Consider the following 56,585-nt stretch of genomic DNA (forward strand, 5'->3'; position numbering starts at 1 on the left):
GCTCGGCGGTGATCAGCTTGCGCAAGGGGGCGCGTTCCAGTGCATGGGTGCGCAGGGCCAGCCGCAGATCGGGGCCTTGGCCGATGCGTAGGCCCAGGGCGTTGCGCTCGGCATCGGGCAGGGCCTGGAGCACCGCGTTGTACAGGTCGGTTGCGCCGGACAGTTCGCCGCTGTCGTCTTGCGGGGTGTAACGCCCATCGGCCGAGCGCACCAGGACTCTTTTGATGCGGGCCTTGGGTTTGCCGATGGCATCCAGGAGGGTGGCCTCGGGTGTGGAGCTTCTGATCTCAATGCGCACCCTTTTTCCTGCCCAGCCGGGCAATTGCTCCAGGGAGTGCAAGGCCAGTCGGTGGGTGTCGAGAGTGTCCGTCGAGTCGAGGTATAAACCGTCGTAGGCATGGTTCACCCTGGCTTCATCTCGCAACGCTTGGGCCAGCTCGGTCAAGCGCGCGGGAACTGTTCCTTCGTCAACGGCCTTGAGTTCCTGGCTGTTGGCGGTGTCCAGCAGGGCGTCGGCTGCGGTGAGCGGCAATCCGGGTGTGTTGTCGATCATGGCCTGTTGGCGAGGGGTGACCGGGCGATCCAGCTGTTGGTAGCGGGTGTTGAACAATTCAGCTCGATGCGATTGAGCCAGCCCGGCCAGTTTTTTCCTGAGTTTAAGCGCGCGATTGTCCAGGGAGGTTGGCGGGTCGCCGAATGCTTCTCCCAGCAAGGTTTTGCGTTGGGGTTCATCCAGCGCTTCCAGCAGGGTTTTCAGCAAGTCACCGTTTTTCAACTGGGCTTCGTGTATTTGCACCACGCTGGCGTTTGTTTCGCCGGGCAACTCCCAGGCGGTTCTGCCTTCGGCATCTACAAACCGCAGGGTCTTGGCTTTTGGCCAAAGGTCCAGGTTGGCCAGCAGGTGCAGTTGGGACTGCGCATCGGCCCGCTTGAAAAGCGCGGGATCATCGCTGTTCATTTGATCAATGAAGTCCTGCAGCGTCTGGTCGATCTGGACGCGGTCGACGGTATCGGTCAGCAAGGGAGGCGGCTGGTGCTGGTTGACGTACATCTTGCGCAACGCGCCGTCGTCCGTGGCGCTGATGCGCCGAGCGGTGACCAATTGTTCATCGCTGAGCCCGGCGGTTTTAGGGCCTTGGCGTTTCATGAGGGTGGCGCTGTCCCAGCCCAGGGGGGTGTCCAGTTCGCTCACCCAAGCGCCTTTGCCGTTGGTCAGCAGGGGCGGGCGGTAGGCGTTGGCCCGGGTGGGATGTTGAAGGTAAGGCTGCTGGGTGACAGGGTCCTTCTGTACAACAAACGGTTTGTCCGGGAGCAGCAGGATATTTTTACCGTTGTGGGCGTGCAGGCCCTCGGCGTTTGGATAGGCGTGGTCGGCCAGTTTGATAGCGTGGGCGTAGGGTGCAAGGTCTGGCTTCCAGAGTCGTGCCTTACCGTTGGGCAATGTGACGGGCTTGAGACCATTGAAAAACGTGATGACTTCGGCAGGCAGCGCAGCACGCAAGGCGCCAGCGGCCAGCGGCGCGCCCGCGATGAACAGGCCCAATTCTAATCCTTGCTCCACGAATGACAGAAAATGCCCCCAAGCTACGGTCGCGTCGCCCACAGCCAGGTCGATGATCCATTCAAAAGCGTCATCAAGCATTTGATAGGCGGCGTAGCCGAGCATCAACAGGCCCACCGGGGGGGCAAATGGGGCGACAACCAGCGCTGCGATTTGCAGGATGGCCGCGGCCACTTTCTGCACGATGGCCCAGCGCTCCCAGCGTACTCGCTGATCGACGCTGGCGGTGGACACCGCGATGATGCGGGCATCGTTGAACACCTTGCTGAGTTTTGTCTCAAACAGATGCTCGAACAGGTTGCCGCTGATGCTGGAGGCGCTGAACGTCAGGTGTGGCTTATCGATGGGTGTCTCGCGCCAGGAGGGCAGTGGATCGCCACGTGTGTGCTCGTGCCAAGTGACCTTGGACAGCCTGCGGTTGAGGTCGGCAAAGAAGAGGCCGCGCTCTTCGTGATTGACGAAGCGGCTGAAGAACTGTTGATACTCAGCGGTGCGCAGGTTGTTGCCCAGTGCGGTCATGAAGTCGACGAGTGTGGGGTATTGCTTGAGCGGCGCGTAAGGGTCATCCGGGATATAGGCGATAACACCCACCGGGCGACGGCTGCCAATGTTCTCGGCAAACAGCACGATGCCGGTGAGTGGGGTGGACATGATGCTCAGGTTGTAACACCGCAGCGGGAAGCAGGTACTCAGGCTGCCGTCGCTGTTGATCAGGCGTTGCAGGAGTATGAATGACTGATCATCGTGCAGATCGTCTTTCATCCAGGCCATTTGCAGCGCGACGTGCAGGTTCGCTGCCTGGCTTTGCCTGACCTTCAATTTCAGGCTCGCCATGGCCACTGGGTTTTTGAAATCAAAGAATTGTTCAAGATAGCGCTGGTACTTGGCGCCGATGTCCAGTTCCCGGCACAAGGCAGTGAATTGCGCCACGGTGATTCGCGTGTGGAGCGCGGGCAGCTTGTCGAATTGCCCGGTGCTGGTGGGGTGGGTGATGAAGGCTGATTGCGCTTCGAATACCTCACCGTCTTCAAAGTTGTGCAGGGCGGCGTCGATCAATGACACCGTCCAGGTTCTTGAGCCGCCTGATCGAACGGGGAACCAAGGTATCGTTTGGGGAATGTAGAGCTGCAGGTAAGTCGTTTTGACGTCAGTTTCGATACCGAAGCGTTGCTTGAGTAACTGTTGTAGCAGCGGCGCGCCGAAGTCTTGCGCCGACTTCAGCTCGGCCAGGGTCTGGTCGAGTTGCAGTTGTGCCTCCCAGGCGGTATTCATGCGGTTTTTGAGGCGGTCATGATCTTCCGGGGAGGCCGTTTTGTACCACTGCGCAAAGTCTGGCTTTACCGTGCGAAACGCTGCGCGCTTGTCAGGAGAGAGCTTGGGCAGCCAGTCGGGAACCGCCTGCGTGAGGATCTTCAGATGCAAGTCGCGATAAGTTGACAGGTCCGGGAGCGGGATGGAAGGAGTAGGTGGGGGCACGAGAGAACGCCTTTGTGTGATGAATAGGCGTGAGAGCAGACCAATTTCTTCCGACCGACCAGAGGTAGATAGATAGCCGACCACCCCTTGCGTTGCATCTATCTTGCTGAACACCTGCCGCTGCGACACCACAGTGTTTAAACTGCGCCATTGCGACGCTATTTGTCGCATTGGCGTAAACCCGCCAAAATCGCGGGTTGGCGCTATAAGAAGTTGTCGCTTGGCGGCAAGGCCGCGCTGAAAACTGTCCTTACAATCCCTGCATCGCCCGCCAGTTCCAGGCAGGCGTTCCTCTTCAGGAGACTCCGATGTCCGTTGAGCAAGCCCCGGTGCAACGTGCCGATTTCGACCAGGTCATGGTGCCTAACTACGCACCGGCCGCATTCATTCCTGTACGTGGCGAAGGTTCGCGCGTGTGGGACCAGGCGGGTCGCGAGCTGATCGACTTTGCCGGCGGCATCGCGGTCAACGTATTGGGCCACGCCCACCCGGCGCTGGTCGGTGCACTGACCGAACAGGCCAACAAGCTGTGGCACGTCTCCAACGTTTTCACCAATGAGCCGGCCCTGCGCCTGGCCCACAAGCTGATCGACGCCACCTTTGCCGAGCGCGTGTTCTTCTGCAACTCCGGCGCCGAGGCCAACGAGGCCGCATTCAAACTGGCCCGTCGCGTTGCGTTCGACCGTTTCGGCAGCGAGAAATACGAGATCATCGCCGCGCTGAACAGCTTCCACGGTCGTACCCTGTTCACCGTCAACGTTGGTGGCCAGTCCAAGTACTCCGATGGTTTCGGTCCTAAAATCACCGGTATCACGCACGTGCCTTATAACGACCTGGCCGCGCTGAAAGCCGCCGTGTCGGACAAGACTTGCGCTGTGGTACTGGAGCCGATCCAGGGCGAAGGCGGCGTATTGCCGGCTGAGCTGGCTTACCTGCAAGGCGCCCGCGAGCTGTGCGACGCGAACAACGCGCTGCTGGTGTTCGACGAAGTGCAGACCGGCATGGGCCGCAGCGGCCATCTGTTCGCTTACCAGCATTACGGCGTGACCCCGGACATCCTTACCAGCGCCAAAAGCCTGGGCGGCGGTTTCCCGATCGCGGCGATGCTCACCACTGAAGCGCTGGCCAAGCACCTGGTCGTCGGCACTCACGGCACCACCTACGGCGGCAATCCGCTGGCGTGCGCGGTGGCCGAGGCGGTGATCGACGTGATCAACACCCCAGAGGTGCTGGCCGGCGTCAACGCCAAGCACGACCTGTTCAAGGCGCGCCTGGAGCAGATTGGCAAACAGTACGGCATCTTCACCGAAGTACGCGGCATGGGCCTGTTGATTGGTTGCGTACTAAGCGACGCATTCAAGGGCAAGGCCAAGGACGTGTTCAACGCGGCCGAGAAAGAAAACCTGATGATCCTGCAAGCCGGCCCGGACGTGGTGCGTTTCGCACCGAGCCTGGTGGTGGAAGAGGCGGATATCAAGGAAGGCCTGGACCGGTTTGAGCGTGCCGTAAAAACACTGACGCAAGCCTGATAGCGACATATTTTGCTGGTCGGACCGTTTCCAAATGTGGGAGCGGGCTTGCTCGCGAAAGCGGTGGTTCAGTCGCTAGATGTATTGACTGACAGATTGCATTCGCGAGCAAGCCTGCTCCCACATTGGATCTGTGTGAATCAAAATTCCGTGTCCGGCATTTTTCCCTCTGTGAGTTTTTCGAGTTAAGGAGTGACACCATGCTGGTGATGCGCCCCGCGCAAATGGCTGATCTGGGCGAGGTACAGCGTCTGGCTGCGGACAGCCCGATTGGTGTCACCTCCTTGCCGGACGATGTGGAACGCCTGAGCGACAAGATCGCCGCCAGCGAAGCGTCCTTCGCGGCCGAGGTCAGTTTCAACGGCGAAGAGAGTTATTTCTTCGTGCTTGAAGACACCGAGACCGGCAAGCTCGCCGGTTGCTCGGCCATTGTCGCGTCGGCGGGCTACTCGGAACCTTTCTACAGTTTCCGTAACGAGACCTTCGTGCACGCCTCCCGCGAGCTGAAGATTCACAACAAGATCCACGTGCTTTCCCAGTGTCACGACCTCACCGGCAACAGCCTGCTCACCAGTTTTTATGTGGTGCCCGAGCTGGTCGGTTCGCCGTGGTCGGAACTCAATTCCCGTGGCCGCCTGCTGTTCGTTGCCAGCCACCCCGAGCGCTTTGCCGACTCGGTGGTGACCGAGATCGTCGGCTACAGCGACGAGAACGGCGACTCGCCGTTCTGGGACGCCATCGGGCGCAACTTCTTCGACCTCAACTATGCCGCCGCCGAGCGCTTGTGCGGGCTGAAAAGCCGTACCTTCCTCGCCGAGCTGATGCCGCACTACCCGATCTACGTGCCGCTGCTACCGGACGAAGCCCAGGAAGCCATGGGCCAGGTGCACCCGCGTGCGCAGATCACCTTCGACATCCTGATGCGCGAAGGCTTCGAGACTGACCATTACATCGACATCTTCGACGGTGGCCCGACGCTGCATGCACGGGTGTCGGGCATTCGCTCGATCGCCCAGAGCCGCGTGGTGCCGGTGAAGATCGGTGAGATGGTCAAGGGTGTCGGTCGCCAGTACCTGGTGAGCAACGCGCAGTTGCAGGATTACCGCGCGGTGATGCTGGAGCTGGACTATGCGCCGGGTAAACCGGTGACGTTGGACCTTGCAGCGGCCGAAGCCCTGGGTGTTGGTGAAGGCGCGAGCGTGCGCCTGGTAGCGGTTTAAAAAGAGAGTTTCGCGGGTGGCTGACAACAGCGGCCCGTTCGAGGAGATAGCATGATCGTTCGTCCCGTACGCAGCAGCGATTTACCGGCCCTGATTGATCTGGCGCGCAGCACCGGCACCGGCCTCACCACCTTGCCGGCCAACGAAGAGCGCCTGACCCACCGCGTGGGCTGGGCCGAGAAAACCTTTCGCGGCGAAGCCGGGCGTGGCGATGCCGACTACCTGTTCGTGCTGGAAAACGACGAAGGCCGTGTGGTGGGCATTTCCGCGATTGCCGGCGCCGTTGGCCTGCGTGAGCCCTGGTACAACTTCCGGGTCGGCCTGACGGTCAGTGCCTCCCAGGAGCTGAACATCTACCGCGAGATCCCGACGCTGTTCCTGGCCAACGATCTCACTGGTAACTCCGAGCTGTGCTCGTTGTTCCTGCACGCCGATTACCGCACCGGCCTCAACGGCCGCATGTTGGCCAAGGCGCGCATGTTGTTTATCGCCGAATTCCCGCAGTTGTTTGGCAATAAGATCATTGCCGAGATGCGCGGCGTGTCCAACGACGCCGGCCGTTCGCCGTTCTGGGAAAGCCTGGGCCGCCACTTCTTCAAGATGGAATTCAGCCAGGCTGACTACCTCACCGGCGTGGGCAACAAGGCGTTTATCGCCGAGCTGATGCCGAAGTTTCCGCTGTACAGCTGCTTCCTGTCCGAGGATGCGCGCAACGTGATCGGCAAGGTCCACCCGGACACCGAGCCGGCGCTGAGCATGCTCAAGAGCGAAGGCTTCAGCTACCAAGGCTATGTCGACATCTTCGATGCCGGCCCTGCGGTGGAATGTGAGACCACCAAGATCCGCGCTGTGCGCGACAGCCAGTCGCTGGTGCTGGCGATTGGTACGCCGGGGGACGATGCCACGCCGTTCCTGATCCATAACCGCAAGCGCGAAGAATGCCGCATCACCGCCGCCCCGGCTCGACTGGCGGCAGGCACGCTGGTGGTCGATCCACAGACCGCCAAGCGCCTGCAACTGGTGGTGGGTGATCAAGTGCGCGCTGTTCCGTTGTCCGCTGCTCGGGAGTCGAAATAATGAATTCGTTGTATATCGCAGGTCAGTGGCTGACTGGTCAGGGTGAACTGTTTGAATCGCGCAACCCGGTGACCCAGCAGGTGCTGTGGGCCGGTAATGGCGCCACGGCCGAGCAGGTCGAGTCCGCCGTGCAGGCTGCGCGCCAGGCGTTCCCAGCCTGGGCCCGGCGCCCGCTGGAGGAACGCATCAGCGTGCTGGAAACTTTCGCCGCCACCCTGAAAAGCCGTGCCGACGAAATCGCCCGTTGCATCGGTGAGGAAACCGGCAAGCCGCTGTGGGAATCGGCCACCGAAGTCACCAGCATGGCCAACAAGATCGCGATCTCGGTGCAAAGCTACCGCGAGCGCACCGGTGAGAAGAGCGGCCCGCTGGGCGACGCCACCGCCGTGTTGCGCCACAAGCCCCACGGTGTGGTGGCGGTGTTTGGCCCGTACAACTTCCCTGGCCACTTGCCGAACGGGCATATCGTGCCGGCGTTGCTGGCGGGTAACACCGTGCTGTTCAAACCGAGCGAACTGACCCCTAAGGTTGCCGAGCTGACCGTGCAATGCTGGATCGAAGCCGGGTTGCCGGCGGGTGTGTTGAACCTGCTGCAAGGCGCGCGGGAAACCGGCATCGCGTTGGCGGCCAACCCAGGTATCGATGGGTTGTTCTTCACCGGCTCCAGCCGTACCGGCAATCATCTGCACCAGCAATTCTCCGGGCGCCCGGACAAGATCCTCGCCCTGGAAATGGGTGGCAACAACCCGCTGGTGGTCGATGAAGTGGCCGATGTGGATGCGGCGGTCTACACCATCATCCAGTCGGCGTTTATTTCCGCCGGCCAGCGCTGCACCTGTGCGCGCCGCCTGCTGGTGCCGCAAGGTGCTTGGGGCGACGCGTTGCTGGCCCGCCTGGTGGCGGTCAGCTCGACCATTGAGGTGGGCGCATTTGATCAGCAACCCGCGCCGTTCATGGGCTCGGTAATCTCCCTCGCCGCCGCCAAAGCGTTGATGGACGCCCAGGAACTGATGCTCGCCAATGGCGCTGTGGCGCTGCTGGAAATGACTCAGCCTCAGGACCAGGCCGCCTTGCTGACCCCCGGCATCATCGACGTGACCGGCGTGACCGAGCGTGAAGACGAGGAACTGTTCGGCCCACTGTTGCAGGTGATCCGCTACGCTGATTTTGAAGCGGCGATTGCCGAGGCCAACAACACCCAATACGGTTTGGCTGCTGGTCTGTTGTCGGACTCCGAAGCGCGCTACCAGCAGTTCTGGCTGGAAAGCCGCGCGGGCATCGTCAACTGGAACAAACAGCTGACCGGCGCCGCCAGTACCGCGCCGTTTGGTGGGGTAGGTGCCTCGGGCAACCATCGCGCCAGTGCGTATTACGCGGCGGATTATTGCGCGTACCCGGTGGCCTCGCTGGAAACCCCGACCTTGGTGGTGCCAGCAACCCTGACCCCCGGCATTACGCTGATCTAATGCAGGAGCCGGTTTTGTGGTGAGCGGGCTTGCCCCGCGCTGGGCTGCGAAGCAGCCCCAGAATTCGGCGGTGTATCCGTCGGGGGGCAAGCCCCCTCACCACAGCAAGCCCGCTCCCACATTAGGTCGGTGGTGTGTTCAAGTAATTTGATGCCTATAAAAATACAGATGTTCGTGGAGCCTCGCCGATGAAATCCTATGAAGTCAATTTTGACGGTCTAGTGGGGCCGACCCATAACTACGGCGGTTTGTCTTTCGGCAACGTCGCGTCCCAGAGCAACAGCCAGCAGCATTCCAATCCCAAGGAAGCGGCGTTGCAGGGCCTGCAGAAAATGAAAGCCCTGATGGACATGGGCTTTGTACAAGGTGTGTTGGCGCCCCAGGAACGTCCTGATGTGGCTGCCTTGCGCAACCTGGGTTTCAGCGGCACCGACGCTCAAGTGATCCAGCAAGCGGCCAAGGATGCGATGCCGTTGCTGGTCGCGAGCTGCTCCGCGTCGAGCATGTGGGTGGCCAACGCCGCCACCGTCAGCCCTAGTGCCGACACCTTTGACGGCCGCGTGCATTTCACCGCCGCCAACCTCAACTGCAAATATCACCGCAGCATCGAACACCCGACCACCAGCCGTGTGTTGGGCGCGATGTTTGCCGATGACAAACACTTTGCCCATCACGCCGCCTTGCCGGCCGTGGCGCAGTTCGGTGATGAAGGCGCGGCCAACCACACGCGCTTCTGCCGTGAATATGGCGAGGCGGGCGTCGAATTTTTCGTGTTTGGTCGCAGCGCGTTCGATCCCCGTTATCCGGCGCCGCAGAAATATCCGGCGCGCCAGACCCTGGAAGCGTCCCAGGCGGTCGCACGGCTGCACGGCTTGAAGGATGACGGCGTGGTCTACGCCCAGCAGAACCCGGCAGTGATCGATGCCGGGGTGTTCCACAACGACGTGATCGCGGTCGGCAACGGCGAAGTGCTGTTCTATCACGAAGATGCCTTCCTCAATACCGAACAGATGCTCGCGGAACTGCAAGGCAAACTGGGTAAGTTGGGTGGTCACTTCCAGTCCGTCTGCGTGCCGCGTGCGCAAGTCAGTGTCGAGGACGCGGTACGTTCCTATCTGTTCAACAGCCAGTTGCTGAGCCGCGCTGACGGCTCGATGCTGCTGATCGTGCCGGAAGAGTGCCGTGCCAATGAGCGTGTCTGGCAGTACCTGCAAGGCCTGACCGCTGCCGGTGGCCTGATCCGCGAAGTGAAGGTGTTCGACCTCAAGCAAAGTATGCAGAACGGCGGTGGCCCGGCGTGCCTGCGTTTACGTGTGGCGTTGAACGAAACGGAACTGGCGGCGGTGAATCCAGGCGTTATCATGACCGCGCCGTTGTACGAAACACTGACCCAGTGGGTAGGCAGGCACTACCGCGACAGCTTGCGCGAAAGCGACCTGGCTGACCCGCAGTTGCTGCTTGAATGCCGGACGGCACTGGATGAACTGACGCAAATCCTTAAACTGGGCTCGGTTTATCCTTTCCAGATCAATTAAACGCCGCATGGCTGAGAGCTATTTATGACCACCGACACCCTGAAACTGATTCTTGAAGACACCGACGGCACCCAGCTGGAAACTTCCTGCACCCGCGTCGCCGTGGTCTGGCAGGGCAAGGAAATCTGGATCCAGCACGACGGCCGTGGCCAACTGCTGATCGGCGTTGACGTGGAAGAAGGCGATGCCGAATACGCCAATCTGCTGATGCGCCCGCTGGCCACCAACCTGATGAGCCTGCAACTGGAAATGGAACCGGCCGACGTTGAAGGTGATGACGACGATCACGTCCACGGCCCAGGCTGCAACCACTAAGGAAGCTGCGTATGCTCGCCCTCGGCAAACTGCTTGAACTGACCCTCGCCGGTCGTGAACCGGCGCAAAAAATTCAACTGACTGTCGACGGCGTGCAGATGCGCTGGCTCAGCGAGGGCGCGCTTGAAGTGCGCCCACCTGAAGCGAAGGACAGCGGCGGCGACCTGCTGCTGTCGTCCGGCATCCATGGCAACGAAACCGCGCCGATCGAATTGCTCGACCGCCTGTTGCATGGCATCGCCCGAGGGGAGATCAAGCCCCGCACTCGTATTCTGTTCCTGTTCGGCAACCCCGAGGCCATGCGCCGCGGCGAGCGTTACCTGGAACTGGACGTCAACCGGCTGTTCAACGGCCGTCACGAACAAAATATCGGCCCGGAGGCCATGCGCGCCGCCGAGCTTGAGCAACTGGCCCGCAGCTTCTTCAGCCTGCCTGGCCGCTCGCGCCTGCATTACGACCTGCACACGGCCATTCGCGGCTCGAAGATCGAGCAGTTTGCGCTGTATCCCTGGAAGGAAGGTCGCCAGCATTCGCGCCATGAGCTGGCACGCCTGAACGCTGCCGGCATGCAAGCGGTGCTGTTACAGAACAAGACCTCGATCACCTTCACCGCGTTTACCTACGAGCAACTCGACGCCGAGGCTTTCACCCTGGAGCTGGGCAAGGCGCGGCCGTTCGGGCAGAACCAGGGCGTGGATGTATCTCGCCTGGAAACCCGCCTGAAGCAGATCATCGAAGGCACCGAGCCGCCCACCGACAGCCTGGACGGCCTGCAATTGTTTGCCGTATCGCGCGAAGTCATCAAACACAGCGATGCCTTCCTGATGCACTTGCCCGCTGACGTGGAGAACTTCTCGCCGTTGGCGCAGGGCTACCTGCTGGCCGAAGACGTGGCCAAGACCCGCTGGGTGATCGAGGAGGAGGGTGCGCGCATCATCTTCCCTAACCCGAAGGTGAAGAATGGCTTGCGGGCCGGGATTCTGATTGTGCCCACCACCGACGCAGCACTGGTTTAAGCACGTGTCTGTGTCGACCTGGATGCAGTACGCGGCGGCAGCCCCAACTCTTTGCGCAAACCGTTCTCGCTGAAAGGTTCGGGGTTGGTCGTAGTGGGTTCGGTGCTTGGGTCGTTATCATGCAGCAGCCCCCCATAAAAAACGCCCCGGCAAGCGAGCTTGTCGGGGCGTTTTTTATGGGCTCAGTCTGTGTCAGACCGCCAGTTTTTGCTCACTGCGGCGGATCGCCCGCACTTTATGCAAGGTGTCGGCGCAGGTGCGCGCAGCTTCCTGGCCTTTGTGTACGAAGTGCTCGTAGAAGAAGGTCTGGTGTTCGCTGCCGGCGTGGAAGTGATGCGGGGTCAGGGACACCGAGAACACCGGCACTTCGGTTTCCAGCTGCACCTGCATCAGGCCGCTGACCACCGACTGGGCGACGAATTCGTGACGGTAGATACCACCGTCCACCACCAGCGCGGCGGCGACGATACCGGCGTAGCGGCCGGTCTTGGCCAGCAGCTTGGCGTGCAGGGGCATTTCAAATGCGCCGCCGACTTCGAAGAAATCGATGTCCGACTCCTGGTAGCCCTGGGCGATCATTTCGGCGAGGAAACCTTTGCGCGATTGGTCGACAATATCCTTGTGCCAGCAGGCCTGGATAAACGCGACGCGCTCGCCGTGGTGGTTTTTGCTTTTGCTGTCGATTGCGGTGGGTTGCATGTTCTGACTCCTGTTTAAGAATAAAACAGGGCGTTATGAATCGAATGGGATTTAAGGGTACGCAAGCACAATTCGTGCGCGGCCCTTAGGTGCCAATCCCGTTCTCTCTTCATCCGGACTATGACCGTCGGCCCCGGGATCACACCGGGTCTGCTGACCTTGTCGCCGTCCTGCCGGAGCAGTTCGAGGCGCCAAGCGCTCGCGGGCTATACACATTGCGTGTAATTACCGCCGGTGGGGAATTGCACCCCGCCCTGAGAACGTTGCCACCAGAACCCTGGCGGCGGAGAGTTTTTAACACGCTTTTTCGAAAACTGCACGACCGCTGTATCGATAAGCTATATCGCTTTGTTTGGTTGGTATTCGATTGAATGCATTGGGGGCTTGATATTCCGTGGCGTTGCCCGCAGTAATCACTCACAAAAGGAACTTACTCAACCCTTCAGAGGCTTGTTTCATGTCTGTGATCGACCTGCGCAGCGACACCGTGACCCAACCCACCCCCGGCATGCGGGACGCGATGGCCGCTGCCGTCAGCGGCGATGACGTATATGGCGAGGACCCCAGCGTCAATCGCCTCGAAGCCGAACTGGCCAAGCGCCTGGGTTTTGCCGCCGCGTTGTTTGTGCCGACCGGCACCATGAGCAACCTGTTGGCGTTGATGGCCCACTGTGAACGCGGCGAGGAATACATCGTCGGCCAGCAGGCCCATACCTACAAATACGAAGGCGGTGGCGCGGCGGTGCTCGGTTCGATCCAGCCGCAACCCCTGGAAGTGCAAGCCGATGGTTCCCTGGACCTGGACCAGGTGCTGGCGGCGATCAAGCCCGACGACTTCCACTTCGCCCGCACCCGTTTGCTGGCGCTGGAAAACACCATGCAAGGCAAGGTACTGCCGCTGGATTACCTGGCAAAGGCACGGGCGTTCACCCGTGAACACGACCTGGCCCTGCATCTGGATGGCGCGCGGCTCTACAACGCAGCGGTCAAGCTCGGCGTGGATGCGCGCGAGATTGCCCAGCATTTCGATTCGGTGTCGGTGTGCCTGTCTAAAGGCCTTGGCGCGCCGATTGGCTCGGTGCTGTGCGGTTCCACGGCGTTGATCGCCAAGGCCCGGCGCCTGCGCAAGATGGTCGGCGGCGGCATGCGCCAGGCCGGCTCACTGGCGGCAGCGGGGCTGTATGCCCTGGATCACCAGGTGCAGCGCCTGGCTGACGACCACGCCAATGCCCAATGGCTGGGCGATGCGTTGCGCCAGGCCGGTTATGAGGTGGAGCCGGTGCAGACCAACATGGTCTACGTGCAGATCGGTGGCCAGGCTCAAGCCTTGAAGGCGTTTGCCGCCGAACGCGGGATCACATTGAGCGCCGCCCCGCGCCTGCGCATGGTCACGCATTTGGATGTCAGCCGGGCGCAGATCGAGCAGGTCGCGCAGACATTCGTCGAATTTTCGCGGAAATGACCGTGCAGACCGTCTAATTGAACGTTTCAATCGTATAAACACGCTGTACCACCGGCAAAGGGCCGATATAATGCGGCCCTTTGCCGTCGCTCCGTCTGATGATGTTGCGCACTGGCCTTTGGCCGCAGCCTCCGTGGAAGAACCTAATGAAAAGCGCAGAAATCCGTGAAGCCTTCCTTCGCTTCTTCGAAGAGCAAGGCCACACCCGTGTAGCCTCCAGCTCCTTGATCCCAGGCAATGACCCCACCCTGCTGTTCACTAACGCGGGAATGAACCAGTTCAAGGACTGCTTCCTGGGCCAGGAAAAGCGCGCCTACACCCGCGCCACCAGCAGCCAGAAGTGCGTACGCGCCGGCGGCAAGAACAGTGACCTGGAAAACGTCGGTTACACCGCGCGCCACCACACCTTCTTCGAAATGCTCGGCAACTTCAGTTTCGGCGACTATTTCAAGAAAGACGCGATCACCTTTGCCTGGACCTTCCTGACCGGCGTGCTGAAGCTGCCGAAGGAAAAACTCTGGGTCACCGTCTACGCGACCGACGACGAAGCGTATGACATCTGGACCAATGAAATCGGTGTACCTGTGGAGCGCATGATCCGCATCGGCGACAACAAGGGCGCGCCGTACGCCTCCGACAACTTCTGGACCATGGGCGATACCGGCCCGTGCGGCCCTTGCACCGAGATCTTCTACGATCACGGCGCCGACATCTGGGGCGGCCCACCGGGCTCGCCGGAAGAAGACGGCGACCGTTACATCGAGATCTGGAACAACGTGTTCATGCAGTTCAACCGCACCGCCGATGGCGTGTTGCATCCGCTGCCTGCGCCGTCGGTAGACACCGGCATGGGCCTGGAGCGGATCAGTGCGGTGATGCAGCACGTTCACTCCAACTACGAAATCGACCTGTTCACCAACCTGCTGAGCGCCTCGGCTGCCGCGATTGGCTGCGCCAACGAAAACCAGTCGTCGCTCAAAGTAGTGTCGGACCACATCCGTTCCTGCGGTTTCCTGATCGCCGATGGCGTGCTGCCGTCGAACGAAGGCCGTGGTTATGTGCTGCGTCGCATCATCCGTCGTGCCTGCCGTCACGGCAACAAGCTGGGCGCCACCGGCAGCTTCTTCTACAAAATCGTCGCCGCGCTGGTTGCCGAGATGGGCGAAGCCTTCCCGGAACTCAAGCAGCAGCAAGACAACATCGAGCGCGTGCTCAAGGCTGAAGAAGAGCAGTTCTCCAAGACCCTGGAACACGGCCTGAAGATCCTGGAGCAGGACCTGGCCGGGCTCAAAGGCACCGTGGTGCCGGGCGACGTGGTGTTCAAGCTTTACGACACCTACGGATTCCCCATGGACCTGACCGCCGACATTGCCCGTGAACGCGAGCTGACCGTCGATGAGGCCGGTTTTGAGCGTGAGATGGAAGCCCAGCGCGTGCGCGCTCGCTCCGCCAGCTCCTTTGGCCTGGACTACAACACCCTGGTCAAGGTTGATGTGCCTACCGAGTTCATTGGTTACCAGGCGACCGTTGGCTCGGCCAAAATTGTTGCTATCTATAAAGACGGTAAATCGGTCGACGTGTTAAACGAAGGCGATGAGGCCGTTGTGGTCCTGGACCAGACGCCGTTCTACGCCGAGTCCGGCGGCCAGATTGGTGACTGTGGTTTCCTCAGCTCGACCTCCGGGCGTTTTGAGGTGCGCGACACCACCAAGACCGGCGGCGCGTTCCTGCATCACGGTGTGCTGGTGCTGGGCAACCTGACGGTCGGTGCGCCGGTAGACACCCAGGTCGATGCCGACGTACGGCATGCAACCGCTTTGAATCACTCCGCCACTCACCTGCTGCACGCCGCGTTGCGTCAGGTACTGGGGGATCACGTTCAGCAGAAGGGTTCGTTGGTCGACAGTCAGCGCCTGCGCTTCGACTTCAGCCACTTTGAAGCGATCAAGCCGGAGCAGATCAAGGCCCTGGAAGACATCGTCAACGCCGAGATTCGCAAGAACACAGCGGTGGAAACCGAAGAAACCGATATCGAAACCGCCAAAAAGAAAGGCGCCATGGCGCTGTTTGGCGAGAAGTACGGCGATGAAGTGCGCGTGCTGAGCATGGGCGGCAGCTTCTCGGTGGAGCTGTGTGGCGGTATCCACGCCAACCGTACCGGCGACATCGGCCTGTTGAAAATCATCAGCGAAGGCGGTGTGGCGTCCGGCGTGCGTCGTATTGAAGCGGTGACCGGCGCTGCGGCGCTGGCTTACCTCAATGCGGCTGAAGAACAACTCAAGGAAGCGGCGGGCCTGGTCAAGGGCAGCCGTGACAACCTGATCGACAAGTTGTCCGCCGTTCTGGAGCGCAACCGTGCGCTGGAGAAACAGCTGGAGCAGTTGCAGGCCAAGGCAGCCAGTGCGGCGGGCGATGATTTGTCGGCCAGCGCGCTGGACGTCAAGGGTGTGAAAGTCCTGGCCGTGCGCCTGGACGGTCAGGATGGCAAGGCGCTGTTGGCCTTGGTCGATCAGTTGAAGAACAAGCTCGGCCGCGCAGTGATCCTGCTCGGCGGTGTCCATGAGGAAAAGGTCGTTCTGGTTGCCGGTGTAACCAAAGACCTGACTGGCCAACTCAAGGCCGGTGATTTGATGAAACAAGCCGCCGCGGCAGTGGGCGGGAAGGGCGGTGGTCGTCCGGACATGGCGCAAGGCGGTGGTGTAGACGCCGGTGCCCTGGACGCGGCACTGGCCCTGACCGTGCCGTTTGTCGAGGCAGGTATTTAAGGCGCTGTTAATGAGCCCATGGTCTAGTCATGGGCTCGCTCGGTTGCTTGAATTTGTTTATTGGGCGCCCCTTTACGGGCTGAGGCGGCTTAGAAATGGCTTTGATCGTACAGAAATTTGGAGGCACCTCGGTCGGTTCTGTCGAAAGAATCGAGCAGGTGGCCGACAAGGTTAAGAAATTCCGCGATGCCGGCGACGACCTGGTGGTGGTGCTGTCGGCCATGAGCGGCGAGACCAATCGCCTGATCGACCTGGCCAAGGCAATCAGTGGTGATCAACAGCCGCTGCCACGTGAGCTGGATGTGATCGTGTCCACCGGCGAGCAGGTGACCATCGCGTTGCTGGCCATGGCGTTGAACAAACGCGGTGTGCCGGCGGTGTCCTACACTGGCAGTCAGGTGCGCATCCTCACTGACAGCGCGCATACCAAGGCGCGGATCCTGCAGATCGACGATCAGAAAATCCGTACGGATCTGAAAGCCGGGCGCGTGGTAGTTGTAGCAGGGTTCCAGGGTGTGGATGAGCACGGCAATATCACCACCCTGGGGCGTGGCGGTTCAGACACTACCGGCGTGGCACTGGCCGCGGCTCTGAAGGCCGATGAATGCCAGATCTACACCGATGTGGATGGCGTTTACACCACGGATCCGCGCGTTGTCTCCGTGGCCCAGCGCCTGGACAAGATCACCTTTGAAGAGATGCTGGAAATGGCCAGCCTCGGTTCCAAGGTGTTGCAAATCCGTGCGGTGGAATTCGCCGGCAAGTACAACGTTCCGCTGCGCGTATTGCACAGCTTCAAAGAGGGTCCGGGCACCCTCATTACTATTGATGAAGAGGAATCCATGGAACAGCCGATCATTTCCGGTATCGCTTTCAACCGTGATGAAGCCAAGCTGACTATCCGTGGCGTGCCGGATACCCCGGGTGTGGCTTTCAAGATCCTGGGCCCTATCAGCGGCGCGAACATCGAAGTCGACATGATCGTGCAGAACGTTTCGCACGATAACACCACCGATTTCACCTTCACCGTGCACCGCAACGAGTACGATGCGGCGGAGAAGATCCTGCAGAACACCGCGAGCGAGATTGGCGCCCGTGAAGTGGTCGGCGATACCAAGATTGCCAAAGTGTCGATCGTGGGTGTGGGCATGCGTTCCCATGCCGGCGTTGCCAGCCGCATGTTCGAGGCACTGGCCAAGGAAAGCATCAACATCCAGATGATCTCCACCTCGGAAATCAAGGTCTCGGTGGTCATCGAAGAGAAGTACCTGGAATTGGCTGTACGCGCACTGCATACCGCTTTTGAGCTGGACGCTCCGGCCCGACAGGGCGAGTGACGAAGTGCCAGGAAGGCGCGGTTTACCGCGCCTTTCCTTTTTTTGTAGGGCGCATGTTCTTTTGCGTGCGCTCGACAATACTTAGGCGGGTAGGGCTATGGCCTTTGGGTTGTAGGTCGAAGGCCTTTTTTTTGCAGACTGTTGTTCCTGAACTGAAATGCGTGAGGAGAAAGGTATGCTGATTCTGACTCGTCGTTGCGCAGAAAGCCTGATTATCGGTGATGGCGAAATCACCGTGACCGTGCTCGGCGTCAAAGGCAATCAAGTGCGTATCGGGGTTAACGCTCCGAAAGAGGTGGCGGTACACCGCGAGGAAATCTACCTGCGGATCAAGAAAGAGAAGGACGAAGAACCAAGCCTTTAATTTTTATCGTTTTTTATGTTTGCAAACGGGGATGAACGTGGTTAATATACGCCCCGTGTTGCGGAGAGCTGGCCGAGTGGCCGAAGGCGCTCCCCTGCTAAGGGAGTACACCTCAAAAGGGTGTCGGGGGTTCGAATCCCCCGTTCTCCGCCATTATTTGCTTAGTACGTTGCAATCTGGTTTTTTCGCTAAGTTGTTGAAAATTAACGAAAAAATAGCTTTACATAGAGATTGAACGGCCTATAATGCGCGGCAACAAATGCACTCGTAGCTCAGCTGGATAGAGTACTCGGCTACGAACCGAGCGGTCACAGGTTCGAATCCTGTCGAGTGCACCATTTAAGAGTCAGTTGCAGCAATGCAAGTGATTCGGTTACAACCAGTTGTGATCTGGTCTAAAAACACAATCTGCACTCGTAGCTCAGCTGGATAGAGTACTCGGCTACGAACCGAGCGGTCACAGGTTCGAATCCTGTCGAGTGCACCATACAAACAAAAAGCCCGCCTAGTGCGGGCTTTTTGCCGTCTGGGGTTTATGTAGGATTTTTTGTTTTTCTCTCGCGGCCATGTGTTTTCCTGCTTCACTGCGTCGTCGCAGTTCATAGATGCAGCCAATACTCAGCTTTGGCTCGCAAGCGCTTGTTCTTCCCAGTTTTTTGACGTTTAAAGTGGCCGGGCGGTGTATGATTGCGCCCGTCAGCCCCGCCGGGGCTTGTGGAATACCTCCATGGACTTACCCAGTAGTTGCTCAGTACCCCGTTTTACCAATCATGAATTGACTGATTGATCCTTCCGGCGTGCCCCGCTGCTGGGAGTGGAGTTCGCCTATGACCGAAGTAGAAGTAAAGAAAACACAAGAAAGCCTGCAGGACCGTCTGGCTCAAGTCATCGAGCTGCTGCAGCGCCAACGCGTGGTCGAAGACCTCACGCACCGCCAGGATGGCCCGAACAACAATCTGGTCGAAAACCTGGTTCACCGGCAAAACCTCGTTGAGTTGCAACGCAAGCTCGACGACCTTCACTCTGCCGACGTCGCCTACATTCTCGAAGCCTTGCCGCTGGACGATCGACTGACCCTCTGGCAGTTGGTCAAGGCTGAGCGAGATGGCGACATCCTGCTCGAAGTATCCGACTCGGTTCGTGAAACCCTGATCGCCGACATGGACGATCACGAACTCCTGGCTGCGGCCAAGGAGATGGATGCCGACGAACTGGCCGACCTGGCCCCTGAACTGCCCCGTGATGTTGTCCATGAGCTGATGGAAGCCCTCGATGGCCAGCAACGTGAGCGTGTGCGCTCCGCGCTGTCCTACGACGAGGATCAAGTCGGCGCGCTGATGGACTTCGAGATGGTCACCATCCGCGAAGACGTCAGTCTGGAAGTGGTCTTGCGTTACCTGCGTCGTCTCAAAGAGTTGCCGGGCCATACCGACAAGCTGTTTGTGGTCGACTATGAAGGCATTCTCAAGGGTGTTTTGCCAATCAAGCGGCTGCTGGTGAATGATCCAGACAAGAAAGTCGCAGACCTGATGGCCAGCGACACGGTGAGTTTCCACCCGGATGAAGACGCGTACGAGGCCGCACAGGCGTTTGAGCGTTATGACTTGATCTCGGCGCCGGTGGTCGACAAGAACGGCAAGCTGATCGGCCGTTTGACCATCGATGAAATGGTCGACCTGATTCGTGAAGAGAGTGAGACTGAAGTCCTCAACATGGCAGGTTTGCGTGAAGAGGAAGATATCTTTGCCTCGGTCTGGCGCTCACTGCATAACCGCTGGGCGTGGCTGGCCATTAACCTGATCACCGCTTTTATCGCGTCGCGGGTTATCGGATTGTTCGAGGGTTCGATCGAGAAGCTGGTGGCGCTCGCAGCACTGATGCCGATTGTGGCTGGTATCGGCGGTAACTCCGGTAACCAGACGATTACCATGATCGTGCGCGCCATGGCGCTGGATCAGGTGAGTACAGCGAACTCGTCACGTCTGCTGCGCAAAGAGTTGGCGGTTGGCCTGATCAATGGCCTGGTGTGGGGTGGGGTGATCGGTGTGGTGGCCTACTTGCTGTATGGCAGTTGGTCGCTCGGTGTGGTGATGACCGCAGCTATGACGCTCAACCTGCTGCTGGCGGCGCTGATGGGGGTACTGATCCCGATGACCCTGGCCCGCCTTGGGCGCGACCCGGCAATGGGTGCCAGCGTAATGATCACGGCCATGACCGACAGTGGTGGCTTCTTCATATTCCTGGGTTTGGCAACGATCTTCCTGCTCTGATCTTGCATGGCGCGCCGGCTTCCTCTGCAGGAGCTGGCTTGCCTGCGATCGCATCCCCTCGGTTTAACTGATAGACCGTATCGCTCGGATCGCCGGCAAGCCGGCTCCTACAAAAAATCCCACGCAAAAAAAAGCCAGCACAGGGCTGGCTTCGGCTTTCAGTTGCAGATCAATTGGCTTCTGCGGCCGCCTCAACGTCATGCGCGATAAGCGAGACGAGAGCATTTTGCTGGCGGTGGGAGAGCTGACGAAAACGCTGCAGCAGTTCGCGTTCGTGCAGCGACAGCTCGGGGCTGTCCAGGCGCATGCTCAACTCGTCGCCCAGCGCACCTTCCTGAATGAGGCTTTGTTCCAGGCGCGCGATGATTTCGGAGTTCATGCTGCGGTGATGATTGCGAGCCACCTCGGCAATGCGTTCCCGCATTCCGTCTGGCAGACGTACGACGAACTTGTCAGCCGTACGGCTGGAATAAATTGCCTGTTTCAATGGGCGCATATATTTAACCGGTTAGTTCAGGGGAGCGGTTTTTGGAATTGGCCGCAAGATGAGTGTTAAGACAAGGCTCACGACCAAAGTTCAACCTGAATTGCAAAGAGGCCGCATCATGCCTCAGATTTGACATTTCCTTGGCGTCAATTCTGTGACAAATATTGAACTGGCTAAAGGCTTTATGCCAGCACTGATTTGCATTTTTGCGGACTGGTTGGAAAAATTTTCAACGCGTGAATCCGCGATGGAACTTGCCGTCAGCCCATGCCGCCACAGGGTTTGAGGCCGCACATCCTATAGCAAAGTGGCCTTTTGCCCTTAAGTTTAAGACTAGTGGCAATTTGCCGATTAGCGAGGGGAAGGCGACATAAGGTAGGGAGGTGGGTTAGCGCAAGACTGGGTCGAATTTGATGCGTCGACCCACGATCAAGGTGAGCAACAACAGGCTGGCAAACACGCCACTGGCGACGAATGCGGTCGTTTGGCCGTCTTGGGATTCAGCCCCCAGGCCGAGAATCCCTGTTGATGCGGTCATGCATAAAAACAGCCAGGCAAATTTGTTCATCAGAGGTTCCTCAGAAAACCCAGTGCCCAGAGGCGGGTGCGGACTGAGTGTCTTGGGTAAGGCGTACAGGCGATTGCGCATTGGGGGTCATCACCGCCAGTTGCGGGCGTTGCTGCAGGTGATGTGGCACGGCCTGGCTGATCTGCGCAGGATCGTTGCTGCCGGTCGATTGAAAGTGAAACATCAGCAATGCAGCCAGGGCTACGGTGTTGAGGGCTAACAGAAGGGCACTGTTCATGGTCATGTTCTCCGCTTAACGCCGTGGCTTATTGGGTTTGTAGGAGAAGTATTGCAGGTGTCGTGCCAATCTATTAGTTCAATAAAATCAAAGGCTTGAGTCTACTTTAAACGATTGAAAGGTTGCAATTTGCAATGATGGCTTTTTGGGGGAGTGCATTTTGCACGATGGGCTCGCGGGCCTGTATTTTCGGGGTCAGGGCGGGATAAATGAGGTCGGTATCGGCCTACACTCAAAAAGCCTACGGACGACATGACAAAACCCACCTCGGCCGTTAACATGCACGCCGTCCGTCGCCGCGCCTTCAGCGCAGCGGCTGTCATTTGTCCCAGTAGCTCAATTGGATAGAGCATCCCCCTCCTAAGGGGAAGGTTGGCCGTTCGAACCGGCCCTGGGACACCAGATCCAAAGCCCCGCACAGATCCGTCTGGCGGGGCTTTTTTGTGGGCATTTTCTGAAGATGGGTCGAACCTTGCCAGGGTTCTGGGTTCACACCCCTTGCGTCGTGTATTTATCGCAATCCGTGTATCCCGCGAGCAGCCAGACAGCGTCTGAGCCTTAAAGCAAAATAATCCCCGGAAACAGCGCATACCGCCTGTCCGGACCCGGCCACCCCGGACTATCATGCCGATAGCCCTGTCTCTCACCGCAAGGAGCCGCTCGGAACGCCGATGCGCCAGATCTGGAAATCTTTTCGAGCCCTTTATTTCGCCTCCTTGATGATGCTGATCGGCTCCGGCCTGCTCAGTACTTACCTTGCCCTGCGCCTGGCGGCTGATCATGTCGACAGCCTGTGGGTGGGTGCGTTGATGGCGGCCAACTATTTTGGCCTGGTACTGGGTGGCAAGATCGGGCACCGCCTGATTGCCCGGGTCGGGCATATCCGCGCCTATGCAACCTGCGCCGGGATTGTCGGTGCGGCCGTGCTGGGCCATGGCCTGGTCGACTGGCTGCCGGCGTGGATCGTGCTGCGGATGATCGTGGGCCTGGGCATGATGTGCCAGTACATGGTTATCGAGAGCTGGCTCAATGAGCAGGCGGACGCCAAGCAGCGTGGCGTGGTGTTCAGCGGTTACATGATCGCTTCCTACCTGGGCTTGGTCCTCGGTCAACTGATCCTGGTCATGCACCCTCAGCTTGGCCTTGAATTGCTGATGCTGGTGGCGCTGTGTTTCGCCCTGTGCCTGGTGCCGGTGGCCATGACCCGGCGGATTCACCCGGCGCCGCTGCATCCTGCGCCGATGGAGCCGCGCTTCTTTATCAAGCGCGTGCCGCAGTCGTTGAGTACAGTACTTGGGGCGGGTGTAATCGTGGGCTCGTTCTACGGCCTGGCGCCGCTCTATGCCTCTCAGCAAGGCTTGACCACCGAGCAGGTGGGTCTGTTCATGGGTAGCTGCATTTTCGCCGGCCTGTTGGTGCAGTGGCCGTTGGGCTGGTTGTCGGACCGTTATGACCGTGCGCTGCTGATCCGTTGTTTTGCCCTGTGCCTGGCGGTGGCTGCATTACCGCTGGCAATAATGACTCAGGTGCCGCTTGAAGTGTTGTTCGTGGCGGGCTTCCTGTGTTCGCTGGTGCAGTTCTGCCTGTATCCACTGGCGGTGGCGTTCTCCAACGACCATGTGGAAGGTGACCGCCGCGTGTCGCTAACGGCGATGCTGCTGGTGACCTATGGCGTCGGCGCGAGTGTCGGGCCGTTGCTGGCGGGTGTGGTGATGAAGATGTTCGGTAGCCACATGCTGTATGCGTTTTTCAGCCTGTGCGCGTTGATCCTGGTGTGGCGTATCCGGCCAAAAGCTGTGACCAACCTGCATCAGGTGGACGATGCACCGTTGCATCACGTCGCGATGCCCGACAGCATGTCCAGCTCGCCGCTGGTGGCCGCATTGGACCCGCGTGTGGATGAACAGGTGGTGCAGGAGCAAATGCAAACCGCCGTCCCGGACGCTGAGCCGCAAACGGATCCGAACCCAGAGCCGGATGAGCCGCTCTTTGAAGGGCCGCCTGAACCCGTGGGACCAGACGAGCACCCTCACGACTTGAGCCGGGCGCGTCCCTGAAAGCAAAAACGGGCAGATCCCATCAGGATCTGCCCGTTTTTTTGCCGCGATCTTTAAGTTTTAAAAATCATCGTCTTTGTCGAAGCGCCGTGCTTCGCGTTGCAGCTGATACACAAAACGCTCGACTTGGCGCTGCACCAAGCCACTCATGTTGTGGAAGCGCACACCGGCGAAGGTGGTGTTGATCTTCTCTTCGAAGTGCAGGTAACGCAGTTCGACCGAGGTGGTCATGCTGCCAAAGGGCAGGGCGGCGATAAAGCGGTCGTAGACCTGGCCCAGTTGCAAGCGCTCGGAGATATCCCCTTCAAAGCGCAGCTTGCAGCCGGTGGCGGAAATATCCAGCAGCTTGCCGCTGATCGGTGCCTTGAGCTTCTCGCCGCCCAGTTCGATGTTGACCAGTTGGGCCAGTTTCAAGGCGGCGCGGAAGGCATTGCGGCGCTGGTGGTAGACCACTTCGTCGGGCATGCCGCCGGTGTAGATGCGGTGGCCGTCTTTTTCACTGATTGTGTAAGTACCGTTACTTTCCCATGCGACGCGCACGCCTTCATGAAAACCTTCGATACGAAACGGCTCGCCGCTTTCGAGGAAGCGCTCACCGTCACGCGGAATCATTTCGTCCAGTGCCAGGGTCTTGCTGTCCCGGTCCACGTCGACCAGGTAGCTCTGGAAGCGCTGGCTGCGCTCATGAAAGGTGATGATCAGCGGGTCATGGCTGTCTTGCAGCATCCGCAAGGTGCTGGCGATTTCCAGAGGCGTGGTGAGGACCTTGGGTGGCTGCGGGGCATCTTCCGCATTAAGGGCGTTGAACACGGTTCTTCCATCTCCAGACAAAATACGACTACACGCAAGAGCAGGCATTCTGCCAGTATGTGGCGCGCCTTGGATAGGTGCGCTGTAAACCGGCGTCAGGCTTGGCTGCGGGTGCTTGGCTTGACCAGGCGCGAGGTGGAACCCTGGGCATTGTAAAGCGCCGGAGGCTCTCCGCCGTGAAGTATACGCAACTGGTTGGCGGTCGTGGCTTGCTGAAGCTGGATCGACTGACCGTTGAGCAGGTTGGCTTCCTGGCACTGGGTGAGCAATTGATTGAGTTCTTTGCTCTGGGCCAGTAGTTGATCGCCAACCGAAGAGTGGCTAGCCAGCTGCGTCAGGCCATCATGGTCTGCGGGCAGGCCCAGGCTGACGAGGATCTGGCTACGTTTTTTGCCGTGCTGTTCCAGCAGGACAATCAGCGACTGCTTGCGCGCCAGGATTTCTTCCAGCAGGGGCATGTCCCGGCCGTAGAGGGCCAGGGATTCTTCCCTGAGCAGCTCGAGCAGCTGTTGCGTCGGCGCTAGATCATCAATGATCAGTTGAAGCAGATTTTCGTCGTGATGCATGGCTGGCCTTGGGGTTTAAGCGTCCAAAAGCCCTGCGCAGGCCTGTGCCTAGCGCTCGGCTTCGAAATTAAGCAGCTTGCTGGCTACACGGTTGCTGTCGACTTTATAGCTGCCATCGGCGATTGCCTGTTTCAATTCGGCCACACGGGCTTTATTGACCACCGGTTGATCGCGCAGCGAGTCAGTGACCTTCTGCAACTGTTGAGCCTCATTGCTCAGGTGTACGGATTCCCCGCTCTGGCTGACGCTGGCCTGTTCTGCCTTGGCGGGCAGTGGCTGGGCCTTGGCTTCTACGCTGTCTTTGGTGCCAGTAGCTCGCGTAGGGGCCGACGTTGTCGGGGTGTTATTTAAACGACTGAAATCGATGACCATGATCAAAAAACCTCTGGGTATTTGGACGCTTGCCATGTTTTCGGCCATACCCGGACAAACTTTAGGCTCGATTGACAATAAAACCTGCAGGCCGGCATCCAACCGACAGTGTAGGAAAAGCGCGCGCCCGATACCAGTAGTCTATAAAGCTACCTCCACCTGACCCGGTGCGGTGACCCGTGCCTTGATCACTCGGTTGGAGTTGAGGTTCTTCACGCGAATCTGTTCGCTCATGCCGCCATTGGACAGGGCTTCCCCCGGCATCTTTACCTGCAGCGCACCGCTGCTGGCGGAAATCACCACTTGGTCGCCCTTGCGAATCACCTCTGCCTGCTCCAGATGCACCAACGTGATGACCTGGTCGGTGACCACTGGTCGGGTCAATTTCTGCCCGACCGCCTGGTCAAGGGAGGTCAAGTAGCCCTGGCTGATCATGCTGATGTCGCGTTCGCGTAGTACCACGTCCTCGAAACCGATGATCCCGGTACGTTTGAGCGGGCGGGCAACCACCACCACATCACGGAAGAGCTTGACCTGCGCCGGTACGAAGACGGTCCAGGGCGAGGCGCCGTCGCAGCGCACCTTGACCGTCACACGGCCGATGGGCTGGGCGGGGCTTTCCAGGGTGGCTGTCAATTCCTTGTCGCACATGGGCATGCGCAGGCGTGGGTCCAACTGGTTGACCTGGATTTCATAACGCCCTGGTGTCTGGGTAGTTGCCAGATAATCTTCTACAGTGAACTCAAGAAAGCCTTGGGTGACGCCGATAAGTAGATCAGGCAAGGTGACGTTGTCTGCGCGGGCCGCGGTGCCCAGGCCGAAGGCAAGCAGCACCAGCGGTGCGCAAAGCAATGTGCGGTACCGTGTCAGGATGGGGCGTCGGGAAACTGTCGTTTTAATATCCATGACCAATAAATAGCAAAGGCCGTGCCGTTTAGAGTTGGGTGCGCGTCACTGTCCTTATAGGTATGGCCAAAGGTTTTAGCGTGGGAGTCAAGGCATGGCAGGAGTAATGGATTCAGTAAACCAGCGCACACAGCTGGTAGGGCAGAATCGCCTGGAGTTGTTGCTTTTTCGCCTGGATGGCAAGCAGTTGTATGGCATCAACGTGTTCAAGGTGCGGGAAGTGCTGCAATGCCCCAAGCTGACGATCATGCCCAAGTCGAGCCCGGTGGTGTGTGGCGTCGCCAATATCCGTGGCGCGACCATCCCGATTCTTGACCTGTCCCTGGCCACGGGTTCGGCGGGTTTGCAGGACCGTGAGAACCCGTTCGTCATCATTACCGAGTACAACACCAAGACTCAGGGTTTCCTGGTGCGCTCGGTGGAGCGCATCGTCAACATGAACTGGGAAGAGATCCATCCGCCGCCCAAGGGCACCGGTCGCGATCACTACCTCACGGCGGTGACGCGGGTGGATAACCAGTTGGTGGAAATTATCGACGTGGAGAAGATCCTCGCCGAAGTGGCACCTACCTCGGAATCGATTTCCGTGGGGGTGGTGGACGCCGAAACCGCGCACAAGGCGATCTCCCTGCGTGTATTGACGGTGGACGACTCCTCGGTGGCGCGTAAACAGGTGACCCGTTGCCTGCAAACCGTCGGCGTGGAAGTGGTGGCCCTCAATGATGGTCGCCAGGCGTTGGATTACCTGCGTAAGCTGGTGGATGACGGCAAGAAACCGGAGGAAGAATTCTTGATGATGATCTCCGACATCGAGATGCCGGAAATGGACGGCTACACCCTCACGGCCGAGATACGTAACGATCCACGCATGCAAAAACTGCATATCATCCTGCATACTTCGTTGTCGGGTGTATTCAACCAGGCGATGGTCAAGAAAGTCGGTGCCGATGACTTCCTGGCCAAATTCCGTCCTGATGACCTGGCATCCCGGGTTGTCGACCGGATCAAGGCAGCAGATCACGGCTAGGGGGATTTCCCCCTGGCGGTCACACGATTTAAGAGGCGGTATCATTGTCTACGGGTAATTTGGATTTCGAACAGTTCCGGGTCTTCCTGGAAAAAGCCTGTGGCATATTGCTCGGTGAAAACAAGCAGTACCTGGTATCCAGCCGTCTCAACAAACTGATGGAGCAGCAGGGCATCAAGTCGTTGGGTGAGCTGGTCCAGCGCATCCAGGGGCAGCCGCGCAGCGGGCTCAAGGAAATGGTGGTCGATGCCATGACCACCAACGAAACCCTGTGGTTTCGCGACACCTATCCGTTTGAAGTGCTCAAGAGCAAAGTGCTCCCGGAAGCCATCAAGGCCAGCCCGGGCCAGCGCCTGCGCATCTGGTCGGCCGCCTGTTCCTCGGGGCAGGAACCGTACTCGATTTCGATGTCGATCGATGAGTTCGAGCGGACGAACATGGGCCAGTTGAAGGCTGGGGCGCAAATCGTGGCCACTGACCTGTCCGGCACCATGCTCACCAACTGCAAGACTGGCGAGTACGACAGCCTGGCCCTGGGCCGTGGCTTGTCGCAGGAGCGCCTGCAACGTTACTTCGATCCGAAAGGGGCGGGGCGCTGGGCGGTCAAGGCGCCGATCAAGAATCGTGTGGAGTTCCGCTCGTTCAACCTGCTCGACAGCTACGCCAGCCTGGGCAAGTTCGACATGGTGTTCTGCCGCAACGTGCTGATCTACTTCTCGGCCGAAGTGAAGAAAGACATCCTGCTGCGCATCCATGGCACGCTCAAGCGTGGCGGCTACCTTTTCCTGGGTGCTTCCGAAGCGCTGAACGGTCTGCCGGATCATTACCAGATGGTGCAGTGCAGCCCGGGGATCATTTACCAGGCTAAGTAAGTCGTACGCGGTAAAAATGTGGGAGCGGGCTTGCTCGCGAAAGCGCAGTGTCAGTCGATGCATGTATCAACTGACAGACTGCATTCGCGAGCAAGCCCGCTCCCACATTTGTTTTTGCGGCAAACCTTTCAATAGCGGCAACCCGGATTGCCGCTTTACTGGCACCACGCGGAAACCCGTTGCCGCTTTTCTGGCATTGCCGCCCGGCAATCCGCCCCCAAGCCCTTTAAATACGGGCTTCCCACAAACTGGCACACACCTTGCTATAACCCAGTTAACGAAAAGCAGGTCAGCCCTTAAAGGTTTCCACCATGAGCATCAGCTTCGATAAAGCGCTCGGTATCCACGAACAAGCCCTGGGCTTCCGCGCCCAGCGTGCCGAAGTCCTGGCCAACAACATTGCCAACGCCGACACCCCGAACTACAAGGCTCGGGACCTGGACTTTTCCGCCGTGCTCGCTGCACAGCAGGACAAGACCAAGAACGGCACCTTCGCCTTGAACATGACCAACAGCCGTCATATCGAAGCCCAAGGCCTGAGCAATGGTGACGAGTCGTTGCTGTATCGCACGCCGATGCAGCCCTCGATCGACCAGAACACCGTCGACGCGCAGCTGGAGCAATCGGCCTACGCCGAGAACTCGGTGAACTTCCAAGCCAGCTTCACCCTGCTTAACAGCAAATTCAAAGGGCTGATGTCAGCCCTGCGTGGAGAGTAAGCCATGTCCCTGTCCAGTGTTTTCAATATTGCCGGCAGTGGCATGAGCGCGCAGACCACGCGTTTGAACACCGTCGCCAGTAACATCGCCAACGCCGAGACCGTGTCTTCGAGCATTGACCAAACCTACCGCGCCCGCCACCCGGTGTTCGCCACCATGTTCCAGGGCGGCCAGGCGGGCGGCAGCGATTCGTTGTTCCAGGACCAGGGTGCAGCAGGCTCCGGCGTGCAAGTGCTCGGTGTGGTCGAAGACCAGAGCAACCTTGAAGCCCGTTACGAACCCAACCATCCCGCCGCGAACGAAAAGGGTTATGTCTATTACCCCAACGTCAACGTGGTCGAGGAAATGGCCGACATGATTTCCGCCAGCCGCTCGTTCCAGACCAACGCGGAAATGATGAACACCGCCAAAACCATGATGCAGAAGGTCCTGACCCTGGGTCAGTGATAAGGGGCGCCAAATAATGGCCATTGTTGATACGAGTAACAACACGCCAGTCCAGGACCTTTTCAATTCCAAGGTCAAGACCGCCACAGACAACGCCAGCAGCTTGGGCGACGCTTCCAAGGCCGCGACCGGCAAGCAGTCGCTGGGCAAGGATGCGTTCCTGCAACTGTTGGTTACCCAGCTGAAGAACCAGAACCCTCTGTCGCCGCAAGACAACGGCGCGTTCGTGGCTCAGTTGGCGCAGTTCAGCAGCCTGGAGGGCATCAATACGCTGAATGACTCGGTGAATGCGATCTCCAGCAACTTCAGCTCGTCGCAAGCGCTGCAGGCATCGTCGCTGGTAGGCCGCTCGATCATCATCCAGACCGACAAGGCCATGGTGGATACCAGCAAGAGCATGACCGGTTCGGTGGATGTGAAAACGGCGACGGGCAACGTCACCGTCAAGGTCACCGACAAAGACGGCAACCTGGTGCGCACCATCGAAATGGGCGCCCAGGCTGTCGGCAGTCAGAGCTTTATCTGGGATGGCAAGAACGAGAAGGGCGAGGTCGCTCCTGCGGGCACCTACACCTTCAATGCCACCACCAAGAATGACAAGGGCGACGCCGTTGCCCTGACCACTTCGCTGCCAGCAACGGTAACGAGCGTGACCTTGAGCAAGACCGGCGGCGAAATGCTGTTGAACCTGGCTGGCGGCATGGGCAGCGTCAAGCTGTCGCAAATTCAGACTATCGGTACATAGAGCCGGCTAAATACGGCAGAGGGAGAGAAACATGTCTTTTAACATCGGCCTTAGCGGCCTCTATGCGGCCAACAAACAACTGGACGTGACTGGCAACAACATCGCCAACGTCGCGACCACTGGCTTCAAGTCGTCCCGTGCGGAATTCGCCGACATCTACGCGGCCTCCAAGCTGGGCACCGGCCAGAACAGCATCGGTAACGGTGTGAACCTGGCGGCGGTATCCCAGCAGTTCACCCAAGGTGACGTGAACGGTAGCGGCGGCATCCTGGACATGGCGATCCAGGGCGGCGGCTTCTTCGTGCAGAAGGGCAGTGACGGTTCGCTGGAGTACACCCGTAGCGGTGCCTTCCGTGCCGACAAAGACGGCTACATCACCAACAACACTGGCACCTCGCGCCTGCAAGGTTATGCGGCGGATGCGGATGGCAAGATCATCAAGGGCGGCCTGACCGACCTGCAACTGAACCTGTCGAACCTGCCGCCCAAGGCGTCCACCAAAGTGGACTCCACCAGTAACCTGAACTCTTCGGAGCCGGTGATCGACCAGGCGGCCAAGCCGTTCAACCCGAACGACACCAGCACCTTTACCACCCAGTACAGCACCACCTTGTACGACTCCCAGGGCAATGCACACCCAATGGTGCAATACCTGGTGAAAACCGACGGCAACAAGTGGAATGCCTATACGCTGATTGACGGCCGCAACCCGGACGGTTCACCTCCTTTCGGCACCGGTGCCGATGTGAAGGCGCCAGTACCGTCGACATTGAGCTTTGACGGTGCCGGCAAACTCACCAGCGTCGTGACGGGTACTGTTTCCAACAAGACCTTGACCATCACCGGTTGGGTCCCTGGCACCGTGACCGATGGTGTGTGGAAGAAAAATGGTGCTGATGCGAACCCGGCCGGCATCGCCGTCAACATGGCCAACATCACCCAGTACAACTCGGCCACTTACCGTAACCCACCGGTCACCGATGGCTACGCCACCGGCCAGATCACCGGCCTGAAAATCGACGGCAGCGGCGTACTGTTCGCAACGTTCAGCAACCAGCAGAGCAAGGCCATCGGCCAGATCTCCCTGGCCAGCTTTAACAACGAACAAGGCCTGCAGCCGGCTGGCGGAACCACCTGGAGAGAGACCTTCGCTTCGGGCCAGCCAGGTTATGACACCCCGCAAGCCGGCACCCTGGGCTCGATCGTGGCCAACTCCCTGGAGAACTCCAACGTCAACCTGACCAACGAGCTGGTGGACCTGATCAAAGCGCAGAGCAACTATCAGGCGAACGCCAAGACCATCTCCACCCAGAGCACCATCATGCAGACCATCATTCAGATGACGTGATGCGGTAGCGCTCCACAAGAAACCCCTCGTAAGAGGGGTTTTTTGTGGGCGTGAGAAAAGAACCTGCAACCACTGAGTTTTCGCGTTGAATTGCTTGATGAGGAACGCCCAGTCCCTGTCTTGCCACTGATCGGAGCAGAGCCCAAGAGGTTCACCAATCAATGGGGGAGCGTATGTGGAGTGCTGCAGGTATTTACGGGGCAGGTGGCGGGCGTGCTGTTCCGATAGGCATCGTAGCCCGAGGGGAGTCAGCGCCCGTCACGCCCGTTGCGCAAATGATTGCGGCGAAGCAGCTTCTTAACGAACTGTTTGATGCGCAGCAAACCGGCAAGAATCAAACGGTTCAAGACACGCGCGATAAATTGAACAGGCTGCGTGAGCAACTGGGTGATGAAAAATTCAAGACAATCCTGAACACGCTGATCGAAGAGGCGAATCAGCCGTTTCTTGAGTTTCTCAAACGGCTGCTGAGAGCGTTGTTTCCGGAGGACGACGACGACGTAGCGCCACCTCTGCCATCACCGGGAGGCAGCGGCGGTCGCAGGGTCAACCCGCGTGATTTTGGCGGCAGTGAGCCCATGACCAACAAGCCCTTCAGTGAAGGGGCGCGCCACTTTGACTACAAACCTGATCACAGTAATCCCGGCAAGAGGCCGGGTGTCGGCAAGGGAGATGGCAACATCTGGAGTGGTTTCAAGCAGGGGCCGGATGGGAACTGTGTCACCGTTTCAGCCATAAAGGCCGCCATGATGAAGTTTGGTCAGAAACCCACCGATGTCTTCAAGGACGTGCGGCAAGCGGGCGACGGTTATGACGTGAAGATGCGAGATGGGTTCGAGCTGCATCTGTCTAAGGACGAATTGAAGCAGGCTGCAAGGTATGCGCAGTTCCAAGGAGATGATCCGGCCATGATGACCGATGCTAACTTCATGTACGCGGCAAGTGCCAAGCGAGCGCAGAAAGAGGGCAATGGGTTCGACGACAATACCAATACTGCAAAACAGAGCTTTGCCCATGCGATGCAGAGTTTGAACAATGGCGAAATGGGCTGGGAGGCGCTGAATAGGCTTGGGTTGAACGGTTTTTACCGGAGCTCTTCGAGCGCTGAACTCGCAAGCGGTAAGTTAGGCGTCGTGGATTACGGTGGCCATTCGATGGCTGTGATAGAGGGCAGCATAGAGCTTTGGGGACGGCGGGGTGGCGCGCCACGGCCGGGTAATGCGTACACGTTTAAATGATCGCTCATAAAAAAACCGATAAGCCCTGTGAGTACAGGCCTTATCGGTTTTACTCGATCCCGGGCAGTTAGGCCCGGGACCGGCTCAGCTTATTGGCAAGCTTCGCAATCCGGCTCATCGATCGCGCAAGCCTTTGGCACTGGGGCCGGGCCGGCTGGAGCAGCCAGTACCGAATCATCACCGTGGTTGCCGCTGGAAACCGCGTTCAGCTTACCGGTGTTGATGGTCGACTTCTCGGTGCTGGTCGCGGCCAGGGCACGGAGGTAGTAAGTGGTTTTCAGGCCACGGTACCACGCCATGCGGTAGGTCACGTCGAGCTTCTTGCCCGAAGCGCCGGCGATGTACAGGTTCAGCGACTGAGCCTGGTCGATCCACTTCTGACGACGGCTGGCGGCGTCAACGATCCACTTGGTGTCCACTTCGAAGGCCGTCGCGTAGAGCTCTTTGAGTTCTTGCGGGATGCGCTCGATCTGCTGCACGGAGCCGTCGTAGTACTTCAGGTCGTTGATCATGACCGAGTCCCACAGGCCGCGGGCTTTCAGGTCGCGGACCAGGTACGGGTTGATCACGGTGAATTCGCCCGACAGGTTCGATTTCACATACAGGTTCTGGTAAGTCGGTTCGATCGACTGCGATACGCCGGTGATGTTGGCGATGGTCGCGGTCGGTGCGATGGCCATGATGTTGGAGTTACGAATACCTTTCTGCACACGGGCACGTACTGGCGCCCAGTCCAGGGATTCTTCCAGGTCAACATCAATGTACTTCTGGCCACGTTGCTCGATCAGGATCTGTTGCGAATCCAGCGGCAGGATGCCCTTGGACCACAGCGAGCCCTGGAACGTCTCGTAGGCACCGCGCTCGTCGGCCAGGTCGCAGGAAGCCTGGATCGCGTAATAGCTGACCGCTTCCATGGACTTGTCGGCGAACTCGACCGCCGCGTCCGAACCGTATGGAATGTGCTGCAGGTACAGCGCGTCCTGGAAGCCCATGATGCCCAGGCCCACGGGACGGTGCTTGAAGTTGGAGTTCTGCGCCTGTGGCACCGAGTAGTAGTTGATGTCGATCACGTTATCGAGCATGCGCACGGCGGTGTTGACGGTACGTTCCAGCTTGGCGGTGTCCAGCTTGCCGTTGACGATGTGGTTCGGCAGGTTGATCGAGCCCAGGTTGCAAACGGCGATCTCGTCCTTGTTGGTGTTCAAGGTGATCTCGGTGCACAGGTTCGAGCTGTGGACCACGCCCACGTGCTGCTGCGGGCTGCGCAGGTTGCACGGGTCTTTGAAGGTCAGCCATGGGTGGCCGGTTTCAAACAGCATGGACAGCATTTTGCGCCACAGGTCTTTGGCCTGGATGGTCTTGAACAGCTTGACCTTGCCTGGGTACTCGGTGAGGGCTTCGTAGTACTCGTAGCGCTCTTCGAAGGCTTTACCGGTCAGGTCGTGCAGGTCCGGCACTTCGGATGGCGAGAACAGAGTCCACTTGCCGTCATCGAAGACACGCTTCATGAACAGGTCAGGGATCCAGTTGGCGGTGTTCATGTCGTGGGTACGACGACGGTCATCACCGGTGTTCTTACGCAGCTCGATGAACTCTTCGATGTCCATGTGCCAGGTTTCCAGGTAGGCACAGACAGCGCCTTTGCGCTTGCCGCCCTGGTTGACCGCAACGGCGGTGTCGTTCACGACTTTCAGGAACGGAACAACGCCCTGGGACTTGCCGTTGGTGCCCTTGATGTACGAACCCAGTGCGCGCACCGGGGTCCAGTCGTTACCCAGGCCGCCAGCGAATTTGGACAACATGGCGTTGTCGTGGATCGCGTGGTAGATGCCCGACAGGTCATCCGGCACGGTGGTCAGGTAGCAGCTGGACAGCTGTGGACGCAGGGTGCCGGCGTTGAACAGGGTCGGGGTCGACGACATGTAGTCAAAGGACGACAACAGGTTGTAGAACTCGATGGCACGGTCTTCTTTCTGCTTCTCTTCGATCGCCAGGCCCATGGCCACGCGCATGAAGAACACTTGCGGCAGTTCGAAGCGGATACCGTCCTTGTGGATGAAGTAACGGTCGTACAGGGTTTGCAGGCCCAGGTACGTGAACTGCTGGTCGCGCTCGTGGTTGATCGCCTTGCCGAGTTTTTCCAGGTCGAAGGTGGCCAGGACCGGGTTCAGCAATTCGAATTCGATACCCTTGGCGATGTAGGCCGGCAGGGCCTTGGCGTACAGGTCGGCCATTTCGTGGTGGGTGGCGCTGTCGGCGACTTTCAGGAAGCCCAGGCCTTCGGCACGCAGGGTGTCCATCAGCAGGCGCGCGGTCACGAACGAGTAGTTCGGCTCACGTTCAACCAGGGTACGGGCGGTCATCACCAGGGCGGTGTTGACGTCGGTCAGGGCCACGCCGTCGTACAGGTTTTTCAGGGTTTCGCGCTGGATCAGGTCACCATCGACTTCTTCCAGGCCTTCGCAGGCCTCGGTGATGATGGTGTTCAGGCGGCCCAGGTCCAGCGGTGCAAAGCTACCGTCGGCCAGGGTGATGCGGATCGACGGGTGAGCCTGTACGGCGGCTTCTTCGGCCGGGGAACGTACGGCACGTTCCTTGGCGCGCGAGTCGCGATAGATCACGTAGTCGCGGGCAACTTTCTGCTCGCCGGCACGCATCAGGGCCAGTTCGACCTGGTCCTGGATTTCTTCGATATGGATGGTGCCGCCCGAAGGCATGCGACGCTTGAAGGTCGCGGTGACTTGTTCGGTCAGGCGGGCAACGGTGTCGTGGATGCGCGACGAGGCAGCAGCGGTGCCGCCTTCAACTGCAAGAAACGCTTTGGTGATGGCGACGGTGATTTTGTCATCGGTGTAAGGAACGACAGTGCCGTTACGCTTGATCACGCGCAATTGGCCAGGTGCGGTGGCGGACAGATCCAGGTTCGAATCGGCGGCCTGCGGCACGGAGCCTTGCGGGTTCTCGCGAGTTGTGTCGGTTTGCATGGGGGGTTGTCTCCACGTTCTATATTTGATTGCGAGTGCCAGGCTCTTCCTGCAACACCCGTACCGTTTTCCATATCGGGGATGGGAAACAGCTGCCATCCGCGTGAGCGGTTTGGTCTACTGAAAATCGGTTGGTTCCATGCTGCGCTAGCAATAAAACGCTTGAATTTCTTGCCACTTGTGTGGTTGGGCGCTTTCTTCAAAAACCCCACATGTAGGGTCTTCTCCAGTGCCGAGGTACAAGATAATGCGTTTTCGAGGGGTTAGCAACGCAGTAACCTGTGGATAACGCTGTGGGTAAAATGTGTAAGAAAGGTTGAATGGGTGCGTAGGCCGCACTGCTGCTGGATTACGCCGTTTGTCATTAAATGTTTCGGGCTTAAAACAACCTGCCCATTTTCGAAGGGCGCGAACCCTATCACAAAAAAACGTGATCACCGAATGGATTTCCCGGCTTGTGTTTGAGGGTTGGCCCGTGGCTACAATCGGCCGTATCGGGCTACGCAGTTACCCAGATCATGCCCGCCTTTTATGACAGACATTGAGGTCACCCGTGGAGCAAGAAGCCTGGCAGGTATTGATAGTCGAAGACGACCAGCGATTGGCCGAATTGACCCGTGAGTATCTGGAGGGCAATGGCCTGCAGGTGTCCGTGGAAGGCGATGGCGCCCTGGCAGCGGAGCGCATCATCGACGAGCAGCCGGACCTGGTGATCCTCGACCTGATGCTGCCCGGCGAAGACGGCTTGAGCATCTGCCGCAAGGTGCGCGAGCGCTATGACGGCGTGATCCTGATGCTCACCGCGCGGACCGATGACATGGACCAGGTACTGGGCCTGGACATGGGCGCCGACGACTACGTGTGCAAGCCTGTGCGCCCGCGCCTGTTGCTGGCACGCATCCAGGCCTTGCTGCGGCGCAGCGAACCGGCGGAACCGGCTGTCGTGGAGAACCAGCGTCGCCTGCAATTCGGTCCTCTGGTGGTGGACAACGCCCTGCGCGAAGCCTGGTTGAACAATGCCGGTATCGAGCTGACGAGCGCCGAGTTCGACCTTTTATGGCTGCTGGTGGCCAATGCCGGGCGGATCTTGTCCCGCGAAGAAATTTTCATCGCCCTGCGCGGCATCGGCTACGACGGCCAGGACCGCTCCATCGATGTGCGTATCTCACGTATCCGCCCCAAGATAGGTGACGATCCGATTCATCCGCGCCTGATCAAGACCATTCGCAGCAAGGGCTACCTGTTCGTCCCCGAAGCCGCCGCCGACATGCCGCTGTGAACTCGATCTTCCTGCGCATCTACGGCGGCATGTGCGCAGCGCTGATTCTGGTGGCGTTGCTCGGCGTGCTGGCCCTGCACTTGCTCAACGAGGTGCGTAGCGGCCAATACCGCGAGCGCCTGGCCCACGGCACCTTCGCCTTGATGGGCGACAACCTGCAACCCATGAGCCCCATCGAACGCCAGCGCGCCCTGGCCGTGTGGGAGCGCTTGCTCGGCATTCCCTTGGACCTGCGCCCCCTGGCCGAGGCACAACTGGACTTGAGCCAGCGCAATCGCCTGCAACGCGGCCAGGTGCTGGTGGAGCAGACCGGGCCTCATGCCGCACGGGTGCTGCGCTTGGTCAGTGATCAGTCGCAGTTGGTGCTTACGGGCGAAGTGCAGCAGATCAGCGAACAGCTGGCACGTGCGACTATCTACCTGCTTGCCGACGAACTGGTGCGCTTTCCGGTGGCTGAACAGCCGCAGCGCCTGGCGGATATAAAAGAAGCCAAGGGGTTTGGCTTCGACATGCACCTGATGACCCTCGACCAGGCCGACATGGACGAAGACCAGCGCCGCCGTGTCTCGGAAGGCGACACGGTGATGGCCCTGGGCAAGGGCGGCGACTCGATCCGCGTGTTTGCCGGCATGGTCGGTACGCCGTGGGTGCTGGAACTCGGGCCGCTGTATCAGATGAACCCTTACCCGCCGCAATGGCTGATCCTGATCGCTTTGATCGGCCTGACCCTGATTGGTTTGATCGTCTATCTATTGGTGCGTCAGCTTGAGCGGCGGCTGCGCGGCCTGGAAGCCGCCGCCACCCGCATCGCCAAGGGCAACCTGGAAGTACGTGTGCCTGCCCGTGGCGCTGACTCGGTGGGGCGTCTGGCCGCAGCCTTCAATGGCATGGCTGAGCACTTGCAGCAGTTGCTGGCGATCCAGCGTGAGCTGGTGCGCGCGGTGTCCCACGAACTGCGCACGCCGGTGGCGCGCTTGCGTTTCGGCCTGGAAATGGTCGGCGATGCCACCACGGCCGAGGCGCGGCGTAAATATCTGGAGGGCATGGACAGCGATATCCAGGACCTCGATGGCCTGGTCGATGAAATGCTCACGTATGCGCGCCTGGAACAAGGCTCGCCGGAGCTGAATTTCCAGCGGGTCGACCTCGATGCGCTGCTCGATCAGGTGATAGGCGAATTATCGCCACTGCGTCCGCAAGTCAACGTGAGCAGGGGTATTTGCCTGTCGTCGGCGCACTTGGACGATGCCTGGGTCGACGCCGAGCCGCGTTACCTGCACCGTGCGCTGCAGAATCTGGTGAGCAATGCCATGCGCCATGCCCAGGGCCAGGTGCTGATCAGTTATCAGGTGGGCCAGGTGCGCTGCCGCATCGATGTCGAAGATGATGGTCCCGGTGTGCCTGAGAGTGCCTGGGAGCGGATCTTCACGCCGTTCCTGCGCCTGGACGACAGCCGCACTCGTGCGTCTGGCGGGCACGGGTTGGGGTTGTCGATCGTGCGGCGGATTATCTACTGGCACGGCGGGCGGGCATTGATTGGCAAGAGCAACAATTTGGGTGGGGCGTGCTTTAGCCTGAGTTGGCCGAGGGATCAGGAGAAACCCTGATACTGCTATCGCCGGCAAGCCGGCTCCTACAGGAAAATGCATTCCAAATGCAGAAGCCGGCTTGCCGGCACTAGCGCCCTATCAGGCGCCGACAGCCACCAGGCTCAACAGCTGCCCATCATCAACTGCAAACTGCCCTGCCAATTCCTTGCCATGGCACCACTCCTCGGACAAGTCCGTCAGCAGTCGCAGCCTTATATACCCGGCCTCACTCCACTCCATCACCTCGGCATGCTCAAAGTAGAAGCGCTTCTGCACAATCGGGTAGAGCGCCTTGAACAGGCTCTCCTTGGCCGAAAACGTCAATGTCACCAATTGTGCAATCTGCTCCCTCGGCAAGGCGGCCAGACGCTGCAGTTCATCGGCAGTAAGAATTTCTCCCGCCAATCGCTCCGCCCGCTCCAGGCTCAGCACAGTCTCCAGGTCCATCCCCAGCCCACGCCATTGCGCCTTGTGCGCGACAATCGCGGCCGCATGCCCGGTGCTGTGGGTGATGGAACCACAGATATGCGCAGGCCACACCGGCGCGCGGTCTTCACCGATGGCGGGGATGTAGTTGAGGTGATCGAGTTGGTGCAGCGCGGCGCGGGCGCACAGTCGGCCGGCCAGGAATTCGGCCTGGCGCTTGGCTACTGAGCGCTGGATGCTGGCCGGGGGCGGGACGGCGCTGCGCTGGAAATCGCCGGCCGTTAATAAGGCGGGGTCAAAGCGCGTGCTGAGAAACACCGTGCCGGGCAAGGATTCGGGCAGCGGCCAATGGGTGTCGAGTGGGGTGCAGCAAGCGGGTAGGGAGTTCATGGGCGGTATTTTGCCGAGTTGATGCAAAACAGGATAGCCCGCTGCGGTTCAGGCGAGGTTCAGAGCTCGTTCAGGGGGAGTTCAGGGGCGCCTGCGTAGTCTGGATTCATACCCAAGGGCAACAGCCAAACGCATAGAGGTAACACCATGACTGCGATCAAACAGCTGATGTTGGCGTTGACCATGCTCAGTGCCGCCACGGGGGCCCAGGCCGCAGACGGTGCCTTCGCCGCATTCGGCGGTGAGAAAACCAAGAAATCCAGCACTTTGATCCAGCGTGTCAGTTTCGAAGAATCTGCCAGCCAGCCCACGCCCTGGGGCCAGTCCCTGGGCCTGGCAACCCCGCAGCCGGCCTATCGCGCCGGCTATGAACACCTGACCGGCCAGTTCAATGGCATTCAATTGCGCCCGCAAGACCTGCAGGGCCGCTATGATATCCCTCTGTCGGACAGTTGATTTGCTTTGGAGAGCCTTATGAAATTGCTGGTGGTAGAAGATGAGGCGCTGCTGCGTCATCACCTGTTGACCCGCCTGACCGACAGCGGGCACGTGGTGGAGGCCGTGGCCAATGCCGAAGAGGCCCTGTACCAGACCGGCCAGTTCAACCATGACCTGGCGATCATCGACCTGGGCCTGCCCGGCATGGGCGGCCTGGACCTGATCCGCCAACTTCGCACCCAGGCCAAGACCTTCCCGATCCTGATCCTCACCGCCCGTGGCAATTGGCAGGACAAGGTCGAAGGCCTGGCGGCCGGTGCCGACGACTACGTGGTCAAGCCGTTCCAGTTCGAAGAGCTGGAGGCGCGGATGAACGCCTTGCTGCGCCGCTCCAGCGGGTTTACCCAGTCGACGATTGTCGCGGGCCCGCTGCTGCTGGACCTCAACCGCAAGCAGGCGTCCCTCGACGAACAGCCTTTGGCGCTGACGGCCTACGAATACCGAATCCTTGAGTACCTGATGCGCCATCACCAGCAAGTGGTGGCCAAGGACCGTTTGATGGAACAACTCTACCCCGATGATGACGAGCGTGATCCGAACGTGATTGAAGTGCTGGTCGGTCGCCTGCGCCGCAAGCTGGAAGGCCCGGCCGGGTTCAAGCCGATCGACACCGTGCGTGGCCTGGGTTACCTGTTCAATGAGCGCTGCCGTTGATTCGCTCGCTACGCGTGCGCTTGATGCTGGCGGCCGCCACCCTGGCCGTGCTGTTCATGCTGGGTTTGTTGCCGGCGATGCAAGGGGCGTTCAGCCTGGCGTTGCAGGATTCCATCGAGCAACGCCTGGCATCGGACGTCACGACGCTGATCTCGGCCGCGCGGGTGGAAAACAACCGCCTGTTGATGCCGGCGCAGTTGCCGGATGAGCGCTTCAACCTCACCGACAGCCGCTTGCTCGGCTACATCTATGACCGTGAAGGTCACTTGGTGTGGCGTTCGCGGGCGACCAAGGAAGAAAACATCAACTACAAGCCGCGCTACGACGGGCGCGGCAATGAATTTGCGCGGATCCGTGAGGCCAACGGCCAGGAATTCTTCGTCTACGACGTCGAGGTCAGGTTGCTGGGCGGCAAGAGTGCAGCGTTCAGTATCGTTGCCCTGCAACCGGTGCGCGAATACCAACTGACCCTCGAGGGCCTGCGCGAAAATCTCTACCTGGGCTTTGGCGCCGCGTTGCTGGTGCTGCTGACCTTGCTCTGGCTGGGTCTGACCTGGGGGTTGCAAGCCCTGCGGCGGCTGAGCCAGGAACTTGACCAGATCGAAGGCGGCACCCGCGAGAGCCTGTCCGAACAACACCCTCGCGAACTGCTGCGCCTTACCGGCTCCCTCAACCGTTTGCTGCACAGCGAGCGTGAGCAACGGGCGCGTTACCGTGACTCCCTCGACGACCTGGCCCACAGCCTGAAAACCCCGCTCGCCGTACTGCAAGGTGTGAGCGAAGACATGGCCCAGCGCCCGGAAGACCGCGACCAGGCCTGGGTGCTGCAATCGCAGATCGAGCGCATGAGCCAGCAGATCAGTTACCAGTTGCAGCGCGCCAGCCTGCGTAAAAGCGGCCTGGTGCGTCACCAGGTGCGGCTGGAACCGGTGCTGCAAAGCCTGTGCGACACGCTGGACAAGGTCTACCGCGACAAAGGCGTCACAGTGTCCTTTGAACTGCCGCAAGCATGCGACGTGCCGATCGAGAAGGGCGCCTTGCTGGAGTTGCTCGGTAACCTGCTGGAAAACGCCTACCGCCTGTGTTTGAGCGAAGTGCGCATCAGCTTCGTGGAAAACCTCGAAGGCAGTGAGCTGTGTATTGAAGATGATGGTCCTGGCGTGCCGCCGGATCAGCGTGCAAGGATTCTGCAGCGAGGTGAACGGCTGGACCGCCAACATCCGGGGCAGGGTATCGGCTTGGCGGTGGTCAAGGACATCATTGAAAGTTATGGCGCTCGGCTGACCTTGGGTGATTCGCCTCTGGGCGGCGCCGCGTTCAAGATTCACTTCCCCGCCGTTTGATCGGTTTTTGTGGTGAGCGGGCTTGCCCCGCGCTGGGGCGCGAAGCGGCCCTAATAGCGATGTCTGATATGGGACTGTTTCGCAGCCCAGCGCGGGGCAAGCCCGCTCACCACAGAGATAACTTTTTCCTCTAACTCTCTTGGGCCCGGTAAGCCCCCGGCGTCAGCCCCGTCCACTTCTTGAACGCCCGATGAAACGCCGACGGTTCCGAAAACCCGAGCTGTTCGGCAATCTCCTGCAGCGACAAATCCGCCCGGCCCAAATGATAGATGGCGATGTCCCGCCGCAACTCATCCTTGAGCGCCTGAAAGCTGCTGCCTTCTTCACGCAAATGCCTGCGCAGGGTCTGCGGGCTGATATGCAGGTGCTGGGCGACGGCTTCCAGGTCCGGCCAGGGCGTCCGGTCGCGGCTGAGCAAGCGGCGTATCTGGCTACTCAAGCTGTCGCCTTCATCCGGCCGAGAGAGCAAGTCGGCGGGTGAGCGCTCGAGGAAGTGCTTGAGGGTGCGTTCGTCCTGCAACAACGGCAGGTTCAAATAGCGTGCGGGAAACACCAGGCTGCTGTTCGGTGCACCGAATACCTGGACACAGGGAAACAGCAGGTCATATTCACCGGCGTGCGCCGGCATTGGGTAGCTGAAAGTGGCCTGATGCAGCCGGATACGTTGGCCGATCAGCCAACTGCCCAGTCGATGCCAGATCACCAGCAGGCACTCACTCAAGAAATGATCCGGGTCCCACAACTGCGAGTCGTCCAGGCTCAAGCGGGCCATTTCGCCTTCGCGTGTGAGCTGCCAGCGCGGGCCTTGTGGGAATAGGCTATAAAATAATAAACCGCGTTCCAGAGCCTTCTCCAAGGTGCGGCAGTGGATCAATGCGTGGCACATCATGGCGAAGGTGCCGCGTTTACTCGGGCCGTCGGCGAACCCCAGGTATTCGTCGTCCAGTGCCAGCCACAGCATTTGCAGCAGGCGGGTGAACTGCTCCGGCGCGATGCGGGCGCGGGGTTCGGTAAGCAGTTCCGGGGTGATGCCCACCTGCTGCAGCAAGCCCGAGTAGTCATAGCCGGCCCGACGCGCCCCGCCGAGGGCCGCCCTGGCGTAATGACTGGCGATGGTACGTTCACGCATGCGAAGGCCTCGTCCATGGAGGGGCTGATGGTAGTCAGCCCCGAATGCGGTCACAAGGCGGATATCCGCCAAATTGTAGGACGGGATTGGACGAGTGGGCGGAAATCCGCCACCTGTTTTGCCGCGTGGAGGGGCACCTCAGAACCCCAAGCCCTGATGTCTAAAGGCCTTCAGGGTTTTTCAGCGAAGTGGCACGGCGTTTGCGATAGGGATTACAGCGCAGGCTTGTTCCTACAGGGCTCGCAAACAACAAATCCCTCCAGTGCAGGAGGGTTCGCAATTCAAGTGTCGTGGGCAATGGCGGATCTTTGCCACACGGGACGATTGAGGAACTTTGCAATGACGACTCGTCAGCCAATCTACAAATCCCTGTACTTCCAGGTGATCGTTGCAATCGTTATCGGTATTTTGCTCGGTCACTTCTACCCGCAGACCGGTGTGGCCCTCAAGCCGCTGGGTGACGGGTTCATCAAACTGATCAAAATGGTCATCGCGCCGATCATCTTCTGCACCGTTGTCAGCGGCATCGCTGGCATGCAAAGCATGAAATCGGTCGGCAAGACCGGCGGCTATGCGCTGCTCTACTTCGAGATCGTTTCGACCATCGCGCTGCTGATCGGCTTGATCGTGGTAAACGTCGTGCAACCGGGCGCCGGCATGCACATCGACGTAGCGACCCTGGACGCCTCCAAAGTGGCGGCCTACGTCACTGCCGGTAAAGACCAGAGCATCGTCGGCTTTATCCTCAATGTGATCCCTAACACCATCGTCGGCGCCTTCGCCAACGGCGATATCCTGCAAGTGCTGATGTTCTCGGTGATCTTCGGTTTCGCCCTGCACCGCCTGGGTGCCTACGGCAAGCCGGTGCTGGACTTCATCGATCGCTTCGCCCACGTGATGTTCAACATCATCAACATGATCATGAAGCTCGCGCCAATCGGTGCCCTGGGTGCCATGGCGTTCACCATCGGCGCCTACGGTGTGGGTTCCCTGGTGCAGTTGGGTCAGCTGATGATCTGCTTCTACATCACCTGCATCCTGTTCGTGCTGGTGGTGCTGGGTGGTATCTGCCGCGCCCACGGTTTCAGTGTGATCAAATTGATCCGCTACATCCGTGAAGAGCTGCTGATCGTTCTGGGTACTTCGTCTTCCGAATCCGCACTGCCACGCATGCTGATCAAGATGGAGCGTCTGGGTGCGAAGAAATCCGTAGTAGGCCTGGTGATTCCAACCGGCTACTCCTTCAACCTCGACGGTACTTCGATCTACCTGACCATGGCTGCCGTGTTCATCGCCCAGGCGACTGACACCCACATGGACATCACCCACCAGATCACCCTGCTGCTGGTGCTGCTGCTGTCCTCCAAAGGCGCTGCAGGTGTGACCGGTTCGGGCTTCATCGTACTGGCTGCCACCCTGTCGGCCGTAGGCCACCTGCCGGTTGCCGGCCTCGCGCTGATCCTGGGTATCGACCGCTTCATGTCCGAAGCCCGCGCGCTGACCAACCTGGTGGGTAACGCGGTTGCCACCATCGTTGTGGCCAAGTGGGTCAAGGAACTGGACACCGACAAGCTGCAAAGCGAGCTGGCCTCCGGCGGTACCGGTATCTCGGAAACCCGCGAGCTGGATGACCTGGGCGTGGCCGAAGGCCCTGCACCTGTCGTCAAGTAAGCCGCTGCTGGCGTGACCTGACGCCACAGCAACCCACAAACGCCCCGACTGGTTCGGGGCGTTTGCGTTTCTGGCGCATTACTTTGTCTGCTTTTGTTTTACAGTAAGTGAATCGGTTGTGACGCTTGCAGGAGGTTTTGTGGACAGTGTTGATTTGAATGTCCTGCGCAGCGTGCTCGAATGGCGCCGCGCCGGGCAGCGAGTAGTGTTGTACAGCGTGGTCCAGACCTGGGGCAGCGCACCACGCCCGCCAGGGGCGATGCTGGCGTTGCGCGGCGATGGTGTGGTGATCGGCTCGGTGTCGGGCGGTTGCATCGAGGATGACTTGATTGCACGCCTGCAGGATGGTCGCTTGCCTGAAGACGGGCCGCCGGTGCAATTGGTGACCTACGGTGTGACCCGCGATGAAGCTGCGCGTTTTGGTCTGCCATGCGGTGGCACCCTGCGCCTGACCGAGGAGCGCGTGGACGAGTGGGAGTGGGTGTCTGAGCTGCTGGCGCGGTGTGAAGATCACCAGATCGTCGCACGCGAGCTTGACCTGGCCACCGGCAAGGTCACCTTGGGCAGCGCGAGCAAGACGGATGTCGTGACTTTCGATGGCGAACGCTTGCGCGCCATCTATGGTCCGCGCTGGCGCCTGCTGTTGATCGGCGCCGGCCAGTTGTCGCGTTATGTGGCGGAAATGGCACGCTTGCTGGATTTCGAAGTGCTGATCTGCGACCCGCGCGACGAATTCGTCTACGGCTGGGAAGAGCAGCATGGCCGCTTTGTACCCGGCATGCCCGATGAAGCGGTGCTGAACATCCAGACCGATGAGCGCACGGCCATCGTCTGCCTCACCCATGACCCGCGCCTGGATGATATGGCCTTGCTGACAGCGCTGAATTCATCGGCGTTCTATATCGGCGCACTGGGTTCGCGGGTCAATAGCCAGAAACGCCGGGAAAACCTCGCTGCGCTGGGGCTGTCCTCCGAGGCGATCGCACGCCTGCATGGGCCGATTGGCTTGCATATCGGCAGCCACACTCCGTCGGAGATCGCGTTGTCGCTGATGGCGGAAATTGTCGCGATCAAAAACGGTGTGGCGCCGATGCAGAAGAAACCATTGCCGGTGGTGGCTGAGTGACTGTCACAGCAATTGTGCTCGCGGCGGGGCAGGGCAGTCGCTTTCGTGCCGTGGCGGGGGTAGACCAGGATAAGTTGTTGGCTGATTGTGTGGGGCTGGATGGCGTAACACGGCCGGTGATCGAGCAGGTGCTGATGAGTCTGCCGGCAGCTGTGGTTGAGCGCTGGGTGGTGACTTCACCGGACCGGCTTGAAGTGATTCGCTTGGCAGAGGCCTACGGTTGCAAGGTCTTGCTGCTGCGCTCAGCAGGCATGGGTGACAGTATTGCGGCGGCGGTTGCAGCCAGTGCGGCGGCGGACGGCTGGCTGGTGGTGCTGGGAGATATGCCGTTTATCTGGTCGTCCAGCGTTGAACGGGTGATTGATGGGCTGGAGGGGGGTGACATCAGTGTGCCGGTGCAGGATGGGCAGTATGGGCACCCTGTGGCGTTTAGCCGGGCATCTGGGCCAGGGCTGATGGCGTTGAAAGGTGATCGTGGTGCCAGGCCGTTGTTTGCGCAGGCGAAGGTATGTGAAGTGTCTGTTGATGATCCGGGCGTGCTCTGGGATGTCGACCTGCCACAGTCTTTACATTACTCCCCACCCTAATTGTAGGCGCCGGCAAGCCGGCTCCTACGGTTGAATGTGTATCCGTAGTCAATAAAAAGCCCCGCCTGATCACTCAGGCGGGGCTTTTTAGTCGCTGCGCGAATCAGGCGAGAGGTTTGCTCTCGTGCTCTGCTTCCTGTGCTGCGGCAGCAGCTGCGGCGGCTTCGGCTTCCTTGCGACGACGACGCACTTCACGTGGGTCGTTCGGGGCACGGCCGTTTTCGGTCAGCGCGCTGACCGGTGCTGCTTCAACCACGGGGGCGGCAACTTCGGCAACCACCGGCGCTTCAACCACTGGCGCAGGTTCAACGACCGGAGCAGGCTCAACCACTGGGGCTGGCTCGGCAACCACGACTTCGGCAACCGGTGCTGGGGCTTCTTCTACCACAGTGGCAGGTTGTGGCGCTTCAACCGGCGCGGCAGGCTCGGCAGTCCATTGGAAGGCGGTCTGTTCTTCACGAACTTCGCGAACTTCACGTACTTCTGGCGCTGCTTCGACAACCGGTGCTTCAACCACCGCTTCAACCACTGGCTGAGGCTCAATCACTGGGGCGGGCTCAACCGCTGCCACTTCAACTTCTGGCTGGGCTTCTTGAACCGGGGCAACTTCCACTTCCGGAACAACCGGCGCTTCGATTGGGGTGGTGGCTTCGACAACCGGAGCCTCTACGACTGGCGCTTCAACTGCAGGCGCTTCAACAACCGGCGCTTCAACCACTGGGGTCTCGGCAGCAGGTGCTTCAACCGCTACGGTTTCTTCAACAGCAGCAGTGGCACGTTCAGCCTGTTCGTGAGCCTGGGCTTCAGCCGGTGCGCTGATGACCGAGCTGGCAACCGCAGCGGTAACGGCCAGGCCGGCAGCCAGTTCGGCGCCAGTCGGTTCGCTGGTAGCGGCTTCTGCGTTCTCGCCGGTCTCTTCCGAGCCTTCGATCACGTTGCCGTTGGCATCACGTTGACGCTCACGACGGTTGCTGCGACGACGCTGGCCACGGGAGCGGCGGCGTGGACGATCGCCTTCGGCGCCTTCCTGACCGTCTTCCTGCAGTTGCTCTTCGCCGGTCAGCACTTCTTCTTCGCTGGCGGCAGCGGCTTGTTCGGCACGCGGTTGACGCTCTTCACGCGGGGCGCGAGGTTGGCGTTCTTCACGTGGCGCACGCTCTTCACGCGGCTGGCGAGCTGGACGCTCTTCGGTAGCAGCAGCGGCGGCGCCGGCTACAGCAGGGGCTGCGTCCAGCGGCTCACGCAGTTCGCGCACACGTTCTTCACGCTCGCCACGTGGCTTGCGGTCTTCACGTGGGGCACGTGGAGTGCGCGGTGCACGCTCTTCGCGTGGTGCGCGTTCTACAGTCGGGGTTTCTTCACGGGCTTCGCGAGGGGCACGTTCTTCGCGTGGAGCGCGTTCTTCACGCGGTGCACGTTCTTCGCGCGGCTTGCGCTCTTCGTCACGACGACCATTGCGGTTACGGCTCTGCTGGCGACCGTTGCGACGTTCTTCGTTGCGCGCAGGGCGCTCGGCGGCAGGTTTCTCAACCACAACCGGAGCAGCTGGCTCTTCCTTGGTGGCGAACAGGCTGACCAGCGACTTCACCAGGCCTTTGAACAGGCTTGGCTCAGGCAGGGCGGCCGGTGCGGCAACTGGCGCGGCGACTTCGGTCGGAACCGGTGCGTTGGCGCGGGCCGGCGCGGTCTTGACTGCGGCTTCCTGGCGAACCAGGGTGCGGGTCGCGGCAGCAGGCTGGACTTCTTCCACTTCGGCAGCGGCAGCGGCGATTTCGTAGCTGGACTGGCCGCTGTGGGCTTCCGGGCTGTCGTCACGCAGGCGCTGCACTTCGAAGTGCGGGGTTTCGAGGTGATCGTTCGGCAGGATGACGATACGGGCACGGGTGCGCAGTTCGATCTTGGTGATCGAGTTGCGTTTTTCGTTGAGCAGGAACGCTGCAACCGGGATCGGCACTTGCGCGCGGACTTCGGCGGTGCGGTCTTTCAGGGCTTCTTCTTCGATCAAGCGCAGGATCGCCAGCGACAGCGATTCAACGTCACGGATGATGCCGGTGCCGTTGCAACGCGGGCAGACGATGCCGCTGCTCTCGCCCAGGGACGGACGCAGGCGCTGACGGGACATTTCCAGCAGGCCGAAGCGCGAAATGCGGCCGACCTGTACGCGGGCACGGTCAGCTTCCAGGCATTCGCGGACTTTTTCTTCCACGGCGCGCTGGTTCTTGGCCGGGGTCATGTCGATGAAGTCGATCACGATCAGGCCGCCGATGTCACGCAGGCGCAGCTGGCGGGCGATTTCTTCAGCCGCTTCCAGGTTGGTCTGCAGGGCGGTTTCTTCGATGTCGCTGCCTTTGGTCGCACGCGCCGAGTTGATGTCGATGGACACCAGGGCTTCGGTCGGGTCGATCACGATGGAGCCACCGGAAGGCAGTTCGACCACGCGCTGGAAGGCGGTCTCGATCTGGCTTTCGATCTGGAAACGGTTGAACAGCGGAACGCTGTCTTCGTACAGCTTGATCTTGCTGGCGTACTGCGGCATCACCTGGCGGATGAAGGTCAGGGCTTCGTCCTGGGCTTCAACGCTGTCGATCAGCACTTCGCCGATGTCCTGGCGCAGGTAATCGCGGATGGCGCGGATGATCACGTTGCTTTCCTGATAGATCAGGAACGGCGCGGAACGATCCAGGGACGCTTCTTTGATAGCGGTCCACAGTTGCAGCAGGTAGTCGAGGTCCCACTGCATTTCTTCGCTGCTGCGGCCCAGGCCTGCAGTGCGAACGATCAGGCCCATGTCGGCCGGTGCGATCAGGCCGTTCAGCGCTTCACGCAGTTCGTTGCGCTCTTCGCCTTCGATGCGACGGGAAATGCCGCCGGCACGTGGGTTGTTTGGCATCAGGACCAGGTAACGGCCGGCCAGGCTGATGAAGGTGGTCAGGGCTGCGCCCTTGTTGCCACGTTCTTCTTTTTCTACCTGGACGATGACTTCCTGGCCTTCGCTCAGGACGTCCTTGATGTTCACGCGGCCTTCAGGAGCTTTCTTGAAGTATTCGCGGGAGATTTCTTTGAGTGGCAGGAAGCCGTGGCGCTCGGAGCCGAAATCGACAAAGGCAGCCTCAAGGCTTGGTTCGATGCGAGTAATACGGCCTTTATAGATGTTGGCCTTCTTTTGCTCGCGTGCACCGGATTCGATGTCCAGGTCGTAGAGGCGTTGGCCATCTACCAGTGCAACACGCAACTCTTCGGGTTGAGTTGCGTTAATCAGCATTCTTTTCATGTTGTACCGTCGGTTTCCGGGCTGCCGGAAACGGCGTTCGGCACACACGACTTCTCACGGTCGGTGTCAGGTGCGTCAAGAGTGGTTGGCCACTCCAGTGTCCAGCAAAAACCAGCCAATTGGGCCGGTATCGCGACGGACGCGTCCTGCTTGTTAGCGGTGGTGACAAAGGCACCACTTCAACAAAAGCTAAGGTCAGGAGGAGGAATCAACCGGCGACTGTGGACGAGATGAAGCGTCTAAATATAAGCCTAGTGCTACACAGTCCGACGGTTGTGCATCTCCACCCTACACGTATCCCTGATAATTCGGGTGCTGCCGCGCGCAGAATCCGCAGCGGGTTGGCATTTACCGTGTTCTCCAATGGGGAGTCCACGCTCATGGCTAAACAAGACTAGGTGTGGGCGGTTGCGCTCTCACTCAGCTCTTAACAGGCGTTGTTTCCGAAGTATTCGCCGTGGTCTGGTCCAAGACTGACTGCACTTTGTGAACTGGCCGTAAATATCGGCGCAGAACGCGAGTATTCACTCTGCTTTCTGCACTCGCTTCAGGCCTCATGTCACCTGCGCTTGTTACAATCTTGAGCCTTCCAGGGTGGCGAAAGCCCCGTAGGACGGCCTCGCGTCCTGATGAATTGCGATGGTCAGGGCCGGCAGTTTGCCGCAAGTCCTCTGTCCAGGCCGCTTTTGGCGGCGTTCGCGACTATAGCAGCAATGATTAAGTGCTTCAATTCCATAAAAAATTGTTATCATCGCCGCCATGACGACTACCGCCCCCCAGACCCCCAGCGTCCAGCTGCTTGAGGTCTCGCCGGAATATGCCGGCCAACGCATCGACAATTTTCTCCTGGCCAGGCTCAAAGGCGTGCCCAAGACCTTGATTTACCGCATCTTGCGTAAAGGTGAAGTGCGGGTGAACAAGGGCCGGATCAAGCCCGAGTACAAGTTGCAGGCGGGCGATATCGTCCGTGTGCCGCCGGTTCGCGTGCCGGAGCGTGACGAGCCTGTGCCATTGGCGCAGGGGTTGTTGCAACGCCTGGAAGCCTCGATTGTCTTCGAAGACAACAAGCTGATCGTGATCAACAAGCCTTGCGGCATCGCGGTTCACGGCGGCAGTGGACTGAATTTCGGCGTGATCGAAGCCTTTCGTCAGTTGCGCCCGGACGCCAAGGAGCTGGAGTTGGTCCATCGCCTGGACCGTGACACCTCTGGCCTGCTGATGATCGCCAAGAAGCGCAGCATGTTGCGCCACCTGCACACCGCCCTGCGTGGCGATGGTGTGGACAAGCGCTACATGGCGCTGGTGCGCGGTAACTGGGCCAGTTCCATCAAGAGCGTCCGTGCGCCGTTGCAGAAGAGCAACCTGCGTTCCGGCGAGCGCATGGTGGAAGTGGACGAGGAGGGCAAAGAGGCCCTGACCCTGTTCAAGGTGCTGCGCCGCTTCGGTGACTTCGCCACCCTGGTCGAGGCCAAGCCGGTGACCGGGCGTACCCACCAGATCCGCGTGCACACCCTGCACGCTGGTCATTGCATCGCTGGCGATACCAAGTACGGCGACGAGGATTTCTCCAAGGAGATTCGCGATCTGGGCGGCAAGCGCCTGTTCCTGCACGCTTACATGCTCACCGTGCCGCTGCCCGATGGTGGCGAGTTGAAGCTGCAGGCGCCGGTCGATGAAATGTGGGCCAAGACCGTGGAGCGCTTGAGTGTCGCACCTTGATTACAAACTGCTGATTTTCGATTGGGACGGCACTCTGGCCAACTCCATTGGCCGGATTGTCGAGTCGATGCATGCAGCGTCGACCCGCTCGGGCTACGCGCTGTGCACCGATCATGCGGTCAAGGGCATTATCGGCCTGGGCCTGCCTGAGGCCATTCGTACCTTGTACCCCGAGATCAGTGACGCCGAGCTGGTCACCTTCCGTGATCACTATGCCGATCACTACATCGCCCTGGAGGCCACGCCTTCGCCCTTGTTCGACGGTGTGGTGCAGTCTCTGGAGGCGTTCCGCGCCGAGGGTTATCACTTGGCCGTCGCCACCGGCAAGGCGCGTCGCGGGCTGGACCGTGTGCTCAAGGCTCACGGTTGGGAAGATTATTTCGATATCACCCGTGCCGCCGATGAAACTGCCAGCAAGCCTCACCCTCTGATGCTGGAGCAGATCCTGGCCCATTGCGGCGTGTCGCCACGCCAGGCCTTGATGGTGGGTGATGCTTCCTTCGACTTGATGATGGCGCGCAATGCGGGCATGGACAGCGTGGCGGTCAGTTATGGCGCCCAGGCTGCCGAGGCCTTGCAGCAATACGAGCCGCGTCTGACGATCGATCATTTTTCCGAATTGCAGGCCTGGCTCGGCCGGGTCCGATAAGTCTTTGCTGGGGTTGATGGCATGAGTGACGAGTGGAAAGCGCCCGAAAAGGCTGAAAGCAGTGATGACAAAAGCTGGAAGCTGCTGGAGAAAACCCTCCTGGCCAGCGTTCAGGAGCAGCGTCGTGCACGGCGTTGGGGGATCTTCTTCAAGCTGCTGACGTTCGTCTGGCTTATCGCCATGCTCGCCTTGTTCAGCCCGCTGATGGACATGGAAAAAAGCGCAACCCGTGGCGCCAATTACACCGCGTTGATCGAAGTGCGCGGGGTGATTGCCGACAAGGAGTCCGCCAGTGCCGACAACATCGTCAGCAGCCTGCGTGCTGCGTTTGAAGACCCCAAGGTCAAGGGCGTGATCCTGCGCATCAACAGCCCGGGTGGCAGTCCGGTGCAGTCCGGCTATGTGTATGACGAAATTCGCCGTCTGCGTGGCTTGCACCCTGATATCAAGCTGTATGCGGTGATTTCCGACCTGGGGGCTTCGGGTGCTTATTACATCGCCAGTGCTGCTGATCAGATTTACGCCGATAAGGCTAGCCTGGTGGGGTCCATTGGTGTGACGGCGGCCGGTTACGGGTTTGTCGGCGCCATGGAGAAGCTGGGGGTGGAGCGTCGCACCTACACGTCGGGCGAGCACAAGTCGTTCCTTGATCCGTTCCAGCCGCAGAAGGCTGACGAGACCCAGTTCTGGCAGGGCGTGCTCGACACCACCCATCGCCAGTTCATCGCCAGCGTGAAGCAGGGGCGCGGCGATCGTCTGAAGGATAAGGATCATCCGGAGTTGTTCTCCGGCCTGGTGTGGTCGGGCGAGCAGGCGTTGCCGCTGGGTCTGATCGATGGCCTGGGCAGTGCAAGTTCGGTGGCGCGGGATGTGATTGGCGAGAAGGAGCTGGTGGACTTCACGGTTGAGGAATCGCCGTTTGATCGTTTTTCCAAGCGGCTCGGTGCCAGCGTGGCGGAGAAGCTGGCCTTCTATATGGGCTTCCAAGGCCCATCCCTACGCTGAAATACCCTGTAGGAGTCGGCTTGCCAGCGATAGCGATGGGTCAGCCGGCATTGGCGGTGGCTGATCCACCGTTATCGCTGGCAAGCCAGCTCCTACAGTGGTTTTGTGGTGTTCTCAGGGGATTTGCACACCTTCGGCGAGCAGCATGTCGACCAGTCGTATCAGTGGTAGGCCCACTAAGCTGGTCGCGTCCGGCCCTTCGGTGCTCTGGAACAGGCTCACACCCAATCCTTCTGCCTTGAAGCTACCTGCGCAGTCATACGGCTGCTCAATCCGCAGATAGCGCTCGATGCGTTCAGCATCCAGTTCGCGCATGTGCACGCTAAAGGGTACGCAGTCGACCTGGCAGTGCCCCGTCTCGCTGTTCAGCAGTGCCAGTCCGGTGAGGAAGCTGACGCGCTTGCCGCTGGCCGCCAGCAATTGTTGGCGGGCGTTCTCGAAGGTGTGGGGCTTGCCGATGATCCGGCCGTCGAGTGCCGCGACCTGGTCGGAGCCTATAATCAGATGCCCTGGATGGCTGGCGGCGAGTGCACGGGCTTTCTGTTCGGCCAGGCGCTTGACCAGTTCAATGGCGGATTCATTTTCGCGGTGGCTCTCGTCGATATCCGGCGAGCTGCAGATGAACGGCAGGTGCAGGCGGCTCAGCAATTCCCGGCGATAAACCGAGCTGGATGCGAGTAATAAAGGCAGCATGGGCGTCTCCTCAGGGCAGTCGGGGATTCTAGCGGGGCGACCGGCTGACGCACAGGGCTGAATTTCCTTTGACATGGCTGGGTGCATCCCTATAATGCTGCGCCTATGTTGAATGACCCGATTCCACCTCACGTTGACCCGCGCAAATTGGCTGATCGTGGCACTTCCCTTCAAGGTGAGTTGCTGCTGGCCGATTTGGAGAGACTCTGCGACCCGCTTTCCGACACTGTCGGTACGGTGCAGGCCAAATTCGTTTTTGAACGAGATGAACGTAAGTCTGTGGTAATCCACAGCTTTATCGACACCGAGGTCAAAATGGTTTGCCAGCGTTGTCTTGAGCTGGTCACCCTGCCGATCCACAGCGAGTGCAGTTATGCTGTGGTGAAGGAGGGTGCGAATACCCAGTCGTTGCCGAAAGGTTATGACGTGCTGGAACTGGGCGAAGATCCTTTGGATCTGCATGCACTGATCGAGGAGGAGCTTCTGCTCGCCTTGCCCATTGTGCCTGCTCATCATCCGGAAGAATGCCAGCAGCCGGCGGGTCTCGATGACGAGCCCGAACCGAGCGAGGACGAGGTAACGCGGTCCAACCCGTTCAGTGTATTGGCGCAGTTAAAGCGTGACCCAAACGTTTAGGAGTTAATCAATTATGGCTGTTCAGCAGAACAAAAAATCCCGCTCTGCCCGTGACATGCGTCGTTCGCACGATGCCCTGACGGCGAGCACTCTGTCTGTAGAAAAAACCACCGGTGAAATTCACCTGCGTCACCACGTATCGCCAGAAGGCGTATACCGTGGTCGTAAAGTGATCGACAAGGGCGCTGACGAGTAATCACTTGTCTGCTCTAGTCATCGCGATAGACGCAATGGGCGGGGACTTCGGTCCCCGCAGCATTGTTCAGGCCTGCATTGCCAGCCTGACTGCAACACCTTCGCTGCACCTGACCCTAGTCGGTCAACCCTCCCTACTTGAAGAACTGATTGCCAGCCATCCGGCGGTGGATCGCGCGCGCCTGACGATTACTCCGGCCAGCGAAACCATCACCATGGATGAAAAGCCGGCCTCTGCCCTGCGTGGCAAGCCCGACTCTTCGATGCGGGTGGCGCTGGAGCTGCTGCGTGATGGCAAGGTGCAAGCCTGTGTCAGCGCCGGCAATACCGGGGCGTTGATGGCGTTGTCTCGGTTTGTACTCAAGACCTTGCCCGGCATTGACCGGCCGGCGATGGTGGCGGCAATTCCAACGCAGAAAGGCTATTGCCAACTGCTGGACCTGGGGGCGAACGTCGATTGCAGTGCCGAGCACCTGTTCCAGTTTGCGGTGATGGGCTCGGTGGCCGCCGAGGCGCTGGGCGTGGCCCGCCCGCGGGTGGCGTTGCTGAATATCGGTACTGAAGACATCAAGGGTAACCAGCAGGTCAAGCTGGCCGCCACTTTGCTGCAAGGCGCGCGTGGCTTGAACTACATCGGCTTTGTCGAGGGGGACGGCTTGTATCGCGGTGAGGCGGATGTAGTGGTGTGCGACGGGTTCGTCGGCAATATCTTGCTCAAGTCCAGCGAAGGCCTGGCTACCATGATTGCCACGCGTATCGAGGCTTTGTTCAGGCGGAACCTGGCGTCCCGTCTCGTCGGTGCCCTGGCGCTGCCGTTGATGCGCCGCCTGCAGGCCGACCTGGCCCCGGCGCGGCATAATGGCGCGAGTTTCCTAGGCTTGCAGGGCATTGTGGTGAAAAGCCATGGATCGGCGGGTGTGGAAGGCTTTCAAAGCGCGATTGCGCGGGCCCTGATCGAGATCCAGGAAAACTTGCCGCAACGCTTGCACGGCCGTCTTGAGGACCTGTTGCCTTAGGCGAATCGGCCCGAGAGTGCTTAAATGTGACCGGCCAGTTCAATTGTCCATCCAATCTGTCAGTTTCGTGCGCTCCCACCGTAGGAGTGCGCATTTTTGACGACCAGATCATTAGGGGCTTGTTACATGTCTACATCCCTCGCATTCGTCTTTCCAGGGCAGGGTTCACAGTCCCTCGGCATGTTGGCCGAGCTGGGCGCGCAGTACCCGCTGATCCTGGACACCTTTAAAGAGGCTTCCGACGCCCTCGGTTACGACCTGTGGGCACTGACCCAGCAAGGGCCGGAAGAGCAACTCAATCAAACCGATAAAACCCAGCCGGCCATCCTGACCGCTTCGATCGCCCTGTGGCGCTTGTGGCTGGCGGAAGGCGGCGCGCGTCCGGCATTCGTTGCCGGTCACAGCCTGGGCGAATACAGCGCCCTGGTGGCTGCGGGCAGCCTGACCCTTGCTGAGGCGGTCAAACTGGTCGAGCGCCGTGGCCAACTGATGCAAGAAGCCGTTCCGGCCGGGCAGGGCGGCATGGCCGCGATCCTGGGTCTGGACGACGCCGTGGTGATCGAAGTTTGTGCTGAAGCGGCCCAGGGCGAAGTGGTCAGCGCCGTGAACTTCAACTCGCCTGGCCAGGTGGTGATCGCCGGTGCCAAGGCGGCCGTTGAGCGTGCCATCGAAGGCTGCAAGGCCCGTGGCGCCAAGCGTGCGTTGCCGCTGCCGGTGAGCGTGCCGTCGCACTGCGAGCTGATGCGCCCGGCGGCCGAGCGCTTTGCCGAGTCCATCGCCGCCATCAACTGGCAGGCGCCGCAGATCCCGTTGGTGCAGAACGTCAGCGCAGCCGTGGCTGCAGACCTCGACACCCTCAAGCGCGACCTGCTGGAGCAACTCTACAAGCCCGTACGCTGGGTTGAATCGGTCCAGACCCTGGCGGCCAACGGCGCCACCGAGCTGGTCGAGTGCGGTCCGGGCAAAGTCTTGGCCGGCCTGAACAAGCGCTGCGCCGACGGCGTGTCGACTGCCAACCTCAATACCCCGGATGCCTTCGCTGCCGCTCGCGCGGCACTGGCCTAATCCCCGAACTAAGGAGAAGCCTGCATGAGTCTGCAAGGTAAAGTTGCACTGGTTACCGGCGCAAGCCGTGGCATTGGCCAGGCGATCGCCCTGGAACTGGGCCGTCAGGGCGCCGTTGTGATCGGCACCGCCACGTCCGCTTCGGGCGCCGAGCGTATCGCCGCGACC

General features: G+C 59.9%; 50 protein-coding genes, 4 tRNA genes and 1 riboswitch (2 of these 55 cut by a window edge). Of the genes, 40 read left to right on the forward strand and 14 right to left on the reverse strand.

Going from position 1 to position 56,585, the window contains the following annotated elements:
- Positions 1-3,037: the 5' portion of a dermonecrotic toxin domain-containing protein gene (locus ACP7C6_RS09950; RefSeq protein ID WP_426108663.1), read on the reverse strand. Its footprint begins 2,891 nt before the window's first position; 3,037 of the gene's 5,928 nt are visible here — the first part of the coding sequence; its start codon is at positions 3,035-3,037; the stop codon falls past the left edge of the window.
- Positions 3,038-3,345: 308 nt separating this feature from the next.
- Here ACP7C6_RS09950 and ACP7C6_RS09955 point away from each other — a divergent pair, with 308 nt between their 5' ends.
- From ACP7C6_RS09955 to astE, 7 genes are all read left to right on the forward strand, one after another.
- Positions 3,346-4,566 carry an aspartate aminotransferase family protein gene (locus tag ACP7C6_RS09955; RefSeq protein WP_028617616.1) on the forward strand — a complete coding sequence of 407 codons (1,221 nt, stop codon included), beginning with the start codon at positions 3,346-3,348 and terminating at the stop codon, positions 4,564-4,566.
- A gap of 200 nt (positions 4,567-4,766) precedes the next feature.
- On the forward strand, positions 4,767-5,786 hold the full coding sequence (aruF, locus tag ACP7C6_RS09960) for an arginine/ornithine succinyltransferase subunit alpha (protein WP_003175655.1): 1,020 nt from the start codon (positions 4,767-4,769) through the stop codon (positions 5,784-5,786).
- Positions 5,787-5,837: 51 nt separating this feature from the next.
- Complete coding sequence (astA, locus tag ACP7C6_RS09965) at positions 5,838-6,863, forward strand: arginine N-succinyltransferase (protein ID WP_028617615.1); 1,026 nt, start codon at positions 5,838-5,840, stop codon at positions 6,861-6,863.
- On the forward strand, positions 6,860-8,329 hold the full coding sequence (gene astD / locus ACP7C6_RS09970; protein WP_161634126.1) for a succinylglutamate-semialdehyde dehydrogenase: 1,470 nt from the start codon (positions 6,860-6,862) through the stop codon (positions 8,327-8,329). The genes astA and astD overlap by 4 nt, the downstream gene beginning before the upstream one ends.
- 188 nt (positions 8,330-8,517) lie before the next feature.
- A complete protein-coding gene (gene astB / locus ACP7C6_RS09975) occupies positions 8,518-9,864 on the forward strand; it encodes an N-succinylarginine dihydrolase (protein ID WP_028617613.1) in 1,347 nt (448 codons plus the stop codon).
- 24 nt (positions 9,865-9,888) lie between these two features.
- Positions 9,889-10,179 carry a hypothetical protein gene (locus tag ACP7C6_RS09980; protein WP_003214319.1) on the forward strand — a complete coding sequence of 97 codons (291 nt, stop codon included), beginning with the start codon at positions 9,889-9,891 and terminating at the stop codon, positions 10,177-10,179.
- An 11-nt stretch (positions 10,180-10,190) separates the two neighbouring features.
- Positions 10,191-11,195 (forward strand): succinylglutamate desuccinylase, encoded by a 1,005-nt coding sequence (gene astE, locus ACP7C6_RS09985; protein ID WP_028617612.1) that lies wholly within the window; start codon positions 10,191-10,193, stop codon positions 11,193-11,195.
- 192 nt (positions 11,196-11,387) lie between these two features.
- Here astE and ACP7C6_RS09990 read toward each other — a convergent pair whose 3' ends face one another.
- Entirely contained in the window at positions 11,388-11,894 is a 507-nt protein-coding gene (locus tag ACP7C6_RS09990) for a 6,7-dimethyl-8-ribityllumazine synthase (RefSeq protein ID WP_010208324.1), read from the reverse strand.
- Positions 11,895-11,990: 96 nt separating this feature from the next.
- Positions 11,991-12,160: riboswitch (FMN riboswitch) on the reverse strand.
- Between the two features lie 191 nt (positions 12,161-12,351).
- Here ACP7C6_RS09990 and ltaE point away from each other — a divergent pair.
- The 8 genes from ltaE to mgtE all read left to right on the forward strand — a co-directional run bounded on the left by ltaE (position 12,352) and on the right by mgtE (position 20,092).
- Positions 12,352-13,356 carry a low-specificity L-threonine aldolase gene (gene ltaE / locus ACP7C6_RS09995; RefSeq protein WP_028617611.1) on the forward strand — a complete coding sequence of 335 codons (1,005 nt, stop codon included), beginning with the start codon at positions 12,352-12,354 and terminating at the stop codon, positions 13,354-13,356.
- 146 nt (positions 13,357-13,502) lie between these two features.
- Positions 13,503-16,121 carry an alanine--tRNA ligase gene (alaS, locus tag ACP7C6_RS10000; RefSeq protein ID WP_028617610.1) on the forward strand — a complete coding sequence of 873 codons (2,619 nt, stop codon included), beginning with the start codon at positions 13,503-13,505 and terminating at the stop codon, positions 16,119-16,121.
- A 95-nt stretch (positions 16,122-16,216) separates the two neighbouring features.
- A complete protein-coding gene (locus ACP7C6_RS10005) occupies positions 16,217-17,458 on the forward strand; it encodes an aspartate kinase (protein ID WP_028617609.1) in 1,242 nt (413 codons plus the stop codon).
- Between the two features lie 175 nt (positions 17,459-17,633).
- A complete protein-coding gene (csrA, locus tag ACP7C6_RS10010; RefSeq protein WP_003175645.1) occupies positions 17,634-17,822 on the forward strand; it encodes a carbon storage regulator CsrA in 189 nt (62 codons plus the stop codon).
- A 62-nt stretch (positions 17,823-17,884) separates the two neighbouring features.
- Positions 17,885-17,975 (forward strand) — tRNA-Ser (locus ACP7C6_RS10015).
- Between the two features lie 108 nt (positions 17,976-18,083).
- Positions 18,084-18,160, forward strand: a tRNA-Arg gene (locus ACP7C6_RS10020).
- Positions 18,161-18,232: 72 nt separating this feature from the next.
- A tRNA-Arg gene (locus ACP7C6_RS10025) sits at positions 18,233-18,309 on the forward strand.
- Between the two features lie 340 nt (positions 18,310-18,649).
- On the forward strand, positions 18,650-20,092 hold the full coding sequence (gene mgtE / locus ACP7C6_RS10030; protein ID WP_028617608.1) for a magnesium transporter: 1,443 nt from the start codon (positions 18,650-18,652) through the stop codon (positions 20,090-20,092).
- 169 nt (positions 20,093-20,261) lie between these two features.
- Here the strand turns inward: mgtE and ACP7C6_RS10035 are convergent, their stop codons facing one another.
- The 3 genes from ACP7C6_RS10035 to ACP7C6_RS10045 form a co-directional block, all read right to left on the reverse strand.
- The gene (locus tag ACP7C6_RS10035; RefSeq protein ID WP_003175643.1) at positions 20,262-20,588 is read right to left on the reverse strand and encodes an Arc family DNA-binding protein; all 327 of its coding nucleotides are present in this window, start codon (positions 20,586-20,588) and stop codon (positions 20,262-20,264) included.
- 379 nt (positions 20,589-20,967) lie between these two features.
- Positions 20,968-21,147, reverse strand: a complete 180-nt coding sequence (locus ACP7C6_RS10040; protein WP_028617607.1) for a PA3371 family protein — start codon at positions 21,145-21,147, stop codon at positions 20,968-20,970.
- 10 nt (positions 21,148-21,157) lie between these two features.
- Positions 21,158-21,385 (reverse strand): hypothetical protein, encoded by a 228-nt coding sequence (locus tag ACP7C6_RS10045; RefSeq protein ID WP_028617606.1) that lies wholly within the window; start codon positions 21,383-21,385, stop codon positions 21,158-21,160.
- A gap of 325 nt (positions 21,386-21,710) precedes the next feature.
- On the opposite strand from ACP7C6_RS10045, the gene ACP7C6_RS10050 reads away from it, so the two are divergent.
- Together ACP7C6_RS10050 and ACP7C6_RS10055 are read left to right on the forward strand one after the other, a co-directional pair.
- A tRNA-Arg gene (locus ACP7C6_RS10050) sits at positions 21,711-21,787 on the forward strand.
- Positions 21,788-22,056: 269 nt separating this feature from the next.
- Positions 22,057-23,442: an MFS transporter gene (locus tag ACP7C6_RS10055; RefSeq protein ID WP_028617605.1), complete on the forward strand. Its 1,386-nt coding sequence runs from the start codon at positions 22,057-22,059 to the stop codon at positions 23,440-23,442.
- Between the two features lie 60 nt (positions 23,443-23,502).
- Here the strand turns inward: ACP7C6_RS10055 and ACP7C6_RS10060 are convergent, their stop codons facing one another.
- The 4 genes from ACP7C6_RS10060 to flgA form a co-directional block, all read right to left on the reverse strand.
- A complete protein-coding gene (locus tag ACP7C6_RS10060; protein ID WP_028617604.1) occupies positions 23,503-24,252 on the reverse strand; it encodes a flagellar brake protein in 750 nt (249 codons plus the stop codon).
- Positions 24,253-24,347: 95 nt separating this feature from the next.
- Complete coding sequence (locus ACP7C6_RS10065) at positions 24,348-24,818, reverse strand: flagella synthesis protein FlgN (RefSeq protein ID WP_028617603.1); 471 nt, start codon at positions 24,816-24,818, stop codon at positions 24,348-24,350.
- A 48-nt stretch (positions 24,819-24,866) separates the two neighbouring features.
- Positions 24,867-25,190: a flagellar biosynthesis anti-sigma factor FlgM gene (gene flgM / locus ACP7C6_RS10070; RefSeq protein WP_122687331.1), complete on the reverse strand. Its 324-nt coding sequence runs from the start codon at positions 25,188-25,190 to the stop codon at positions 24,867-24,869.
- Between the two features lie 141 nt (positions 25,191-25,331).
- Positions 25,332-26,096 carry a flagellar basal body P-ring formation chaperone FlgA gene (gene flgA, locus ACP7C6_RS10075; protein WP_028617601.1) on the reverse strand — a complete coding sequence of 255 codons (765 nt, stop codon included), beginning with the start codon at positions 26,094-26,096 and terminating at the stop codon, positions 25,332-25,334.
- A gap of 94 nt (positions 26,097-26,190) precedes the next feature.
- Here flgA and ACP7C6_RS10080 point away from each other — a divergent pair, with 94 nt between their 5' ends.
- From ACP7C6_RS10080 to ACP7C6_RS10110, 7 genes are all read left to right on the forward strand, one after another.
- Positions 26,191-27,123, forward strand: coding sequence for a chemotaxis protein CheV (locus tag ACP7C6_RS10080; protein ID WP_028617600.1), 933 nt, complete (start codon positions 26,191-26,193; stop codon positions 27,121-27,123).
- A 44-nt stretch (positions 27,124-27,167) separates the two neighbouring features.
- Entirely contained in the window at positions 27,168-27,995 is an 828-nt protein-coding gene (gene cheR / locus ACP7C6_RS10085; protein ID WP_025854126.1) for a protein-glutamate O-methyltransferase CheR, read from the forward strand.
- A gap of 311 nt (positions 27,996-28,306) precedes the next feature.
- Entirely contained in the window at positions 28,307-28,714 is a 408-nt protein-coding gene (flgB, locus tag ACP7C6_RS10090; protein WP_010208346.1) for a flagellar basal body rod protein FlgB, read from the forward strand.
- A 3-nt stretch (positions 28,715-28,717) separates the two neighbouring features.
- On the forward strand, positions 28,718-29,161 hold the full coding sequence (flgC, locus tag ACP7C6_RS10095; RefSeq protein WP_010208347.1) for a flagellar basal body rod protein FlgC: 444 nt from the start codon (positions 28,718-28,720) through the stop codon (positions 29,159-29,161).
- Positions 29,162-29,177: 16 nt separating this feature from the next.
- Complete coding sequence (flgD, locus tag ACP7C6_RS10100) at positions 29,178-29,906, forward strand: flagellar hook assembly protein FlgD (RefSeq protein ID WP_028617598.1); 729 nt, start codon at positions 29,178-29,180, stop codon at positions 29,904-29,906.
- Between the two features lie 31 nt (positions 29,907-29,937).
- Positions 29,938-31,254, forward strand: a complete 1,317-nt coding sequence (flgE, locus tag ACP7C6_RS10105) for a flagellar hook protein FlgE (protein ID WP_028617597.1) — start codon at positions 29,938-29,940, stop codon at positions 31,252-31,254.
- A 275-nt stretch (positions 31,255-31,529) separates the two neighbouring features.
- Positions 31,530-32,492 carry a hypothetical protein gene (locus tag ACP7C6_RS10110; RefSeq protein ID WP_426108783.1) on the forward strand — a complete coding sequence of 321 codons (963 nt, stop codon included), beginning with the start codon at positions 31,530-31,532 and terminating at the stop codon, positions 32,490-32,492.
- Between the two features lie 89 nt (positions 32,493-32,581).
- Here the strand turns inward: ACP7C6_RS10110 and ACP7C6_RS10115 are convergent, their stop codons facing one another.
- Complete coding sequence (locus ACP7C6_RS10115) at positions 32,582-35,476, reverse strand: ribonucleoside-diphosphate reductase subunit alpha (protein WP_028617595.1); 2,895 nt, start codon at positions 35,474-35,476, stop codon at positions 32,582-32,584.
- A gap of 553 nt (positions 35,477-36,029) precedes the next feature.
- On the opposite strand from ACP7C6_RS10115, the gene ACP7C6_RS10120 reads away from it, so the two are divergent.
- On the forward strand, positions 36,030-36,755 hold the full coding sequence (locus ACP7C6_RS10120) for a response regulator (RefSeq protein ID WP_236318751.1): 726 nt from the start codon (positions 36,030-36,032) through the stop codon (positions 36,753-36,755).
- Positions 36,752-38,362: an ATP-binding protein gene (locus ACP7C6_RS10125; RefSeq protein WP_028617593.1), complete on the forward strand. Its 1,611-nt coding sequence runs from the start codon at positions 36,752-36,754 to the stop codon at positions 38,360-38,362. Before ACP7C6_RS10120 ends, ACP7C6_RS10125 begins: the two co-directional genes overlap by 4 nt.
- A gap of 81 nt (positions 38,363-38,443) precedes the next feature.
- Here ACP7C6_RS10125 and ACP7C6_RS10130 read toward each other — a convergent pair whose 3' ends face one another.
- Positions 38,444-39,160, reverse strand: a complete 717-nt coding sequence (locus tag ACP7C6_RS10130; RefSeq protein WP_426108664.1) for a 4'-phosphopantetheinyl transferase family protein — start codon at positions 39,158-39,160, stop codon at positions 38,444-38,446.
- Between the two features lie 147 nt (positions 39,161-39,307).
- Between ACP7C6_RS10130 and ACP7C6_RS10135 the strand changes: the two genes are divergently transcribed.
- The 3 genes from ACP7C6_RS10135 to ACP7C6_RS10145 are packed head-to-tail and all read left to right on the forward strand — an operon-like array spanning position 39,308 to position 41,655.
- The gene (locus ACP7C6_RS10135) at positions 39,308-39,616 is read left to right on the forward strand and encodes a hypothetical protein (RefSeq protein ID WP_028617591.1); all 309 of its coding nucleotides are present in this window, start codon (positions 39,308-39,310) and stop codon (positions 39,614-39,616) included.
- A gap of 18 nt (positions 39,617-39,634) precedes the next feature.
- Positions 39,635-40,312, forward strand: a complete 678-nt coding sequence (locus tag ACP7C6_RS10140) for a response regulator transcription factor (RefSeq protein ID WP_016973689.1) — start codon at positions 39,635-39,637, stop codon at positions 40,310-40,312.
- Complete coding sequence (locus tag ACP7C6_RS10145; protein ID WP_028617590.1) at positions 40,309-41,655, forward strand: ATP-binding protein; 1,347 nt, start codon at positions 40,309-40,311, stop codon at positions 41,653-41,655. Before ACP7C6_RS10140 ends, ACP7C6_RS10145 begins: the two co-directional genes overlap by 4 nt.
- A gap of 130 nt (positions 41,656-41,785) precedes the next feature.
- On the opposite strand, the gene ACP7C6_RS10150 is transcribed toward ACP7C6_RS10145, so the two are convergent.
- The gene (locus tag ACP7C6_RS10150) at positions 41,786-42,784 is read right to left on the reverse strand and encodes an AraC family transcriptional regulator (RefSeq protein ID WP_028617589.1); all 999 of its coding nucleotides are present in this window, start codon (positions 42,782-42,784) and stop codon (positions 41,786-41,788) included.
- Between the two features lie 339 nt (positions 42,785-43,123).
- On the opposite strand from ACP7C6_RS10150, the gene ACP7C6_RS10155 reads away from it, so the two are divergent.
- From ACP7C6_RS10155 to ACP7C6_RS10165, 3 genes are all read left to right on the forward strand, one after another.
- Positions 43,124-44,455, forward strand: coding sequence for a dicarboxylate/amino acid:cation symporter (locus ACP7C6_RS10155; protein ID WP_028617588.1), 1,332 nt, complete (start codon positions 43,124-43,126; stop codon positions 44,453-44,455).
- Between the two features lie 139 nt (positions 44,456-44,594).
- Positions 44,595-45,581, forward strand: a complete 987-nt coding sequence (locus ACP7C6_RS10160) for an XdhC family protein (RefSeq protein ID WP_426108665.1) — start codon at positions 44,595-44,597, stop codon at positions 45,579-45,581.
- Positions 45,578-46,168 (forward strand): nucleotidyltransferase family protein, encoded by a 591-nt coding sequence (locus ACP7C6_RS10165; RefSeq protein ID WP_426108666.1) that lies wholly within the window; start codon positions 45,578-45,580, stop codon positions 46,166-46,168. Before ACP7C6_RS10160 ends, ACP7C6_RS10165 begins: the two co-directional genes overlap by 4 nt.
- 103 nt (positions 46,169-46,271) lie before the next feature.
- On the opposite strand, the gene rne is transcribed toward ACP7C6_RS10165, so the two are convergent.
- Positions 46,272-49,430, reverse strand: coding sequence for a ribonuclease E (gene rne / locus ACP7C6_RS10170; RefSeq protein WP_426108667.1), 3,159 nt, complete (start codon positions 49,428-49,430; stop codon positions 46,272-46,274).
- A 768-nt stretch (positions 49,431-50,198) separates the two neighbouring features.
- Between rne and rluC the strand changes: the two genes are divergently transcribed.
- The 3 genes from rluC to ACP7C6_RS10185 are packed head-to-tail and all read left to right on the forward strand — an operon-like array spanning position 50,199 to position 52,812.
- Positions 50,199-51,158 (forward strand): 23S rRNA pseudouridine(955/2504/2580) synthase RluC, encoded by a 960-nt coding sequence (gene rluC / locus ACP7C6_RS10175; protein WP_028617584.1) that lies wholly within the window; start codon positions 50,199-50,201, stop codon positions 51,156-51,158.
- Positions 51,145-51,807, forward strand: a complete 663-nt coding sequence (locus tag ACP7C6_RS10180) for an HAD-IA family hydrolase (RefSeq protein ID WP_068937479.1) — start codon at positions 51,145-51,147, stop codon at positions 51,805-51,807. The genes rluC and ACP7C6_RS10180 overlap by 14 nt, the downstream gene beginning before the upstream one ends.
- Before the next feature lie 21 nt (positions 51,808-51,828).
- A complete protein-coding gene (locus ACP7C6_RS10185) occupies positions 51,829-52,812 on the forward strand; it encodes a S49 family peptidase (RefSeq protein ID WP_028617582.1) in 984 nt (327 codons plus the stop codon).
- A 114-nt stretch (positions 52,813-52,926) separates the two neighbouring features.
- Here the strand turns inward: ACP7C6_RS10185 and ACP7C6_RS10190 are convergent, their stop codons facing one another.
- Positions 52,927-53,505 carry a Maf family protein gene (locus ACP7C6_RS10190; RefSeq protein WP_028617581.1) on the reverse strand — a complete coding sequence of 193 codons (579 nt, stop codon included), beginning with the start codon at positions 53,503-53,505 and terminating at the stop codon, positions 52,927-52,929.
- Between the two features lie 105 nt (positions 53,506-53,610).
- Between ACP7C6_RS10190 and ACP7C6_RS10195 the strand changes: the two genes are divergently transcribed.
- From ACP7C6_RS10195 to fabG, 5 genes are all read left to right on the forward strand, one after another.
- A complete protein-coding gene (locus ACP7C6_RS10195) occupies positions 53,611-54,141 on the forward strand; it encodes a YceD family protein (protein ID WP_010566563.1) in 531 nt (176 codons plus the stop codon).
- A 13-nt stretch (positions 54,142-54,154) separates the two neighbouring features.
- Positions 54,155-54,337 carry a 50S ribosomal protein L32 gene (rpmF, locus tag ACP7C6_RS10200; protein ID WP_008152339.1) on the forward strand — a complete coding sequence of 61 codons (183 nt, stop codon included), beginning with the start codon at positions 54,155-54,157 and terminating at the stop codon, positions 54,335-54,337.
- A 4-nt stretch (positions 54,338-54,341) separates the two neighbouring features.
- On the forward strand, positions 54,342-55,352 hold the full coding sequence (plsX, locus tag ACP7C6_RS10205; RefSeq protein ID WP_073860031.1) for a phosphate acyltransferase PlsX: 1,011 nt from the start codon (positions 54,342-54,344) through the stop codon (positions 55,350-55,352).
- A 126-nt stretch (positions 55,353-55,478) separates the two neighbouring features.
- On the forward strand, positions 55,479-56,417 hold the full coding sequence (gene fabD / locus ACP7C6_RS10210; protein WP_122554736.1) for an ACP S-malonyltransferase: 939 nt from the start codon (positions 55,479-55,481) through the stop codon (positions 56,415-56,417).
- A gap of 24 nt (positions 56,418-56,441) precedes the next feature.
- Positions 56,442-56,585, forward strand: partial view of a 3-oxoacyl-ACP reductase FabG gene (fabG, locus tag ACP7C6_RS10215; protein WP_005790544.1) — the 5' portion only. 600 nt of this gene lie beyond the right edge of the window; 144 of the gene's 744 nt are visible here — the first part of the coding sequence; its start codon is at positions 56,442-56,444; its stop codon lies beyond the right edge, outside the window.

The organism is Pseudomonas sp. TWR1-1-4 (assembly GCF_049897165.1).
Lineage (GTDB): Bacteria > Pseudomonadota > Gammaproteobacteria > Pseudomonadales > Pseudomonadaceae > Aquipseudomonas > Aquipseudomonas canadensis.

What these genes read in the sequence shown, in the direction of transcription:
- ACP7C6_RS10195 (WP_010566563.1), top strand. Translation starts at nt 53,611, where the DNA reads ATGTTGAATGACCCGATTCCACCTCACGTTGACCCGCGCAAATTGGCT.
- ACP7C6_RS09990 (WP_010208324.1), bottom strand. Translation starts at nt 11,894, where the DNA reads ATGCAACCCACCGCAATCGACAGCAAAAGCAAAAACCACCACGGCGAG.
- ACP7C6_RS09955 (WP_028617616.1), top strand. Translation starts at nt 3,346, where the DNA reads ATGTCCGTTGAGCAAGCCCCGGTGCAACGTGCCGATTTCGACCAGGTC.
- ACP7C6_RS10065 (WP_028617603.1), bottom strand. Translation starts at nt 24,818, where the DNA reads ATGCATCACGACGAAAATCTGCTTCAACTGATCATTGATGATCTAGCG.
- flgE (WP_028617597.1), top strand. Translation starts at nt 29,938, where the DNA reads ATGTCTTTTAACATCGGCCTTAGCGGCCTCTATGCGGCCAACAAACAA.
- ACP7C6_RS10040 (WP_028617607.1), bottom strand. Translation starts at nt 21,147, where the DNA reads ATGAACAAATTTGCCTGGCTGTTTTTATGCATGACCGCATCAACAGGG.
- ACP7C6_RS10110 (WP_426108783.1), top strand. Translation starts at nt 31,530, where the DNA reads ATGATTGCGGCGAAGCAGCTTCTTAACGAACTGTTTGATGCGCAGCAA.
- flgM (WP_122687331.1), bottom strand. Translation starts at nt 25,190, where the DNA reads ATGGTCATCGATTTCAGTCGTTTAAATAACACCCCGACAACGTCGGCC.
- ACP7C6_RS10080 (WP_028617600.1), top strand. Translation starts at nt 26,191, where the DNA reads ATGGCAGGAGTAATGGATTCAGTAAACCAGCGCACACAGCTGGTAGGG.
- flgB (WP_010208346.1), top strand. Translation starts at nt 28,307, where the DNA reads ATGAGCATCAGCTTCGATAAAGCGCTCGGTATCCACGAACAAGCCCTG.
- astB (WP_028617613.1), top strand. Translation starts at nt 8,518, where the DNA reads ATGAAATCCTATGAAGTCAATTTTGACGGTCTAGTGGGGCCGACCCAT.
- csrA (WP_003175645.1), top strand. Translation starts at nt 17,634, where the DNA reads ATGCTGATTCTGACTCGTCGTTGCGCAGAAAGCCTGATTATCGGTGAT.
- ACP7C6_RS10155 (WP_028617588.1), top strand. Translation starts at nt 43,124, where the DNA reads ATGACGACTCGTCAGCCAATCTACAAATCCCTGTACTTCCAGGTGATC.
- fabD (WP_122554736.1), top strand. Translation starts at nt 55,479, where the DNA reads ATGTCTACATCCCTCGCATTCGTCTTTCCAGGGCAGGGTTCACAGTCC.
- ACP7C6_RS10185 (WP_028617582.1), top strand. Translation starts at nt 51,829, where the DNA reads ATGAGTGACGAGTGGAAAGCGCCCGAAAAGGCTGAAAGCAGTGATGAC.
- rluC (WP_028617584.1), top strand. Translation starts at nt 50,199, where the DNA reads ATGACGACTACCGCCCCCCAGACCCCCAGCGTCCAGCTGCTTGAGGTC.
- ACP7C6_RS10135 (WP_028617591.1), top strand. Translation starts at nt 39,308, where the DNA reads ATGACTGCGATCAAACAGCTGATGTTGGCGTTGACCATGCTCAGTGCC.
- ACP7C6_RS10055 (WP_028617605.1), top strand. Translation starts at nt 22,057, where the DNA reads ATGCGCCAGATCTGGAAATCTTTTCGAGCCCTTTATTTCGCCTCCTTG.
- mgtE (WP_028617608.1), top strand. Translation starts at nt 18,650, where the DNA reads ATGACCGAAGTAGAAGTAAAGAAAACACAAGAAAGCCTGCAGGACCGT.
- ACP7C6_RS10140 (WP_016973689.1), top strand. Translation starts at nt 39,635, where the DNA reads ATGAAATTGCTGGTGGTAGAAGATGAGGCGCTGCTGCGTCATCACCTG.
- ACP7C6_RS10190 (WP_028617581.1), bottom strand. Translation starts at nt 53,505, where the DNA reads ATGCTGCCTTTATTACTCGCATCCAGCTCGGTTTATCGCCGGGAATTG.
- rpmF (WP_008152339.1), top strand. Translation starts at nt 54,155, where the DNA reads ATGGCTGTTCAGCAGAACAAAAAATCCCGCTCTGCCCGTGACATGCGT.
- ACP7C6_RS10035 (WP_003175643.1), bottom strand. Translation starts at nt 20,588, where the DNA reads ATGCGCCCATTGAAACAGGCAATTTATTCCAGCCGTACGGCTGACAAG.
- aruF (WP_003175655.1), top strand. Translation starts at nt 4,767, where the DNA reads ATGCTGGTGATGCGCCCCGCGCAAATGGCTGATCTGGGCGAGGTACAG.
- flgA (WP_028617601.1), bottom strand. Translation starts at nt 26,096, where the DNA reads ATGGATATTAAAACGACAGTTTCCCGACGCCCCATCCTGACACGGTAC.
- flgD (WP_028617598.1), top strand. Translation starts at nt 29,178, where the DNA reads ATGGCCATTGTTGATACGAGTAACAACACGCCAGTCCAGGACCTTTTC.
- ACP7C6_RS10045 (WP_028617606.1), bottom strand. Translation starts at nt 21,385, where the DNA reads ATGAACAGTGCCCTTCTGTTAGCCCTCAACACCGTAGCCCTGGCTGCA.
- astE (WP_028617612.1), top strand. Translation starts at nt 10,191, where the DNA reads ATGCTCGCCCTCGGCAAACTGCTTGAACTGACCCTCGCCGGTCGTGAA.
- rne (WP_426108667.1), bottom strand. Translation starts at nt 49,430, where the DNA reads ATGCTGATTAACGCAACTCAACCCGAAGAGTTGCGTGTTGCACTGGTA.
- ACP7C6_RS10005 (WP_028617609.1), top strand. Translation starts at nt 16,217, where the DNA reads ATGGCTTTGATCGTACAGAAATTTGGAGGCACCTCGGTCGGTTCTGTC.
- ACP7C6_RS10115 (WP_028617595.1), bottom strand. Translation starts at nt 35,476, where the DNA reads ATGCAAACCGACACAACTCGCGAGAACCCGCAAGGCTCCGTGCCGCAG.
- astA (WP_028617615.1), top strand. Translation starts at nt 5,838, where the DNA reads ATGATCGTTCGTCCCGTACGCAGCAGCGATTTACCGGCCCTGATTGAT.
- ACP7C6_RS09980 (WP_003214319.1), top strand. Translation starts at nt 9,889, where the DNA reads ATGACCACCGACACCCTGAAACTGATTCTTGAAGACACCGACGGCACC.
- ACP7C6_RS10130 (WP_426108664.1), bottom strand. Translation starts at nt 39,160, where the DNA reads ATGAACTCCCTACCCGCTTGCTGCACCCCACTCGACACCCATTGGCCG.
- flgC (WP_010208347.1), top strand. Translation starts at nt 28,718, where the DNA reads ATGTCCCTGTCCAGTGTTTTCAATATTGCCGGCAGTGGCATGAGCGCG.
- ltaE (WP_028617611.1), top strand. Translation starts at nt 12,352, where the DNA reads ATGTCTGTGATCGACCTGCGCAGCGACACCGTGACCCAACCCACCCCC.
- alaS (WP_028617610.1), top strand. Translation starts at nt 13,503, where the DNA reads ATGAAAAGCGCAGAAATCCGTGAAGCCTTCCTTCGCTTCTTCGAAGAG.
- ACP7C6_RS10150 (WP_028617589.1), bottom strand. Translation starts at nt 42,784, where the DNA reads ATGCGTGAACGTACCATCGCCAGTCATTACGCCAGGGCGGCCCTCGGC.